The 55,915-nt window shown below is 71.3% G+C and carries 54 protein-coding genes (2 of these 54 cut by a window edge); 27 read left to right on the top strand and 27 right to left on the bottom strand.

Features of this window, described 5'->3' with window-relative positions:
* The 4 genes from IE325_RS16165 to IE325_RS16150 form a co-directional block, all read left to right on the top strand.
* Positions 1 to 464 carry the end of an MFS transporter gene (locus tag IE325_RS16165; RefSeq protein WP_190070593.1) on the top strand. Its footprint begins 823 nt before the window's first position, so 464 of the gene's 1,287 nt are visible here — the last part of the coding sequence; its start codon lies off the left edge, out of view; it ends in the stop codon at positions 462 to 464.
* Between the two features lie 162 nt (positions 465 to 626).
* Complete coding sequence (fdhA, locus tag IE325_RS16160) at positions 627 to 1,853, top strand: formaldehyde dehydrogenase, glutathione-independent (protein WP_190070592.1); 1,227 nt, start codon at positions 627 to 629, stop codon at positions 1,851 to 1,853.
* 218 nt (positions 1,854 to 2,071) lie between these two features.
* A complete protein-coding gene (locus IE325_RS16155) occupies positions 2,072 to 2,980 on the top strand; it encodes a pseudouridine-5'-phosphate glycosidase (RefSeq protein ID WP_190070591.1) in 909 nt (302 codons plus the stop codon).
* Positions 2,981 to 2,988: 8 nt separating this feature from the next.
* The gene (locus IE325_RS16150) at positions 2,989 to 3,942 is read left to right on the top strand and encodes a carbohydrate kinase family protein (RefSeq protein WP_373315181.1); all 954 of its coding nucleotides are present in this window, start codon (positions 2,989 to 2,991) and stop codon (positions 3,940 to 3,942) included.
* A 109-nt stretch (positions 3,943 to 4,051) separates the two neighbouring features.
* Here IE325_RS16150 and IE325_RS16145 read toward each other — a convergent pair whose 3' ends face one another.
* Positions 4,052 to 4,846, bottom strand: a complete 795-nt coding sequence (locus IE325_RS16145; protein WP_190070589.1) for a methyltransferase domain-containing protein — start codon at positions 4,844 to 4,846, stop codon at positions 4,052 to 4,054.
* Positions 4,847 to 5,110: 264 nt separating this feature from the next.
* On the opposite strand from IE325_RS16145, the gene IE325_RS16140 reads away from it, so the two are divergent.
* Positions 5,111 to 6,238, top strand: a complete 1,128-nt coding sequence (locus IE325_RS16140; RefSeq protein WP_190070588.1) for a magnesium and cobalt transport protein CorA — start codon at positions 5,111 to 5,113, stop codon at positions 6,236 to 6,238.
* A 131-nt stretch (positions 6,239 to 6,369) separates the two neighbouring features.
* Here IE325_RS16140 and IE325_RS16135 read toward each other — a convergent pair whose 3' ends face one another.
* From IE325_RS16135 to IE325_RS16125, 3 genes are all read right to left on the bottom strand, one after another.
* Entirely contained in the window at positions 6,370 to 6,807 is a 438-nt protein-coding gene (locus IE325_RS16135) for a CBS domain-containing protein (RefSeq protein WP_190070587.1), read from the bottom strand.
* Positions 6,808 to 6,942: 135 nt separating this feature from the next.
* Positions 6,943 to 7,356 (bottom strand): PPOX class F420-dependent oxidoreductase, encoded by a 414-nt coding sequence (locus tag IE325_RS16130; protein WP_190070586.1) that lies wholly within the window; start codon positions 7,354 to 7,356, stop codon positions 6,943 to 6,945.
* Between the two features lie 56 nt (positions 7,357 to 7,412).
* Positions 7,413 to 8,054: a nucleoside/nucleotide kinase family protein gene (locus IE325_RS16125; RefSeq protein WP_190070585.1), complete on the bottom strand. Its 642-nt coding sequence runs from the start codon at positions 8,052 to 8,054 to the stop codon at positions 7,413 to 7,415.
* A gap of 206 nt (positions 8,055 to 8,260) precedes the next feature.
* On the opposite strand from IE325_RS16125, the gene IE325_RS16120 reads away from it, so the two are divergent.
* The 3 genes from IE325_RS16120 (at position 8,261) to IE325_RS16110 (ending at position 11,254) form a co-directional block, all read left to right on the top strand.
* A complete protein-coding gene (locus IE325_RS16120; RefSeq protein WP_190070584.1) occupies positions 8,261 to 8,956 on the top strand; it encodes a DUF2293 domain-containing protein in 696 nt (231 codons plus the stop codon).
* Positions 8,957 to 9,139: 183 nt separating this feature from the next.
* A complete protein-coding gene (locus IE325_RS16115) occupies positions 9,140 to 9,619 on the top strand; it encodes an anthrone oxygenase family protein (RefSeq protein WP_190070583.1) in 480 nt (159 codons plus the stop codon).
* Between the two features lie 147 nt (positions 9,620 to 9,766).
* Complete coding sequence (locus IE325_RS16110; protein WP_190070582.1) at positions 9,767 to 11,254, top strand: glutamate synthase subunit beta; 1,488 nt, start codon at positions 9,767 to 9,769, stop codon at positions 11,252 to 11,254.
* Between the two features lie 42 nt (positions 11,255 to 11,296).
* On the opposite strand, the gene IE325_RS16105 is transcribed toward IE325_RS16110, so the two are convergent.
* Positions 11,297 to 11,833 (bottom strand): carboxymuconolactone decarboxylase family protein, encoded by a 537-nt coding sequence (locus IE325_RS16105; protein WP_190070581.1) that lies wholly within the window; start codon positions 11,831 to 11,833, stop codon positions 11,297 to 11,299.
* 47 nt (positions 11,834 to 11,880) lie between these two features.
* On the opposite strand from IE325_RS16105, the gene pdxR reads away from it, so the two are divergent.
* From pdxR to IE325_RS16085, 4 genes are all read left to right on the top strand, one after another.
* Complete coding sequence (pdxR, locus tag IE325_RS16100) at positions 11,881 to 13,329, top strand: MocR-like pyridoxine biosynthesis transcription factor PdxR (RefSeq protein ID WP_190070580.1); 1,449 nt, start codon at positions 11,881 to 11,883, stop codon at positions 13,327 to 13,329.
* Between the two features lie 344 nt (positions 13,330 to 13,673).
* Positions 13,674 to 16,082, top strand: coding sequence for a PEP/pyruvate-binding domain-containing protein (locus IE325_RS46640; RefSeq protein ID WP_190070579.1), 2,409 nt, complete (start codon positions 13,674 to 13,676; stop codon positions 16,080 to 16,082).
* The gene (locus IE325_RS16090) at positions 16,079 to 16,999 is read left to right on the top strand and encodes a hypothetical protein (protein ID WP_190070578.1); all 921 of its coding nucleotides are present in this window, start codon (positions 16,079 to 16,081) and stop codon (positions 16,997 to 16,999) included. Before IE325_RS46640 ends, IE325_RS16090 begins: the two co-directional genes overlap by 4 nt.
* Positions 17,000 to 17,113: 114 nt before the next feature.
* Positions 17,114 to 17,818 (top strand): fused DSP-PTPase phosphatase/NAD kinase-like protein, encoded by a 705-nt coding sequence (locus tag IE325_RS16085; RefSeq protein ID WP_190070577.1) that lies wholly within the window; start codon positions 17,114 to 17,116, stop codon positions 17,816 to 17,818.
* Positions 17,819 to 17,838: 20 nt separating this feature from the next.
* On the opposite strand, the gene IE325_RS16080 is transcribed toward IE325_RS16085, so the two are convergent.
* From IE325_RS16080 to IE325_RS16070, 3 genes are all read right to left on the bottom strand, one after another.
* On the bottom strand, positions 17,839 to 18,627 hold the full coding sequence (locus IE325_RS16080) for an SAM-dependent methyltransferase (protein WP_190070576.1): 789 nt from the start codon (positions 18,625 to 18,627) through the stop codon (positions 17,839 to 17,841).
* 118 nt (positions 18,628 to 18,745) lie between these two features.
* Positions 18,746 to 19,000 (bottom strand): DUF397 domain-containing protein, encoded by a 255-nt coding sequence (locus tag IE325_RS16075; RefSeq protein ID WP_190070575.1) that lies wholly within the window; start codon positions 18,998 to 19,000, stop codon positions 18,746 to 18,748.
* Positions 19,001 to 19,861, bottom strand: a complete 861-nt coding sequence (locus tag IE325_RS16070; RefSeq protein WP_190070574.1) for a Sco1979 family transcriptional regulator — start codon at positions 19,859 to 19,861, stop codon at positions 19,001 to 19,003. It abuts the gene before it with no gap.
* A 317-nt stretch (positions 19,862 to 20,178) separates the two neighbouring features.
* Between IE325_RS16070 and IE325_RS16065 the strand changes: the two genes are divergently transcribed.
* The 3 genes from IE325_RS16065 (at position 20,179) to IE325_RS16055 (ending at position 23,346) form a co-directional block, all read left to right on the top strand.
* On the top strand, positions 20,179 to 20,805 hold the full coding sequence (locus IE325_RS16065) for an ATP-binding protein (RefSeq protein WP_190070573.1): 627 nt from the start codon (positions 20,179 to 20,181) through the stop codon (positions 20,803 to 20,805).
* The gene (locus tag IE325_RS16060) at positions 20,796 to 21,230 is read left to right on the top strand and encodes a hypothetical protein (protein ID WP_190070572.1); all 435 of its coding nucleotides are present in this window, start codon (positions 20,796 to 20,798) and stop codon (positions 21,228 to 21,230) included. The genes IE325_RS16065 and IE325_RS16060 overlap by 10 nt, the downstream gene beginning before the upstream one ends.
* 265 nt (positions 21,231 to 21,495) lie before the next feature.
* Positions 21,496 to 23,346 (top strand): ABC transporter ATP-binding protein, encoded by a 1,851-nt coding sequence (locus IE325_RS16055; protein WP_373315180.1) that lies wholly within the window; start codon positions 21,496 to 21,498, stop codon positions 23,344 to 23,346.
* Positions 23,347 to 23,353: 7 nt separating this feature from the next.
* Here IE325_RS16055 and IE325_RS16050 read toward each other — a convergent pair whose 3' ends face one another.
* The 4 genes from IE325_RS16050 to IE325_RS16035 all read right to left on the bottom strand — a co-directional run bounded on the left by IE325_RS16050 (position 23,354) and on the right by IE325_RS16035 (position 27,033).
* Positions 23,354 to 23,536, bottom strand: coding sequence for a DUF8839 family protein (locus IE325_RS16050; protein WP_190070825.1), 183 nt, complete (start codon positions 23,534 to 23,536; stop codon positions 23,354 to 23,356).
* A 156-nt stretch (positions 23,537 to 23,692) separates the two neighbouring features.
* Complete coding sequence (locus tag IE325_RS16045) at positions 23,693 to 24,382, bottom strand: DUF899 domain-containing protein (RefSeq protein ID WP_190070571.1); 690 nt, start codon at positions 24,380 to 24,382, stop codon at positions 23,693 to 23,695.
* 82 nt (positions 24,383 to 24,464) lie between these two features.
* Complete coding sequence (locus IE325_RS16040; RefSeq protein WP_190070570.1) at positions 24,465 to 25,646, bottom strand: cytochrome P450 family protein; 1,182 nt, start codon at positions 25,644 to 25,646, stop codon at positions 24,465 to 24,467.
* Between the two features lie 22 nt (positions 25,647 to 25,668).
* Positions 25,669 to 27,033 (bottom strand): amidohydrolase, encoded by a 1,365-nt coding sequence (locus IE325_RS16035; protein ID WP_190070569.1) that lies wholly within the window; start codon positions 27,031 to 27,033, stop codon positions 25,669 to 25,671.
* A gap of 132 nt (positions 27,034 to 27,165) precedes the next feature.
* On the opposite strand from IE325_RS16035, the gene IE325_RS16030 reads away from it, so the two are divergent.
* Entirely contained in the window at positions 27,166 to 28,107 is a 942-nt protein-coding gene (locus IE325_RS16030) for an endonuclease/exonuclease/phosphatase family protein (RefSeq protein ID WP_190070568.1), read from the top strand.
* Positions 28,108 to 28,136: 29 nt separating this feature from the next.
* On the opposite strand, the gene IE325_RS16025 is transcribed toward IE325_RS16030, so the two are convergent.
* The gene (locus IE325_RS16025) at positions 28,137 to 30,035 is read right to left on the bottom strand and encodes an FUSC family protein (RefSeq protein ID WP_190070567.1); all 1,899 of its coding nucleotides are present in this window, start codon (positions 30,033 to 30,035) and stop codon (positions 28,137 to 28,139) included.
* 275 nt (positions 30,036 to 30,310) lie between these two features.
* On the opposite strand from IE325_RS16025, the gene IE325_RS16020 reads away from it, so the two are divergent.
* Positions 30,311 to 33,739: an AAA domain-containing protein gene (locus tag IE325_RS16020; RefSeq protein ID WP_190070566.1), complete on the top strand. Its 3,429-nt coding sequence runs from the start codon at positions 30,311 to 30,313 to the stop codon at positions 33,737 to 33,739.
* A gap of 2 nt (positions 33,740 to 33,741) precedes the next feature.
* Here the strand turns inward: IE325_RS16020 and IE325_RS16015 are convergent, their stop codons facing one another.
* Positions 33,742 to 34,500, bottom strand: a complete 759-nt coding sequence (locus IE325_RS16015; protein WP_190070565.1) for a nucleotidyltransferase domain-containing protein — start codon at positions 34,498 to 34,500, stop codon at positions 33,742 to 33,744.
* 63 nt (positions 34,501 to 34,563) lie between these two features.
* Positions 34,564 to 36,486: a tetratricopeptide repeat protein gene (locus tag IE325_RS16010; RefSeq protein WP_190070564.1), complete on the bottom strand. Its 1,923-nt coding sequence runs from the start codon at positions 36,484 to 36,486 to the stop codon at positions 34,564 to 34,566.
* Between the two features lie 37 nt (positions 36,487 to 36,523).
* Here IE325_RS16010 and IE325_RS16005 point away from each other — a divergent pair, with 37 nt between their 5' ends.
* The 4 genes from IE325_RS16005 to IE325_RS15990 all read left to right on the top strand — a co-directional run bounded on the left by IE325_RS16005 (position 36,524) and on the right by IE325_RS15990 (position 38,873).
* Positions 36,524 to 37,138, top strand: coding sequence for a hypothetical protein (locus tag IE325_RS16005; protein WP_190070563.1), 615 nt, complete (start codon positions 36,524 to 36,526; stop codon positions 37,136 to 37,138).
* 96 nt (positions 37,139 to 37,234) lie between these two features.
* Complete coding sequence (locus tag IE325_RS16000; protein ID WP_229911835.1) at positions 37,235 to 37,903, top strand: hypothetical protein; 669 nt, start codon at positions 37,235 to 37,237, stop codon at positions 37,901 to 37,903.
* Positions 37,904 to 37,983: 80 nt separating this feature from the next.
* Positions 37,984 to 38,409, top strand: a complete 426-nt coding sequence (locus IE325_RS15995) for a RidA family protein (RefSeq protein WP_190070562.1) — start codon at positions 37,984 to 37,986, stop codon at positions 38,407 to 38,409.
* Positions 38,406 to 38,873, top strand: a complete 468-nt coding sequence (locus tag IE325_RS15990; protein WP_190070561.1) for a GNAT family N-acetyltransferase — start codon at positions 38,406 to 38,408, stop codon at positions 38,871 to 38,873. The genes IE325_RS15995 and IE325_RS15990 overlap by 4 nt, the downstream gene beginning before the upstream one ends.
* Here the strand turns inward: IE325_RS15990 and IE325_RS15985 are convergent.
* Entirely contained in the window at positions 38,861 to 39,580 is a 720-nt protein-coding gene (locus tag IE325_RS15985; protein ID WP_190070560.1) for an aspartate/glutamate racemase family protein, read from the bottom strand. The two genes, IE325_RS15990 and IE325_RS15985, sit on opposite strands and share 13 nt — an antisense overlap.
* A gap of 5 nt (positions 39,581 to 39,585) precedes the next feature.
* Entirely contained in the window at positions 39,586 to 41,049 is a 1,464-nt protein-coding gene (locus IE325_RS15980) for an NCS1 family nucleobase:cation symporter-1 (protein WP_190070559.1), read from the bottom strand.
* A 160-nt stretch (positions 41,050 to 41,209) separates the two neighbouring features.
* On the opposite strand from IE325_RS15980, the gene IE325_RS15975 reads away from it, so the two are divergent.
* Positions 41,210 to 41,887, top strand: coding sequence for a GntR family transcriptional regulator (locus IE325_RS15975; protein ID WP_190070558.1), 678 nt, complete (start codon positions 41,210 to 41,212; stop codon positions 41,885 to 41,887).
* Here IE325_RS15975 and IE325_RS15970 read toward each other — a convergent pair.
* Positions 41,884 to 42,585, bottom strand: a complete 702-nt coding sequence (locus tag IE325_RS15970) for a uracil-DNA glycosylase (protein WP_190070557.1) — start codon at positions 42,583 to 42,585, stop codon at positions 41,884 to 41,886. The genes IE325_RS15975 and IE325_RS15970 overlap by 4 nt on opposite strands.
* 71 nt (positions 42,586 to 42,656) lie before the next feature.
* Between IE325_RS15970 and IE325_RS15965 the strand changes: the two genes are divergently transcribed.
* On the top strand, positions 42,657 to 43,166 hold the full coding sequence (locus IE325_RS15965; protein WP_190070556.1) for an RNA-binding S4 domain-containing protein: 510 nt from the start codon (positions 42,657 to 42,659) through the stop codon (positions 43,164 to 43,166).
* 90 nt (positions 43,167 to 43,256) lie between these two features.
* On the opposite strand, the gene IE325_RS15960 is transcribed toward IE325_RS15965, so the two are convergent.
* Positions 43,257 to 43,706 carry a DoxX family protein gene (locus IE325_RS15960; protein WP_190070555.1) on the bottom strand — a complete coding sequence of 150 codons (450 nt, stop codon included), beginning with the start codon at positions 43,704 to 43,706 and terminating at the stop codon, positions 43,257 to 43,259.
* A gap of 100 nt (positions 43,707 to 43,806) precedes the next feature.
* Positions 43,807 to 44,718, bottom strand: a complete 912-nt coding sequence (locus IE325_RS15955; RefSeq protein WP_190070554.1) for an acyltransferase domain-containing protein — start codon at positions 44,716 to 44,718, stop codon at positions 43,807 to 43,809.
* A 55-nt stretch (positions 44,719 to 44,773) separates the two neighbouring features.
* Here IE325_RS15955 and IE325_RS15950 point away from each other — a divergent pair, with 55 nt between their 5' ends.
* Complete coding sequence (locus IE325_RS15950; RefSeq protein WP_190070553.1) at positions 44,774 to 45,037, top strand: DUF6343 family protein; 264 nt, start codon at positions 44,774 to 44,776, stop codon at positions 45,035 to 45,037.
* Positions 45,038 to 45,053: 16 nt separating this feature from the next.
* On the opposite strand, the gene IE325_RS15945 is transcribed toward IE325_RS15950, so the two are convergent.
* The 4 genes from IE325_RS15945 to rpsA form a co-directional block, all read right to left on the bottom strand.
* Positions 45,054 to 45,434, bottom strand: coding sequence for a tetratricopeptide repeat protein (locus tag IE325_RS15945; protein WP_190070552.1), 381 nt, complete (start codon positions 45,432 to 45,434; stop codon positions 45,054 to 45,056).
* Positions 45,435 to 45,508: 74 nt separating this feature from the next.
* Entirely contained in the window at positions 45,509 to 46,111 is a 603-nt protein-coding gene (gene coaE, locus IE325_RS15940; protein WP_190070551.1) for a dephospho-CoA kinase, read from the bottom strand.
* Positions 46,112 to 46,167: 56 nt separating this feature from the next.
* A complete protein-coding gene (locus IE325_RS15935; protein WP_190070550.1) occupies positions 46,168 to 47,106 on the bottom strand; it encodes a PAC2 family protein in 939 nt (312 codons plus the stop codon).
* Between the two features lie 150 nt (positions 47,107 to 47,256).
* The gene (gene rpsA / locus IE325_RS15930) at positions 47,257 to 48,753 is read right to left on the bottom strand and encodes a 30S ribosomal protein S1 (RefSeq protein ID WP_190070549.1); all 1,497 of its coding nucleotides are present in this window, start codon (positions 48,751 to 48,753) and stop codon (positions 47,257 to 47,259) included.
* Positions 48,754 to 49,106: 353 nt separating this feature from the next.
* On the opposite strand from rpsA, the gene IE325_RS15925 reads away from it, so the two are divergent.
* Both IE325_RS15925 and hrpB read left to right on the top strand, forming a co-directional pair.
* Entirely contained in the window at positions 49,107 to 49,958 is an 852-nt protein-coding gene (locus IE325_RS15925) for a class I SAM-dependent methyltransferase (protein ID WP_190070548.1), read from the top strand.
* Between the two features lie 4 nt (positions 49,959 to 49,962).
* Positions 49,963 to 52,461: an ATP-dependent helicase HrpB gene (gene hrpB / locus IE325_RS15920; RefSeq protein ID WP_190070547.1), complete on the top strand. Its 2,499-nt coding sequence runs from the start codon at positions 49,963 to 49,965 to the stop codon at positions 52,459 to 52,461.
* On the opposite strand, the gene pgfA is transcribed toward hrpB, so the two are convergent.
* From pgfA to IE325_RS15905, 3 genes are all read right to left on the bottom strand, one after another.
* On the bottom strand, positions 52,451 to 53,443 hold the full coding sequence (gene pgfA, locus IE325_RS15915; RefSeq protein ID WP_190070546.1) for a cell envelope lipid trafficking protein PgfA: 993 nt from the start codon (positions 53,441 to 53,443) through the stop codon (positions 52,451 to 52,453). The genes hrpB and pgfA overlap by 11 nt on opposite strands.
* Positions 53,444 to 53,468: 25 nt before the next feature.
* Positions 53,469 to 53,603 carry an SPW_0924 family protein gene (locus tag IE325_RS15910; protein WP_190070545.1) on the bottom strand — a complete coding sequence of 45 codons (135 nt, stop codon included), beginning with the start codon at positions 53,601 to 53,603 and terminating at the stop codon, positions 53,469 to 53,471.
* A gap of 139 nt (positions 53,604 to 53,742) precedes the next feature.
* Positions 53,743 to 55,479, bottom strand: a complete 1,737-nt coding sequence (locus tag IE325_RS15905; RefSeq protein WP_190070544.1) for a lytic transglycosylase domain-containing protein — start codon at positions 55,477 to 55,479, stop codon at positions 53,743 to 53,745.
* Positions 55,480 to 55,780: 301 nt separating this feature from the next.
* Here IE325_RS15905 and IE325_RS15900 point away from each other — a divergent pair, with 301 nt between their 5' ends.
* On the top strand, positions 55,781 to 55,915 hold the start of the coding sequence (locus IE325_RS15900) for a DUF4184 family protein (RefSeq protein ID WP_190070543.1). 732 nt of this gene lie beyond the right edge of the window; the window shows 135 of its 867 coding nt (coding positions 1-135); the start codon lies at positions 55,781 to 55,783; its stop codon lies off the right edge, out of view.

Here is a 55,915-nt window from a genome sequence, read left to right as displayed (position 1 = left end):
TCGATCTGATCGGGCTGGTCATCAGCGGTCACATCGCGGGCATGTACGCGTTCGCGCCGCTGATGGGGCGGCTGACGGACCGGCTCGGGCGGTTGTCCGGGATCGGGCTGGCCGTGGGGCTGCTGGCGTGCGCGGTGCTCTTCGCCGGCACGGCGGGCGACAGCCATGGGCAGACGGCCCTGGGGCTCTTCGTGCTGGGGCTGGGCTGGTCTGCGGGGCTGGTCTCGGGTTCCGCGCTGCTCACGGACTCCGTGCCGCAACCCGCGCGGGCCGCCGCCCAGGGGCTGTCGGACCTCATCATGAACGCGTCCGCGGGCATCGGCGGCGCGGCCGCGGGACTCGTGGTCGCCCGGGCGAGCTACGGCTGGCTGAATCTCGCCGCCGCGTGTCTGCTGCTCCCGCTGGCCGCGCTGGCGCTCCTCACACGGAGCGGACGGCCGCAGGAGGTTCCGGCGGGCGACTGACGTTACGCGCCGCTCCACCGGGGAAGCCGGAGGCCGTGTTCTCCGGTCGCCACGCGAAGGCTGGCCGGACCGGGGCGCCGGTAGCAGACTCCACCGTGCGCACAGCCGCTGGCATCCGACTGGCATCCGGAAGACACGGATCCGAAGGGACGGCGATCACGCATGAGCGGAAACAGGGCAGTGGCGTATCTCAAGCCGGGCACGGTCGAGGTCAGGACCATCGACTTCCCCACGCTCGAGCTTCAGGACGGACCGGGAGTCGCCTCCGCGAACATCGGCCGCAAGTGTCGGCACGGGGTGATCCTCAAGGTCCTCGCGACCAACATCTGCGGCAGTGACCAGCACATGGTGCGCGGGCGCACGACCGCGCCGGAAGGGCTGGTCCTCGGGCACGAGATCACCGGAGAGGTCGTCGAACGGGGGCCGGACGTCGAGACCATCGACGTCGGCGACATCGTCTCCGTACCGTTCAACATCGCCTGCGGGCGGTGCCGTAACTGCAAGGAACGCAAGACGGGCATCTGCCTGAACGTGAACCCGGCCAGGCCGGGTGCGGCGTACGGCTATGTCGACATGGGCGGCTGGGTCGGCGGGCAGGCCGAGTTCGTCATGATCCCGTACGCGGACTTCAATCTGCTGAAGTTCCCCGACCGGGACCAGGCGCGCGCGAAGCTGCTCGATCTGACGATGCTGTCGGACATCTTCCCGACCGGCTTCCACGGTGTGGTCAGCTCCGGTGCGGGTGTCGGCTCGACGGTGTATGTCGCCGGGGCGGGCCCGGTCGGGCTCGCGGCGGCCGCCTCGGCGCATCTGCTGGGGGCCGCGGTGGTCATCGTGGGCGATCTGAACGCCGAGCGCCTCGCTCAGGCGCGGAGCTTCGGCTGCGAGACCGTCGATGTCTCCCAGGGCAGCGTGGAGGATCAGATCGCGCAGATCCTCGGGGAGCCCGAGGTGGATGCAGCGGTGGACGCGGTCGGTTTCGAGGCGCGAGGGCATGGCCCGGACGCCCAGGAGGCACCCGCGACGGTCCTGAACTCGCTGATGGGTGTCACACGCGCGGGCGGTGCGCTCGGCATCCCCGGGTTGTATGTCACGGACGACCCCGGCGGGATCGACAAGGACGCGCAGTCCGGGACGCTGAAGGTGCGGCTCGGCCTCGGCTGGGCGAAGAGCCACCGCTTCACGACCGGACAGTGCCCGGTGATGCAGTACCACCGGGGCCTGATGATGGCGATCCTGCATGAGCGGGTGCATATCGCCAAGGCGGTGAACGCCACCGTGATCGGGATCGAGGACGCACCGCGCGGCTACGCCGAGTTCGACCAGGGCGCCAGCCGCAAGTACGTGCTGAATCCGCATGGGGCACTGGACGGCGCACAGGCGGTCTGACTCCTTGAGCCGTGTGGGGGCCACGCACGCGTGGCCCCCTCTTGAAGAACTCGGCCGACGCCTCCGGGGCGCACACCCACAGGACGACATGGGCGAGTCGTGCGGTGCTGTCCGTCATGCCGCCGAGGCTGGTGTCGTCCGCCACAGCCCGTAAGGGGTTTGATCGGGCTCGGCGCCCGCCAGAGATGAGGGGGAACCGACTGACAGGAGGCAGGCGCGTGGTGCTGGTGGTGTCGGATGAAGTGCGGGCGGCGATCGACGCGCGTCGACCCGTCGTGGCCCTGGAGTCCACGATCATCGCGCACGGGCTGCCGCGCCCGCGCAACCTCCAGGTGGCCCTGGAGCTGGAGGACGTCGTACGGCAGGAGGGTGCCGTTCCGGCGACGATCGCCGTGCTGGACGGGCGGCCCCATGTCGGGCTGGACAAAGAGCAGTTGGAGCGGATCGCGAACGAGGACGGGATCCGCAAGCTGGGTCACCGGGACCTGCCGCTCGCGGTGGCCGCCGGGGCGAGCGGGGCGACCACGGTGTCGGCGACGGCCCTGCTGGCGGCACGCGCGGGCGTGCGGGTGTTCGCGACGGGCGGCCTGGGCGGTGTGCACCGGGAGTGGACGGTGACGCAGGACGAGTCGGCCGATCTGGGGCTGCTCGCGCGTACGCGGATCACGGTGGTGTGCGCCGGGGTGAAGTCGATCCTGGATGTCCCGGCGACCCTGCAACGGCTGGAGACGCTGGGCGTCGCGGTGGCCGGCTATCGCACGGAGCGCTTTCCCGGCTTCTACCTCTCCGACTCGGGGCACCCCGTGGACTGGGCCCTGAAGTCGCCGGACGAGGTGGCCGAGGTGATGCGGGCCCAGGAAGCCCTCGACGGGCCCGAGTCGGCGTTGATCGTCGCCAATCCGGTGCCGGAGGCGGAGCAGTTGGGCCCCGAGCTGCACGCGCGTGTGCTCGCCGACGCGCTGCACGCGTGCGAGGAGCAGGGTGTCACCGGTCAGGCCGTCACGCCGTTCCTGCTGGACTACCTCGTACGGCACACGGACGGCGCCTCGTTGAGCGCCAATCTCGCGGCGGTGCGCGGCAATGTACGGCTGGCGGGGCGCATCGCGGCGGCCTGGGCCGGGGCGTGAGCGGCACGGTGTCCGGCCGCTCGGGCAGCGGAGGGGCGGACTGGCCCGCCCTGGGCGTCCGCGACGGCGCGCTGCTGGTCGTCGGGGATGTCGTGACGGACGTCATCGCCCGGCACCGGGGACCTCTCGCCGCGGGGACGGACACGGCCGCCGCCATCCGTACGGTGCCGGGTGGCGCGGGCGCCAATGCGGCCTGCTGGGCCGCGCATCGGGGCCGTGCCGAGGTGCGGCTGCTGGGGCGGGTGGGCGCGGACGCCGTCGCGTGGCACGAACAGGAGCTGATCGCGAGCGGGGTCACGCCCTGTCTCGTGGTCGATCCCGAGGCGCCGACCGGGACGGTGATCTGCCTGGTCGACACGGGTGCCGCCGCGGAGCGGACGTTCCTCACCGACAGTGGCGCGTCGCTGCTGCTGGAGCCGGGCGACTGGTCGGACGCGTTTCTCGACGGTGTCGCATGGCTGCATCTGTCGGGCTATCTGTTGTTCTCCGAGCCGAGCCGCGCCCTGGTGCGCGTGGCTCTGGCGTCCGCACGCGCGCGTGGAGTGCCGGTGAGTCTGGATCCGGCGTCGGCGGGGTTCTTGACGGAGCTGGGCGTCGACCGCTTCCTGGCGCTGGTCGAGGGCGTGGACGTACTGCTGCCGAGCCGTGACGAGGCGTGCCTGCTCACGGGGTTGCCGGACGTGGAGGACGCGGCGGCCAAATTGAGCCGCCATGTCCCGCTGGTGGTCGCCAAACAGGGCTCGGCCGGCGCGCTGGTGGCCCGGGCGGGCGCGGTGAGCACCCATGTCCCCGCCGTACCGGCCACGCTGAGGGACACGACCGGGGCGGGCGATGCCTTCACGGGCGCTTTCCTCGCGGCGCTGCTCTACGGCGCCGGGCCGGAGGAGGCGGCTCGGGCGGGATGCCGGGCGGGCGCGTCGGCGGTGGAACGGGTGGGGGGAAGGCCGCCGGTGTCGGGGTGACGGTCGCGCGCGCCTGGGTGGGGCGAGGACGGTCGGTCGTGGACCGAGCGGACGTCACCGCGAGCAGGCGGCAACCCCCGTCTCCTGTACGAGCCTTGCGGCCGGCCCGCTACGCCTTGCGCCCCCACGCCGAGATCAGCGGGGCCGTGGCCAGGTCCATGGTGCCGGTGGCCACGTTCGCGAGGTGGCGGTCGATGTCCTGGTCCGTGGCGAGGCCCTCCGTGACGAGTTGGTCGCGGATCTGCCGGATGGTGGCGGACTCCAGGGCGGTGCAGGCGGGCGAGGCGATCGGGAAGTACGCGTCCGCTCTCACCTGGCGCAGACCCGCCTCGCGGAGCAGCCGGGGGACCCTGCGGCCGTAGGAGAGGTCGGCCCCGCGGTCGGCGAGGAGCTCGCGGAAGCCGTGCCGCAGCCGGTTGGCCAGTTGCTGCTCGGGGCCGTGTTCGTCGGGGCAGATCAGGGGCTGGAGAGCGGGGTCGGCGTCCTCGACCAGGAGCCATCCGCCGGGGCGCAGGGACTCGATCATCGAGCGCAACGCCCGCTCCCTGTCGGGCACATGGACGAGGACGAGCCGGGCGTGCACCAGGTCGAACCCCTCCCCCGGCGGTTCGTCGGCGCTCACGTCATGGACGCGGACCTGGACCGGCGGCCGTGCCGCAGAGGCGAGTTGCGAGGTGTCGATGTCGGTCGCGATCACCTTTCCGGTCGGGCCGACCTTCTTGGCCATCCAGGCCACGACGGACGGGCCGCCCGCGCCCACTTCCCAGCAGCGCCAGCCGGGTCCGATGCCGGATGCTTCGAGGTGCCGGAAGGTGGTGGGGTCGAAGAGGGTGGCGAAGGCTTCGAAACGCTCGCCCGCCTCGGTCTGCCGGTTGTCGAGGAGATATCCGTCGTTTCGCGTCATAGCGCGATCATCCCAGTGCCCCGGTCGTCTCAAACGGGCCACACGGCGCCTACGACGAGATGGCGGACTCCCCACGGCCCGGTGAGGAGATTGCATCCAGCCCGGCTGGGGATGCGTCCTACCTGGGTGGGTCGGTTGTCCACAGGCGGGAACAAAGCGGAATCCTCTGTACCCACAGGCTTACCCGGCGCTCACCCACGACTGGCAAACTGGCTGGCCAAGGCGCAGAGATGCGGCGCGAGGGATCCACGCAAGGAGATCCAGATGTCCATGGCAGGGAATCTGCGAAAGGTCACGGGCCTAGACAAGGTCGGTGGCCTCCGCAAGGTGGCGCGGCTGGCTCGACGACGCCCCCGCGTCGACCTGAGCCACCCCGCCAGGTCCCCGCTGGGCTCCTCGGTGGTGAACTGCGTCACCTATCGAGAGGGCGTGCGGGTTCCCGAGATCGGCGATCTGGTCGATGTGGTGCAGCGCGTGCGCAAGCGCGGCGGTGGTTTCGTCTGGCTGGGGCTCCATGAGCCGACGAACCAGGAGTTCGCGGGCATCGCCGAGTTGTTCGACCTGCATCCGCTGGCGGTGGAGGACGCGGTCGAGGCGCATCAGCGGCCGAAGCTGGAGCGGTACGACGAGACGCTGTTCGCGGTGTTCAAGACCGTCTGCTACGTCGAGCACGAGCAGCTCACGGCGACGAGCGAGGTGGTGAACACCGGCGAGATCATGGTGTTCGTCGGCAAGGACTTCGTGATCACGGTCCGCCATGGCAGGCACGGCTCACTGGGCCCGCTGCGCGAGGAGCTGGAGTCGAACCCCGAGCAGCTCTCCAAGGGGCCGGCGGCGGTGCTGCACGCCATCGCGGACCACGTGGTCGACGACTATCTGAGCGTCACCGATTCGGTACAGGAGGACATCGACGAGGTCGAGACGGACGTGTTCGCGGAGAACGGGGCACGGGCCGACCCCGGGCGGATCTACCAGCTCAAGCGGGAGCTGCTGGAGCTGAAGCGGGCGGTGGTTCCGCTGAGTCGGCCGCTGGAGGAGCTGGCCACCGGCCCCATCCGGGCGGTCGAGCCGGAGATACAGGCCTACTTCCGTGATGTCTCCGACCATCTGCTGCGGGCCAAGGAGCAGATATTCGCCTTCGACGAGTTGCTCAACTCGATCCTCCAGGCGCACCTCGCCCAGGTCACCGTCGCGCAGAACGAGGACATGCGGAAGATCACGGCCTGGGCCGCGATCATCGCCATCCCGACGATGGTGTGCGGTGTCTACGGCATGAACTTCGACTACATGCCGGAACTGCGCTGGACGTTCGGCTATCCCCTGGTCATAGGCGTGATATCCGTCGCGTGCGTGGTGCTGTACCGCGGCTTCCGGCGCAACGGGTGGCTCTGAGGCCGACCGGGCTGCCCTGAGGCTCCGGTTCGACGGGGTTCCCGCGGCGTACGTCGGAGGCGTCCCCGCCCGGCACGGCCGGCCGGACGAGGACGACGACGTCGACATGAATCAGGTCGTCGACGTCGGGTTCAGCGCATCCTCGGCGCCCCGCTCATCGCGTAGACGCTCTCGGCCCAGTGGCCGATCTCGCCCTCCGAAAGGCTCCGGGCGAGATCAGCCTCGCTGATCATGCCGACCAGGCGTTTGTTCTCGATGACGGGAAGCCGACGGATCTGGTGCTCCTTCATCTCGCGGAGCACCTCGCTGACGTCGGCGTGCGAGTCGATCCAGCGCGGGGTGCCCTGAGCCATCTCGCCGGCGGTGACCTTGCTCGGGTCGCGGCCCATGGCCACACAGCCGATCACGATGTCGCGATCGGTGAGAATGCCGCAGAGCCGTTCGTTCTGGTCGCTGATGGGGAGGGCTCCGACGCCCAGTTCACGCATCAGCTGGGCGGCGCGGTCCAGGGTCTCGTGGGCCGGGATCCACTGGGCGCCTCGGTGCATGATGTCTCCGGCAGTGGTCATGGACTACCTCCCGATGCCGGACGGCCGGCGCGGCGCAGGACGCACCGCTAGTCCCGGCGCCCTTCATTGTCTCCGTGGCACCGGGCCGATGCACCCGGAACCGAGCGGTAACGGCCATCGGCGGGCGGGCGGCGATCAGGCGGAGAAGCGCACGATCTTCTGTGGCACGACACGGATGATCACGCGGGTCTCGTCGTCCTTCTCGGCCGGCGGGTCGATGCCGAGGTACTTGTGCGAGAGCTCGAACGGGAGCCGCTTGGCCTCGTCCGGGACGATCTCGGCGGAGCCACGGATCTCGACGGAGGAGTAGGGGTTCGCGAGGTCGTAGACCGAGACGCTGATGCGGGGGTCGCGGCGGAGGTTGCGCACCTTCTGGCGGGCGTCGACGGAGGAGAAGAGCACGGTGTCGCCCTCGCGTTTGATCCAGACCACCGAGTTCTGCGGAGCGCCGTCGGGACCGAGGGTGGCCACGGCGGCGAAGTTCTTGCCGTCCAGCAGGGAACGGACGGAGTCGTCGAAGGAGACCGGATCACTCGTGGAGGTCGTCATGAGCGCAAGGATATTTAAATGCACACGCATATAAAAGTGGTTTGGCGGATCTCTTCTCAACCGCTCCACGCAGGGTGCCGCGGGTCATCGGCACGCACCAGGACATCGGCGGCGTGGGCCGGGTCGGTCTCCTGGTCGTAGCGCTCGAAGGCGGGGAGGGTCCAGTGCTCGGCCTCGGGGGTGCGGCGGCGCAGGGCGCCGGGCGAGAGGAGGACATGGACGGTCAGATCGAAGGGGAACCAGTGGCGCAGAAGGAGGGGACCGTGCAGCAACAGGAAGCCACCGGGCGGGAGTTGGACATAGGGACTGCGGGTGGCTCGGTCGGTGACCGGGTCCCACAGGTCGGGCAGGACGCGGCCGTCTCCGCCGGGTTCGAGGGGACCGAAGACCTCGCGCCACAGGGCGCCGGTGTCGAACCAGCCGTCGTAGTAGGCCTCCACGTCCTGGTGGCCGTACTCCAGGCGGACCGATGCGGGGCGCAGGAAACCATCCGCACCGACGGTGAGGGAGGGACGGCCGCGTATGCGCAGCGCCTCCCCGACCAGCTGGGCGAGGTCTCCGGGGCGGGCCGCCGGGGCTCCGTCGAAGGCGATACGGGGCCAGGGGCCGCCGTCGTCCGGTTTGAGGTCGAGCAGCCGTTCGGCCAGCAGGTCGCCGAGCCGGTCCCAGGTGATCGCTTCCAGTCGCACACGGCCCATGATGCGACAGGGGGAGGGCGGGATGCGTGGTGCGGGGCGGGACGAGGTGAGAGGGGTGGGAGCGGTGAGAGGTTTCGCGGTGGGGTTGGGACGATGCGGTGGGCCTCCGGGAGCCGATCGGATGGCCGATCGAGAGGCCGGCCAGGTGGCTTTCCGACGCGGATCGGCGAGTTCTCCGGTCCCATCCGGAGGGGAATGAACCCCGTATGGCACACCCGGCAACTCCCCTGCCCCGTAACGGTCTTCTCGTCTTCCAACGCCTCAAGCGGCGGCATTGCGCGGAGTGTCGTACCGGGCCGTTGCAGATGCTCGTACTGGAGGACGGTGCGCCGCGGTGTCTCGACTGTGCCGACCTCGGGCATCTGGTGTTCCTGCCGCGGGGCGACACCGCGCTGACGCGTAGGGCGCGGGAGGAGAGTGCGCTGTCGGCGGTGGTCGTGCGGTTCAACCGGCGCAAGAGCCGCTACGAGAGGCAGGGCGTTCTCGTCGAGGAGGCTGGGCTGGCGAGGGCCGAGGAGCGGTGCCTGGCGGACGCGGAGGCCCGGCGGCGGCGTCGGATGCGGGACGCGCGTCGGCGGGCGCAGGAGGACGTGCGCTTCGTGGAGGCGTTCGCGGCGGAGATACGGCGACTGTTCCCGGGGTGTCCGGCGGACCGGGCGCGGGAGATCGCGATGCATGCGTCGGTTCGGGGCAGCGGACGGGTGGGGCGCAGTGCTGCGGGGCGGGCGTTGTCCGAGGTGGCGGTGACGTCGGCGATCATGGCGTCCGTGCGGCATGTGGAGACGCCGTACGACCAGTTGCTGATGAGCGGGGTGCCGCGGCACGAGGCTCGGCGGCGGATCACGGCGGCGGTGGAGACGACGTTGCGGGGGTGGCGGACGGGGGTGTCGGAGGTCGGGTGACGAGGGGCGGGGAAGGGGATGGGGATGGGGTGGGAGGGGCGGGGGGCGGGGGGCGCCCCCCTCGTGGACGCTCACGCATGTGCTCGCGCCACTCAGCCATGGTCACGGTTCTCGTACAGGATTTCACTTGAGGTGACGGACGGGCCGGGAGGATCCCGGCGGGATGCGGGAGTTGATGTTGGCATGATCGATGGGCCGTACTTCGTACTGATCGTGATCGGTGTGGTCGGGACCGGCCTGGTGGCCGGGGTGTTCTGCGCCTTCTCGACCTTTGTGATGCGCGGGCTCGCCGCGCTGCCGCCGGCGCAGGGTGTCGCCGCGATGAAGGCGATCAATGTGACCGCGCTGATGCCGGCGTTCATGCTGGTGTTCCTCGGGTCGGCGGTGCTGTGCGCGGTGATCGCCGTGGTGACGTTCGTACTGTGGCCGGACGAGGGGACGGTGGAGTTGCTACTGGGCAGTGCGCTGTATCTGTTCGGTTCGTTCGGGGTGACGATGATGGCGAACGTGCCGCGCAACGAGGCCCTGATGAAGCTGGACGCGGGCACGCAGGAGGCGGCCGACTACTGGGCGAGGTATGTGCGGGAGTGGACGGCGTGGAACCACGTCCGGACGGTCGCCTCGGCCGCCGCGACGGTGTCGTACGTGCTGGCCATCGCCTGACACCCCCGAGAACCCAGGAACCCGAGGACCCGGAAACCCGAAGACCCAGGAACCCGAGAAAGCGCTGTCCCCCCACTCTGCGCCCGTGACCCGTGGGACGTATCGTTGCGGGAAGAGTGCCGGCACGCGCACGCGAGGAAGACGGCCATGGCCGATCCCAAGGGTTTCATGACCACCCCCCGCCAGGACTGGCCGCGTCGGCCTGTCGAGGAGCGGGTCGGGGACTGGGACGAGGTGTATGTCCCGGGGGCGTTGCTGCCCATCATCAGCAAGCAGGCCGACCGGTGCATGGACTGCGGCGTCCCCTTCTGCCACGACGCCTGTCCGCTGGGCAATCTGATCCCCGAGTGGAACGACCTGGTGTCGAGGGAGGACTGGCGGGCGGCGGCGGACCGGCTGCACGCGACGAACAACTTCCCGGAGTTCACGGGGCGGTTGTGTCCGGCGCCGTGCGAGGCGGGGTGTGTGCTGGCGATCAATCAGCCGGCGGTCACGATCAAGAACGTGGAGTGTGCGATCGCCGATCGGGCGTGGGAGGACGGGTTCGCCCCGCCTCGGCCGCCGGACCGGCTGTCGGGGCGGACGGTCGCGGTCATCGGCTCGGGGCCCACGGGGCTCGCGGCGGCGCAGCAGTTGACGCGGGCGGGGCACACGGTCGCCGTGTATGAGAAGGACGACCGGATCGGCGGGCTGATGCGGTACGGCATCCCCGAGTTCAAGATGGAGAAGCATCATCTGGAGCGGCGGATCGAGCAGATGCGGGCGGAGGGGACGAAGTTCCGTACGTCGGCGGCGGTCGGGCGGGACATCGGGGCGGCGGAGCTGCGCTCGCGCTATGACGCCGTGGTGGTCGCCACCGGGGCCACCGCCTGGCGTGAACTTCCCGTACCGGGGCGGGAGTTGACCGGCATAGAGCAGGCGATGGCATATCTGCCGCTGTCCAATCGGGTGCGCGAGGGCGATCTGGAGCGGTCGCCCATGTCGGCCGCCGGGAAGCATGTCGTGATCGTCGGCGGCGGGGACACGGGTGCGGACTGTCTGGGTACGGCCGTGCGCGAGGGTGCCGCGTCGGTGACGCAGCTGGACATCTACGCCCAGCCCGGCGCGGAGCGGGACGAGGATGCCGAGCCCTGGCCGACGTACCCGAAGATCTACCGTCTCTCGGCCGCGCACGAGGAGGCACGCGATCTGGAGACGGCGCCCGCGGCGGATGCGGACGCCCGGCTGTTCGCGGCGTCCACGCTCCGCTTCACGGGCGACGCGGATGGGCATGTGCGGTCGCTGCACCTGGTCGAGGTGGACGCGCGGCGCCGCCCGCTGCCGGGTTCCGAGCGCACGCTGCCCGCGGATCTGGTGCTGCTCGCGCTCGGCTTCTCCGGGCCCGACCGGACGGACGGGCTGATCGAGCAGTTGGGGCTGGCGATGGAGCCGCGCGGCACGATCAGGCGGGACGCCGGGTTCGCGACGAATGTGCCGGGTGTGTTCGCGGCCGGGGATGCCGCCCGGGGGCAGTCGCTGATCGTGTGGGCGATCGCGGAGGGGCGGGCGGTGGCGGCGGCCGTCGACCGTCATCTGACGGGGAGTTCGAGGCTGCCGGCACCGATATCGCCGTACGACCGGCCGATGGCGGTGTGACGCGGCGGGCTCGGCCGAAGCGAACCGCCCGGCGCCGGCCTCCTAGCGTCGCTCGTCCGTCCCCGCCACCTTGCCCGTGGCCAGCGCCACCCTGTTCCAAGTGTTGATCGTCATGATCAGGGCGAGGACGTGGGCCAGTTCGGCGTCGTCGAAGTGGGCCGTGGCCTGGGCGTAGACCTCGTCCGGGATGCCTCCGTCGGCCACGAGGGTCACCGCCTCGGTGAGGGCCAGGGCCGCCTGTTCCTTCGCCGTGAAGAAGTGGCGGGCCTCGCGCCAGACGGCGACCAGGTGCAGGCGGTCCTCGCTCTCGCCGGCCTTGCGAGCGTCGTTGGTGTGCATGTGGAGGCAGTAGGCGCAGTGGTTGAGGTGCGAGGCGCGGATCTGGATCAGTTCGACCAGGGCGGGGCCGAGGCCCTCGCGGGCGGCGGCGTCGAAGCCGACGATGGCGCGGAAGACCTTCGGGGCGGACTTGGCGAAGTCGAGGCGGGTGCGGGCGGCTTCGGCCTCGGTGATGCCTTCGGTGATGGCCTCGGCGAGGTCGATGTCGGCAGTGGCGTTGATCGTGTTCGTCGTCGTCATGTGCATCAACCTACAGGTCGTAAAGACCTGCCGTAGGGTGCATTTCCATGGCTGAATCGTGGGTCAATTATGCGGAGCGGATCGGTGCCGACCTGCACCTGGACCTCGCCGCGGCGCCGGGTCCGGGCGGGCGGCGGGCCGCCCTCATCCGCGCCCTGCGCGAGGCCGTATGCAGCGGGCGGCTCGCGCCCGGCACCCGGCTGCCGCCGTACCGTTCGCTCGCCGCCGACCTCGGGATCGCCCGCAACACGGTGGCCGACGCGTACGCCGAGCTGGTCGCCGAGGGCTGGCTCACCGCCCGGCAGGGCTCGGGGACGAGGGTCGCCGAGCGAGCCGAGCCCTTGAAGCGCGCCCAGCCAGTGATCCGCCGGGCACCCCCACGCGCGCGTGGGCCTCGGCATGATCTGCGGCAGGGCACGCCGGACGCGTCGGCGTTCCCGCGTGCGGCCTGGCTGGCGTCCTATCGGCGGGCACTCCAGCAGGCGCCGAATGAGGTCTTCGGGCCGGGCGATCCCGCCGGGCGGCTCGAACTGCGGGAGGCGCTCACGGAGTATCTGGCACGCGCGCGTGGTGTGCGTACCGAGCCGGGCCGGATCGTGATCTGCTCGGGCTTCGCGCACGCCCTGCGGCTGCTCTTCGGAGACGGGGTGCTGCGCGGCCCGCTGGCGGTGGAGGCGTACGGGCTGGGCTTCCACCGGGAGCTGCTCACGGCGGCGGGCGTACGGACCGTACCGCTGCCCCTCGACGAGGACGGCGCCCGCGTCGACCTGCTCGCGCGCGAGCGTGCCGTGCTGCTCACGCCGGCGCATCAGTTCCCGACCGGCGGGCCGCTGCACGCCGAGCGCCGCTCCGCCGTGATCGACTGGGCACGCGCGCGTGGCGGCGTGGTGCTGGAGGACGACTACGACGGGGAGTTCCGCTACGACCGCAAGCCCGTCGGCGCCGTCCAGGGCCTGGATCCCGAGCGGGTCGTCTTCATCGGCTCGGTCAGCAAGAGCCTGTCGCCGGCGCTGCGGCTGGGCTGGATGGTGCTGCCGGAGCGGTACGTCGGCGACGTGCTCGCGGCGAAGGGCGAGCGCGAGGCATGGGCGAGCGTCCTCGACCAGCTGAGCCTCGCCGACTTCATCGTCTCCGGGGCGTACGACCGTCATGTACGGCGCATGCGGCAGCGGTACCGGAGCCGCCGCGACCGCCTGGTGGCCGCGCTCGCCGAGCACGCGCCGCACATCGAGGTCACGGGTGTGGCCGCAGGGCTCCACGCGGTGCTGCGGCTGCCGCCAGGCACCGAGCGGTCCACGGTCAAGGCGGCCACCTGGCAGGGTGTCGCCCTGGACGGTCTCGCCGAGTTTCGGCACCCGGAGGCCACGGAAGCGGACATGCCGGTCCGCGACGGCATCGTCGTCGGCTACGCCACGCCCTCGGAGCATGCGTACGGGGCGGCGCTGGAGGCGCTGTGCGGTGCGCTGCCGCCGGGTGAGGAGCCGGAGGGCGGGTGAGCGGCGGCCTGCGCCAAGGGATCCCCGTCGATCCTGCCTGCGAAGGAGCCGCCCGCGCCGCGTCCTGCGCGCGGACGAAATGAAGGAGCCGGAGGCTGCTGCCGCAGGACGAGTTGTGCCGACCCGGCATACTGCTGCATTCCGATTTGTTCTCCTATCTGTCCGAAAAGTGGCTTTCGGGTTACATGCAGTCGAACAGGAGTGGGATCATCGGAGCAGGAGGCGTGTCGTAGTCGCACCCGCCCGGGCCGGTAGCGACCCGCCCCCATCCTTCGTTCCGTCGTCAGGCGCAGGGCCACCCCTACGCGTCCCCCCTGTTGGCGGTCGGTCCTGGAGGGTGTTCGATGACGACGCTCGATGAACGTCATGGAGAAGGTGCCCGCGAGGGGGAAGAGCACCGGGGCGACAACGCCTTGAGCCAGGTCGAGGCATACGGCCCGGCCGTGGTCCCGCTCGACCGGCAGCCCGGCAGCCCGCTCCCCCACCTCATGGGTTCCAAGGCCGCGAACCTCGCCCGCGCGGCCCGGGCGGGGCTGCCCGTACTGCCCGGGTTCGTGATCCCGCACCGGGGGAACGGCGACATGGTCGCCCTGCGACGCGCCTGGGACGAGCTCTCACGCGGCGGCACCCGCCCGCTCGTCGTACGGTCCTCCTCGCCCCAGGAGGACACCGAGGAGTCGTCGCTGGCGGGTCAGTTCGACTCGGTGCTCGATGTGCGGGGCTGGCGGGACTTCCTCACGGCCGTCGAGACCGTTCTCGACTCGGCGCACCGGCCCGACGGGTCCACGGCGCCGATGGCGGTGCTGGTGCAGCCCATGCTCGTCGCGCGGGTCGGCGGGGTGATGTTCGGTGCCGACCCGGTGGCGGGGCGGGCCGACCGGATGCTGGTCAGCGCGGTGCGCGGCGGTCCTGACAGCCTGGTCAGCGGCGCGCGGACCGGCACCAGCTACTGGTTGAGCGAACGTGGCCGGCTGCTGCGGATCGAGGCGGCCGAGGAGGGGTCCCTGGTCGAGGCGGTCGAGGCCGGCCCATTGCTGACCCGTGCCGAGCTGTTCCGGCTGGCCCGGCTCGGCCGGCGGGTCCGGAAGGTCTTCGGTGGGCCGCAGGACGTCGAGTTCGGGTTCGATGCGGACGGGCGGCTGTGGCTGTTCCAGAGCAGGCCGATCACCGCGATGGCGTCCCGGCCGGAGCGCGGAGCGCGGTTGCTCGGCCCTGGCCCGGTGGCGGAGACCCTGCCCGAGCAGTTGGCGCCGCTGGAGGAGGACCTGTGGGTGACGCCGATGGCCCGGGGGCTCGCCGCCGCGCTAGACATCGGGGGCACCGCGCCGCGCCGGCTGCTCAGGTCGGTGCCGGTGGTCACGACGGTCGGCGGACGCGCCGCCGCCGACCTGCGCCTCCTCGGCACGGTGCCGCCACGGCACCGCTGGCTGGCCCTGCTCAACCCGGCCCCCGGAGCACGCCGACTCGGCGCGGCCTGGCGGGTCGGCCGCCTCGCGTCCTCCCTGCCCGGTCTCGCGACCGACCTCGTCGCTGACGTCGACCGCCGCCTCGCCGAGATCCCGTCGCCCACCGCGCTCTCCGGCACCGCGCTGGCCGCGGAGCTGCGCTGGACGCGCCGGGTGCTGGTCTCGCTGCACGCCCAGGAGGCCCTCGCCGGCGCCCTCCTCCACGAGCCGCCCAAGAGCCGCACGGCGGCCGGCACGGCCCTCATGGCCCTGGCGGACGCCCGCGCGCGGGGCATGTCCGACGACCAGGTCGTCGCCATGGACCCGGTCGTCCTGGCCCTCACCGCCCCGAGCCTGCACGGCCGGGGACGACTGCCGGACACCACGGTCGGACACGGGGAGCCCGGCCACGCGGCCCTCACCTTCCATGCCGCACCCGCCACCCCCACCACGGGAACCACCGAGACCGACCCCACCCAGCCCCCTCCGGACGCACAGGACACACGGGACGCACGGGACACACGGAACGCACTCGACACACTGGCCCCCCTGACCACAGATCCAACCCCCCTCCCCGCCATCCCCACCCCACAAGCACCCCCCACCCCCACCACCACTCCCATCACCACCACCCGCACCACCACGCCCACCACGCCCACCACCACCCTCACCGCAGTCACCCCCCACCCCCTCATCACCGCCCTCCCACCCCGCGAAGCCCTCCGTCTCCGGGTCCGCTGGGTGCAGGAGCTCCAGGTGCGGATGATCCGTGAGGTGGCGCGGCGGCTGGGGACGGGGGTCGAGCGCGTCGGGCTCCTGCGCTGGCCGGAACTGACCGCCGTACTCAACGGCGCCCGGCTCCCCGACGACCTCCACGAGCGCGTGCCGCGCCCCGCGTCGCCCCCGCTGCCGGACGAGTTCCGGCTCGCGGACGGCCAGGTCGTCGCCGTGGAGCGGGATGCCCGCCGGGGCGACGGGACGCGGGGCGTGTCCGCGGGGCGGGCCGTCGGGACGGTGTGGGACGGGACGGGTCCGCGGCCGGTGGACGCCGTGCTCGTCGTACGGTCCCTCGACCCCGCGCTGGCACCGCTGCTGCCGGGCCTGACCGGACTGGTCGCGCAGACCGGCAGCCCGCTGTCGCATCTGGCGGTCCTGGCGCGGGAGTTCGGGCTCCCCGCGGTCGTCGGCGCCGAGGACGCCGTGCGCCGCTTCCCGCCCGGCGCGCGGCTCACGGTCGACGGGACCGCCGGTGACGTACGGCTGGTCGAGGGGACGGCGGGTGACGTACGGCTGGGGGACGTGTCATGAGGAAGATCGCGTACGCATTCGGAGCGCTGGCAGCGGCCGGCGCGGGCACCTACCTGATCGTCTATCTGTACCGCTGGCAGTGGCAACGCGCGCTGATCTGCGGAGTGTTGCTGCTGATCATCGAGGTGATGCTGTTCGGCCTGGTGACGCTGGGGCGGCTGAGCCGGATCGAGGAGCGGCTGCGTGACACCGATCGGCGGCAGCGGGAGCTGGACGCCCGTCAGGAGGATGTGCTGACGCGGCTGCGTGAGCCGGGCGCCGTCGAGGAGGAGAAGCGGTTCCGGTGGCTGGAGGACCCGGCGGACCGGTCGTACGTCTTCGTGCCGGTCCTGATGGTCGCCGGTGTGGTGCTGTCCGGGCTGGCCTGGGTGGTGCAGAAGGTCGCGTCGGCCACGGCCCGCCCCGCCGAGCGGCGTCTGGCCGGCCGGCTGGCGGTCCTGTCCGCACCCGACCCGGCCGCGCCCGGCGACCTGGAGGACCAGCCCGTTCCAGGTACCGGGTTCCGTCGCCGTACCGTGCGCGTGACCGCGGTCTCGGTCTTCTCCGTCGCGCTGATCGCGGCGCTGGTGGTGGGGCTCGCCAACCTCACCCAGACCCGGGACGAGGAGGCCAACGAGCACCAGGCGACCTCGGTGCTCGTCCAGATCGATCTGCGGGGCGCGGACCTGTCGGCGTACCGGAAGGGGCTGGCCGCGCGGCAGATCTGGGAGAGCTGCCGGGATTCCACGGCCGCACCGCTGCGGCACGCGCCGCTCGGGGACCTGGGGGACGGCCTGTTCGCCGGGGTCGTACGTCCCGCGCTCACCGATCACGACCTGCTGCGGCTGCGCGGTTGCCTGGAGGACGCGACCCTGGAGCACGCCCACCTGACGGTGGTCGCCGTCAATGACGTGGAGTCGGGCGACGACTCACGGTAGCCGCGCGCCACCCCATGAGACGTATCGCACAAAAACGGACGTACCACCCATTGATCACCGCCCCGGGGGTACTCTTCCAAGGCGCCCACCGTCCCCTAGTCCCCCGGGTCGCCCATGGCTGTCCTCTCTGCCACCCTGCCCCGCCCTGCCCTCAGCAAGCGCCCGCTGTCCCGGCGTCTCCTGCGGGTCGCCCTCGGCATCCTGATCGGTTACCTCGCCCTGTGGGCAGCGGGTGCCGGCGGCATCCTGGGGCTGTCGCTCCTGGCCCGTGCGGAGACCCCCGCGCCCGCCGGAACGCGCGCCGTCCAGGGCGTGAACCACTTCCAGCCCGTGGACTCCGACGGCCACCTGTGGCGCGGCTCCGCGCCCTCCCCGGCCGGTTACCGGGCTCTGGAGGGCATGGGCGTCACCACCGTCGTCGACCTGCGCGCCGAGCGCATGAGCGCGGCCGAGCTCGCCGAACCGGGCGATGCGGGGTTGAACGTCGTACGCCTGCCGATCCGTGACGGTCAGACGCCATCGCCGAAGCAGGTGCAGCGCTTCCTCGACGTCGTCTCCACGGCCTCCGGCCCGGTGTTCGTGCACTGTGGCGCCGGTGTGGGCCGTACGGGCGCGATGGCCGCCGCGTATCTGGTGAACACCGGTGAGGAGTCGCCGTCGACCGCGGTCCGGCGCAACCTCGCGGTCGGACCGCCGTCGATCGAGCAGATCTACTACGGGCTGAACCTCAGCCCGGCCGAGGCGGAGCAGCCGCCACTCCCGGTGGTGATCGTCAGCCGCCTGGTGGACGCGCCGCGGCGCATCATGTCGTACTTCTGAGCACGCTGACCGCTCAGGGCCTACGGCTTGCGCCCCACCGCCCCGTACCCGGGAATGACCCCATCGTCCTGCCCGGGCACGGGGTCTCCCAGGTCGGGGTGCCACTGGTGCGGCACCTGGACGCCCGGCGGTACCAGTTCGAGGCCGTCGAAGAAGCGGACGAAGTCCTCGCGGGAGCGCAGGGCCAGCGTGACCCCGGCCGCCTTGAGCTTCTCCGTCGCCGCCTTCGACTCCTCGGGCGTGAAGTCGGCGGTCGCGTGGGTGACCACCAGGTGGCTGCCGGAGGGGAGTTCGGACATCAGCCGGCGGACCAGTTCGTGCGCGCCGTCCTCGTCGGGGACGAAGTGCAGCAGCGCGACGAGGGAGAGGGCCACCGGGCGGGTGAGGTCCAGGACCTTCCTGGCTCCTTCGACGATGGCGTCGGGGTCGCGCACATCGGCCTGCAGATAGTCGGTGGCGCCCTCCTCCGTGCCGCGCAGCAGGGCCGCCGCGTGGGCCAGCACGATGGGGTCGTTGTCGCAGTAGACGACGCGCGCGTCGGGGGCGATGCGCTGGGCGACCTGGTGGAGGTTCGGCTCGGTCGGGATACCGGTGCCGACGTCCAGGAACTGACGGATGCCCTGCTGGGCGAGCCAGCGGGTGGCACGCTGCATGAAGGCGCGGTTGACCCGCGCCATCACCGGGACACGCGGGTCCAGGGCGAGCATCTGCTTGCCCATGGCCTCGTCGACGGGGTAGTTGTCCTTCCCGCCGAGATACCAGTCGTACATCCGCGCGGGATGCGGCTTGCTGGTGTCGATCTCGGTCATAAGGCACTCCGTAAGACGCAATGGATTATCAAGGGACTCAAAGGGCTCAATTGGATCAAGGGGATCAAGGGGCTCAATCGGTCGAGGGGGTTCGAGGGGCTCAAGGGGCTCAAGTGGCTCATGAAAGGAGGAAGTCCGCCTCCCCCGCCTTGGCGCCCTCGATGAACGCCGTCATCTCGTCCGTGGTGTAGATCAGCGCCGGCCCGTCCGGGTCGGTGGACTGACGGACGGCGATCCGGCCGTCGGCGAGTTTCATCGCCTCCAGGCAGTTGCCGCCGTTGCCGCCGCTCCACGGCTTGAGCCAGCCCTCGCTGCCCAAGTCCCGCGCGGGCATGCCGTTGTAGACCGGTATGCGCGGCTTGATGCGATCCATTCACAGCTCCTTGCGGAGATCCCGCAGGATCTCCTTCGTGCGATGTGCCGTAGCGGCCTGCGCCGCCATGCGGTCCATGACCTCGAGATGAGTCGCCACCTCTGCGCGCGCGTCGAGATAGACGGCGCCGGTCAGGTACTCGCTGTAGACCATGTCCGGCAGTTCTGACATGGCAAATCGGAACAGCACGAAGGGCCCGTACGTGCCGGGGTGCGGCCCGTTCGCGAACGGGGCCACCTGCAACGTCACATTGGGCAGCTTCGTGGCTTCCAGCAGCCTGTCGATCTGGGCACGCATCACCTCCGGGCCGCCCACCTGGCGGCGCAGCACGGTCTCGTCCATCACGACCCACAGCCGGGGCGCGTCCTCACGGGTGAGCAGTTGCTGGCGTTGCATGCGCAGGGCGACATGGCCCTCGATCTCATCGGGGCTGGTCTGGCCGATGGCGCCGGACCGCAGCACTCCGCGCGCGTAGTCCTCGGTCTGGAGCAGACCGGGCACGAAGTGGGGTTCGTACGAGCGGATGAGGGCGGCGGCGCCCTCCAGGCTGACGTACATGGAGAACCAGCCGGGCAGGATGTCGTGGAACCGCTGCCACCAGCCGGGCTTGTTGGCGTCCTCGGCCAGCAGGACGAAGGCTTCGGCCTCCTCGTCGGAGATGCCGTAGGCCTTCAGGAGCAGCTGGAGGTACGGGATCTTGAGCGCGACCTCGGCCATCTCCATACGACGGACCGTGGCAGGGGCCACGCGGAGGACGCGCGCGGCCTCCTCGCGCTTGAGCCCTGCGCGTTCCCGCAGGTCGAGCAGGCGCCGACCCAGGACGACCTGGCCGACCGTCGGCGCGGACCGTGGCTCGCTCACGCTCCACCTCCACGAAATGAATCCTTGTGAATCCCTATACGTCCCTGCACATCTCTGCACGCTTCCGCGGATCTCTACATCCCCGCAGACCGACTGAATCCTGACAGATGGACCCAATCCCGGCAGACCAACCGAACGCCGACAGGCGGACGGCGCCATTCGAAGACCTATTCGAAGATCGCGGTGGATCTCCGATGATCCCAACTGGCGCCGTTCGACATGCTGTTGCGAGCAGTGTGCCACGGCCTTCCAGAGAGTCACACAGCACTCTGCATTTTTCAGAGTGACACTTGCCAAGTGTTCACGGCGGGGCGATAGTGGCAAGCGTGATTCCGTCCCCGCCCTTAGGAACAGACGCCACTGTGGTCCCCCACGACCTCGGTGCCACCTCGGGAGCAGGCCCCCAGCGGGGCATGGCTGCCGAGCGCCGGTTCCGGTTCGAGCTGGCCGCGCATCCGGGTTCTCCCGCGCAGGCCAGACGTCTGACCCGGGCGCGACTGAACGGTTGGTCGGTGTGCGAGGACACCTGTGACACGGCGGCTCTGGTCGTGTCCGAGCTGGTCACCAACGCCATCGTGCACACCGCCAGCGAGCACATAGTGTGCGAATTGCACGACGGCACCGATCTGGTGCGCATAGCCGTGCGCGACGAGGGCTGCGCCCCGGGTGAGCCCCACCCGGCCGCCGCGCGCCCCGAGGACGAGCACGGCAGGGGACTGCTCCTCATAGACGCCCTGTGTCATGCGTGGGGGGCCCAGGAGCACGGCTCCGGGCTGGTGATCTGGGCCGATCTACAGCGACGGGCCACTCTCGGCGGCGACGCCGGGCCGTACAACGACCTCGGCTGGGGCTCACGCCCGAAGCCGGGTCCGCCCGGGGTCCCGGGCGACGAGGACGAAGCGCAGGCCGGACACGACAGGGGAGCGGGATCCGCATGGCTGTGAGCGGCGCGTCCGGCGGCGGTCAGGCACTCAGCCTGGACACGCTGGTCCGCTTCCGCCGAGCCATGCCCACAGCCGCCGCCCCGCGTCGCCTGCCCGTTCCGGAGGGGATGACAGCTCCCCTGGGCTGCGACGCGGTGGCGGTCCCCGCCCGCTTCGGTCCACTGGTCCTGCCCCGGCTGCCGCGCGTGGGGTGCGTGTACGCCGACGAGGCGCACTGGTGGTGGATCGTCCCGTCCGACTCCGACTACGCGCTGCGGTGGCCGGAGTCGGTGCGCTATCTGACGGGGGCCGTGGTGCTGGACGCCCCGCGGCTGATACACCGGCCGGACGGGACGGTGCCGTACACGCCGCCGATTCCGCTGTATCTGGCGTTGTGCAGGGTCACGGGGACCACGCCGACCTGGACCGACCAGCTGAGCGCGTAGGGGGCGGCGCCGGTTCAGGGCGTACGACTCCGTAGCGGCCCGCCCTCCCACACCCCACCCCCCGCTCCCCCTCCAGGGCGTACGCCCGCGCGCACCCCCCACCCCCACCTACGCTCTCCCCCGGACGCCCCCGCCCCGCCATAGTGGCCCTCCGTCGAGACGGCCGGTCGGGGGAGGGTGCGTGGTGGGGAAGAAGCAGGGCGCCGGGGAAGCGCGGGTGTCGGAGTCGGAGCGGCTGCTCTTCGGGGGTCCCCTGCGCTACGACATGGGGTGGAACCAGCACCGGGACGCCTTTCTGGAGCTGAGCCTGCGGGCCATGGTGCGCCGGCTGCCGTCCCTGCTGGCGTCGAGCTTCCGGCTCGCCTGGCAGGCCGACCGGAGGGCCGCGCGGACCGTGCTGGCGGCCGAGGTGGGCCGAGGGCTCGCGCAGGCGGTCGGGCTGCTCGCCGTGAACAGCGTGCTCGGGCGGCTGATCGAGGGCGGGGAACTGGAGGGGCGGTTACGGGGTGCCGCACCCGCGCTCGTCGCCATGGCCGCCGTCATGGTCGTATCCACACTGCTGCGGGCCGCGTCGACGTACGCCACCGGGCGCCTTGAGCCCAAGGTGGAGCGCGTGGCGACCGAGCTGTATCTGGAGCGGGCCGCCGCCGTGGAGCTGGCCGCGATCGAGGACCACGCCTTCCACAAGCTGCTGGACACCGCGCAGTACGGCGCCGCCTCCGCCCGCCGCATGATCTCCTACAGCGCCCGTGTCGTGAACGCCGCCATCTCCCTGATCGCCGCGGCCGGTGTGCTCACGGTGCTGCACCCCGCCCTGCTGCCCCTCCTCGCCACCATGACGCTGCCCAGCGCCTGGAGCGCCCTGACCAACGCCCGGCGCCGCTACGAGTCCTTCCACACCTGGGTGCAGCACGCCCGCGCCGGCCATCTGATCAGCGGCCTGCTGACCGAGCCCGCCGCCGCGCCCGAGATCCGGGTGCATGGTGTGGGGCCGTTCCTGCTGCGGCACTACCGGGCGATGTCGGAGACGGCGGAGGCGGAGCAGGCCCGGCTGGCCCGGCTCGCGGCCCGTACCGGGCTCATCGCGGCGGCGTGGACGGGGCTCGCGACCGTCGCGACGTACGCCACGCTCGGCGGACTGCTGCTCGCCGAGGCGATGGCCCTCTCCGTCGCCGGTACGGCCGTCATCGCCATCCGCACCGGATCCGCCAGCCTCGACACCCTCGTCCTGGAGGTCAACGCGCTCCATGAGGAGGCCCTCTTCGTGGGCGATCTGCAGCGGCTCTACGTCGAGGCCGCCGAACGGGCGATCCCGGTCGGCGGCGCCGCCCTCCCGGACGACCCCCGGGAGATCCGCTTCGAGAACGTCAGCTTCTCCTACCCCGGCGAGTCCGCCCGCCCCGCCCTCGACGACGTCACCCTCTCCCTCCCGCTCGGCCGGATCGTCGCGCTGGTCGGCGAGAACGGCTCCGGCAAGACCACCCTGGTCAAGCTGCTCGCCGGGCTCTACACCCCGGACCGCGGCCGCATCCTCTGGGACGACGTCGACGCGGCGACCGCCGACCGGCATCAACTCGCCGAGCGCATCGCGATGGTGGCGCAGGACTTCAAGCGCTGGCCGTTCACCGCGCGGGTCAATGTGGCCGTGGGCCGTTCCTCCGCGCCCCTCACCGAGGAACGTCTGGCGACGTCGGTCGCCGAGGCCGGGGCGGAGGAGGTGGTGGCGGATCTGCCGCGCGGCCTGGACACCCTGCTGGCCCGCCAGTTCAACGGGGGGCACGAGCTGTCCGGCGGTCAGTGGCAGCGGCTCGGGATAGCGCGGGCCGCCTACCGGCGGGGCCGCATCCTCATCGTGGACGAGCCGACGGCGGCCCTGGACGCACGGGCCGAGCTGGAGGTCTTCGAGAAGATCCGCGCCCTGGCCTCCACCGGCCAGACGGTCGTCCTGATCACGCACCGGCTGGCGTCCGTCCGCCATGCCGATCTGGTGGACGTCCTCGACCAGGGCAGGCTCGTGGAGTCCGGCACACCCGAGGAACTCCTCGCCACCGGCGGCGTCTACGCCGAGCTGTACTCGCTGCAGGCCGAGCAGTTCACCGCGCCGAGGGCGAGCTGACCGACGCTCACGCGGCGGCGTCGGCCGCGCCGTCGCCGCGCACGATCACCAGGAACGCGTCCGTCGCGAGGTCCATGACGACCTCGGCGGGCAGCCCTTCCATGCGCCGCGCGGCCGCGAACTCCTCCGCCGGCCACGATCCCCGCGGCCCACCCGCGGGAAAGCGTTCGAGCACTGTTCGCCCGTTCACCATCCTGACCTCCGATAAGCGTCGTACTTGTAGGAGTTAACGCCTGCCGGAGGTGAATCGCCTCGCTCGGTGACGGGACTGAGACGTAGTTGACACGGATTCAACGCGGTGAGTGAGCACCCACTCACCCTCGATGATCAGCCATGACCCTCCGTGTCACTCCTCGTACTCGTCGTGATACCGCACCCGCTCACTGCCCGCAGGCGCCCCAAGGGCCGACGCGCGCCCCTTGGGTTCCTCCCACTCCTCCTGCCGGCCCAGCGCGGTGAGATCCAGGAACCCGGTGGTGGAGCCCAGCCCGTCCAGGCCGCGCTCATAGGTCGAGTAGGTGTGGAAGACCCGGTCCCGGTCCCGCAGGAAGCAGCTGACGCCGGGCCGCTCCACCGGCTCGCCCTCGTGCTCCAGGGTCACCTCGAAGTCCCGGTTGAAGTCGGTGCCGTACGACGAGTACCAGGGCAGCGTCCACCCCATCCGCGCCTTGAACGGCAGGATCTTCGTGAACGGCGCCCGGGACACAGCCACGAGCGTCGTCCCGCGTGCCTTCAGATGCGCCAGGTGCCCGATCTGATCCAGGAACCCGGAGCAGCTGCGGCACCCGGCGTCCCACTCCGGCGCGAACATGAAGTGATAGACGACGAGTTGCTGCCGCCCCTCGAAGAGGTCGAGCAGCGTGGCCTTGCCGTCGCCGCCCTCGAAGATGTACTCCTCCTCGACCTCGACCATGGGCAGCCCGCGCCGCTCGGCATTGAGGGCGTCACGCGCGCGTGTGGCCGCCTTCTCCTTGACCAGCAGTTCCTCACGCGCCGCGCGCCACCGCGCACGCGAGACGATCTCCGGAAGCGACATGGGCGCCCCTCCTGATACGACGGTCCGTTCCGGGTGGTGACCGGCGGGAGGGGCGGAACTCATCGCCGGGCCGGAAGAAAACTCAGGAGTTTTTCTCGGCGTACGACAACGGCAGGCTGAGCAGACCACGGGCGCGCAGCGAGCGACGCCACCGGAGGTCCTCGTCCGCGAGGGCGAGATACGGGAACCGTTCCAGCAGCGCGGCCAGGGCGATCTCGGTCTCCGCGCGGGCCAGCGGGGCGCCGAGGCAGTAGTGGATGCCATGGCCGAGGGCGAGATGTCCGGAGGCGTCCCGGGAGAGGTCGAGGCGGTCGGGCTCGGGGAAGCGGGCGGGGTCGCGGTTGGCGGCGGCCAGGGAGAGCAGGACGGTCTCGCCCGCCGGGACGGTGACGCCGCCGAGGGTCACGTCCTCGGTGGGAAAGCGGCGGATGGCGAGCAGCGCGGGCCCTTCGAAGCGGGCGAACTCCTCCACGGCGGCCGGAAGCCGCGCGGGGTCCGCACGCAGGGCGGCGAGCTGCTCGGGGTGCTGGAGCAGCGCCGCCACGGCGTTCCCGATGAGCTGCACGGTGTTCTCGTACCCGGCGAAGAGGATGAGGAAGGCGAGGGACATCAACTCGTCCTCACTCAGCCGGTCGCCCTCGTCGCGGACGGCGATGAGGTCGGAGAGCAGGTCGTCGGCGGGTTCCTGGCGTTTGTCGGCGAGGAGTTCGCCGAAGAAGCCGAGCATGGCGGCGACCGCCGCCTTCGCGTCCTGCGGACGGGCCGGGTCGGGTGCGACGAGGGTGTCGGTCCAGACCCGGAAGTCACGCCGGTGCCGGTCCGGGATACCGAGCAGGTCGCAGATGACGGTGATGGGCAGGGGCGCCGCGTAGGAGGCGATCAGGTCGGTGGTGCCGTGCGGGCCGAGGGCGTCGAGCAGCCGGTCGGCGGTCTCGCGGATGGGGGCGCGCAGTTGCTCCACGCGGCGCGCGGTGAACGCCCGCACGACCAGTCGGCGGACGCGGGTGTGGTCGGGCGCCTCCATGTTGAGGAGGTTGGCGTCCAGCGCGGGCGGCAGCGACAGGCCCTGGTAATTGCCCTCCTTCGCGTGCCGCTTGTCCACGGACAGCCGCGGGTCGGTCAGTGCCTCGCGCACGTCCTGGTACCGGGTGACGACCCAGGCCGGGTTGCCGTCGGTGCCGGCGATGCGGTGCACCGGCGCGGTGTCGCGAAGGCGCCGGTACGCGTCGTGGGGGTGGTCGATGAGGCCGTCGGCGGGATCCATGGGGATCAGCCTAGGGGCGGTCTCAGGTGTCGTAGTCCTGGATCCGCCGGCCGTGACCGCGGTCCAGGAGTGCCGGCATCCGCTCCCCCAACTCCCGTACGACTCCCGGCACATCGATCGTCAACAGCTCCCGGTCCCGCATCAGCACCCGCCCGTCCACGATCGTCGTCCGTACGTCGGAGGAGCGGGCGCTGTGCACGAGGGTCGCGGCGAGGTCGTGCACGGGCTGGGTGTGCGGGCCGGTGAGGTCGATCAGGATGATGTCGGCGCGTCGGCCGGGTGCGAGGGTGCCGAGGCTGTCGCCGAGGCCGATCGCGCGGGCGCTCTGGAGTGTGGCGTGGTGCAGGGCTTGACGGGACGTCAGCCAGCGGGGGTCGCCGGTGGTCGACTTCTGGATGAGGGCGGTGAGGGTCATCGACTCCCAGACGTCGAGGGTGTTGTTGGAGGCGGCTCCGTCGGTGGCGAGGCCGACGGGGATGCCGATGTCGTGCAGGGCGCGTACGGGTGTCGTGGTGGGCCAGGCGAACTTGAGGTAGCCGCGGGGGGCGGTGGCGACGGCGACGCGGCCGGAGGCGTCCCGCAGAATCGGCAGGTCGCGGTCGAGGATGCCGGTGCCGTGCGCGATGAGGACGTCGGTGTCGAGGATGCCGGTGCGCCGCAGGACCTCGATGGGGGTGACGCCGTGCCGGGCGAGGCTGGTCTCGGCCTGGTCGCGGTTCTCGGCGGCGTGCAGATGGACGGGCAGGCCGTGCTCGCGGGCGAGGTCTGCGGTGGCGGCGAGGTCGGCGTCGTCGACGGTGTAGGGGGCGTGCGGGGCGAGGGCGGTGGTGATACGGCCGCCGGCGCCACCGCGATGCCGTAGCGCGAACTCCAGTGACCGCTCACGCCCTTGAGCCCCCTGGGAGGAGAAGAATGCCTCGCCCAGATGCGCCCGCATCCCGCACTCCTCGACCACGGCGGCCACGGCGTCCATGGAGAAGTAGTGGTCGGCGAAGCAGGTCACGCCGCCACGGATCATCTCGGCGCAGGCCAGCCGTGCCCCCAACTCCACGTCCCGCTCCGTGAGGTTGGACTCGATCGGCCACACGACGTCGTTGAACCACTCCTCGATGGGCAGGTCCTCGGCGACACCGCGCAGGGTGACCATCGGGGCGTGGGTATGGCAGTTGACGAGCCCGGGAAGCGCGACCTGCCCGCCGGCGTCGATCCGCTCGACGGCGGCCCGCCCGCGCACCGCGCCGGCGGCCGTGACGGACTCGATGACCCCGCCGTGCACGACGATCGCGGCGTTCTCCTCGAACCCGATCCCCTCTTGATCGTCGTGCACGAGGACGGTGCATCCGGTGATGATGAGGTCGGCGGCAGCTTCTGCGGGAGAAGGCGTCATCACGCCAACGTACGACGTGGTCGTCGGGTCGCGTGAGGTGAACCGCGCATCCGGTCGGGGGTCTGTCGCACGGGCCCGGCGCGCGGGCAGGCTGGCCACGTCACGGCCCCCGGCTTCTGGAAGGAGCCCGGCATGATCCTCGGCACCTGGAACCTGGAGAACCTCTACCGGCCCGGCGGCGAGTTCGGCCCCAAGGACAAGGCGACGTACGAGACGAAGCTCGCGGCGCTGGCGGCGGTCGTCACCGGTCTCGACCCGGCGCTGCTCGGCGTGCAGGAGGTCGGGGACCCGGAGGCCCTGCGGGATCTGGTCGGACTGCTGCCCGGCGACTGGCACGTCGCGCTCTCCGAACACCCGGACGGCCGGGGCATACGCGTCGGCTTCCTCAGCCGCACGCCGCTGCGTGTCCTGCACGACACATCCGCCTTCCCGGAGAAGCTGATCCCGGTGCAGACGGACGACACGGGTGGCACGGTGACACAGTCGGGCCGTGGCTTCCTGGCGGTGGAGACGGGGACGGAACCGCTGCGCGTGGCGGTCGCCCATCTCAAGTCGAAACTGCTGTCCTACCCCGGCAACCGCTTCAACCCGCGCGACGAGGGCGAACGCGCCCGCTACGGCGCCTACGCCCTCTACCGGCGGGCGGCCGAGGCGACGGCGCTGCGCGCGCTGGCGGACGTGCTGCTGGCGGGTGACGGACGCGAGCGGGACGTGGCGGTCGTCGGCGATCTGAACGACGAGGTGCAGGCGGCGACCACCCAGATCCTGCTGGGCCCGCCCGGCTCGGAGATCGGCACGCCCGGCTTCGAGGTGCGGGACAAGGGCGACGCGCACCGCCTGTGGAACGTGGCACCGCTGATCCCGGCCGAGCAGCGCTTCTCACGCGTCAACTCCGGCCGCCGTGAGCTGATCGACCACATACTGTGCAGCCACCGCCTGGTCCACCGGGTGACAGCGGCGGGGACGGGGGCGGCCGATGCGCCGGAACTGCCGTCGATAGGCCCGGATCCGCAGCGACGACGAGGCGAGGCGGGCTCGGACCACGCGCCGGTCTGGGTGCGGGTCGAGGCCTAGGAGGCCCGTGCAGCCATACGGCTCCGGCATCACCCGGCGAGTGGCACCTCAGGAGCCTCCGGGATCCGCAGCCCGACCCGGTCGCGCTCCTCGGCGAGTTCATCGAGGAGCTCGTTGAGCTCGGCGAGGTGCCAGGGCGTGAGCCGCCCCGAGTCGTCCAGGTGGACGGCGCACGCGGTCGTCGTGTCGACGAGCCGTTCGAGGGTGGCGACGACATCGTCCGCGCCCTCCGTGTGCCGGGCGAGCGCGGGCAGTTCGGCGGCGGCGAGGGCGATGGCGGTACGGGCCTCGGCGAGCGCCCGGTAGGCCTCACGGCGGAGGGTCCAGCGCAGGGCACGGGCATCGGCCCCGCCGTGCGCGACCCCGTCGGACTCACGAAGGACATGGTCGAGATAGCCGTACGCGGCCCGCCCCGCCGCACCGAGCCGCGCCCGCACACCCCCGCCCCGCTGCCCCGGCATCGGCAGATGCCCGACGACGAGCACGATCGCGCACGCGAGCAGCGTCTCCCCGATCCGGCTCACGGAGGCCTGCGGCTCGCCGCCCACCATCACCAGGGCGAGCACCAGGACGGTCACGACGGCGGTCTGCGCGGCGAAGTGCCGCGTGGCGACGGGAATCAGAGCCCCGCTGAGCGCGACCAGCGCGATGAGCCCTTCCGGCCGGGGCAGCACGGCCGCGAACCCGGCGAACAGCAGCGCCCCCAGCACGGTGCCGGCGGCCCGGCACAGCACCCTGGACACCAGTGGCCCGAGGTCGGGCTTGACGAGGAAGACGGCGGTGGCCGGGAGCCAGTACCAGTGCTCGTGCTGCCCGTACCACTGGGCGTGGTGCAGGGCCTGGGCGATCCCGGCGCTGGCCCCGAAGCAGAGGCCGACCCGCAGCCCGTACTCCCTGCCACCGGCCCCGAACACGGCCCGGACAAGATCTTTCACGCTACGGCGCCGAGTGTGCAGGTCCCTGTTCTCCCTCCCCCGGTCGAAGGCCTCGGCGGCATGCAGCAGGGCGTCGTCGAGGGCGCGCAGGGCGGGCGCGGAGCGGGACGGCGCGGGCAGGGGCCCGGTGTGGGTGTTGCCGCGCACGGCGGCGGCGAGGCGCCGGGGCCCTTCGGAGGCGCGTCCCGGCACCGCCTCGCCGGCCCAGGCGAGCGCGGTGGCGGCCTCGCCGAGCGGCAGGGCCGCGGCGTACTGCGCGTGCAGCCGCCGCTCGGCGGACGAGGAGGCGAACCGCCGCAGCCGGGGCCCGGTGAGGGCGTCCTGGGCGTGATCGAGGGCGGCGGTGAGGGCGACGCGGCGGGCGTTGGCGTGCGGTGTGGCGACGGCGTCGAGCAGCTCGGCGACGGCGTCGTACACCCCCGCCACGGCGTCCCGCTCCCCGTCGAACCGGAAGTCCCCGACGAGCGCCCCGGGCGTGGGAGGCACGAGCCGCAGCGCCACCAGCCACGCCGCCCCGCCGAGATAGGCGACCGCCCGCATCCACCCGCTCTCGGGCAACGGCATCCCGGCCCCGATCGCAGCGGCGACGAGAATCTGCGTACCGGCCCCGGAGGCCACGGCCCCGACGGCACTGATGCCACCGGCGACCAGCCCGAGGCAGGTCAGCACCAGCGTGAGCGGTACGGCCCCGAGGTGTTCCCCGGCATACGTCCCGACGAACAGCCCGGCCGCACCCGCCATCGCGGGCACCCCGAGCCGCCTGACGGACGCTCGGCGGCTGCCGGGACGGTCATTGACACCGGCGAGCATGGCGGCGATGGCGGCGACGACACCGAGGGAGGTGCGGTCGGCTAGCACGGCGACGAGAAGCAGCGGCCCGGCGGCCAACGCCCCACGCGTGACGGCACTCCAGGGAACCGGACCACGCTGGGTGCGCAGAGTGTGGGCGAGCCAGGGCGGAAGGGAGAGGACCGGGCGTGCGGGGCGGGACACGGGGCTCCTGTCGGGGCGAGGGCGGGGGTGGGTGCCTTCGGGCGACGGTGGCCGGGCTGTGGTGTCCACGGTAGGGGGAGGTGGGGGCGGAAACGGGGCTGCTGTATTTCCGCGATGTGACGGTTGGTGCGAGAGGCGAGTTCTTTATGAACGCAATCGCTTCCGGCCACCCCGCGACCGTGCGCCGCCCATGCCCCGATGCGCCCTGGACGACACTCCCTCCCCGCGTCGATCATGCTCACCTCTCGTGGCGGTCAGGTGAGCGGAGACGATGAATGGCGCGCTGGCTGGAGGAGATGTCGGAGGCCGTCCGACGACTCTGCGTCGACACCGCCGGGACGTCGTCCCGCACCGCCAAGCCAAAACCCAAGTACTACGGCGACGTCCGCCGGCTCGGCGACGGCTGGTACGCGCTGTCCACCTACAAACGGTCGGTCAACCCGGACGACCTCACGGAGATGCGGCTGGCCGCGCCCACGGAGCTCCCAGGCACGGACAGCGCGGGGTACCGGGTGATCTCGTACGCCGTGGAACCGGAGCGGATACGACTCCAGGTCGGCGCCCACGCGCCCGCCGCCGGCCTCGGCCTGTGGGCGATCGGCCGCCCCGCGGACTTCCTGGAGCGGTCCCTGCGCGACGCGCTGACGTCGCTGGAGGAGCCGGGCCTCGCGGAACAACTCGTCACCGGGCGCCTCTCCGCCGTCGCCCGGCCCACGAGCACGGCCGCCGGCGGAGTGCTCCAGGGGGCGCAGGCACAGGCGTACCTGGCCTGCACGACTCCCGGCATACGGCTGGTCTGGGGACCGCCGGGCACGGGCAAGACGACCGTCCTCAAACGCGCGCTGGACGACCTGATGACCCGGGGCAAGCGGGTCCTGCTGGTCTCCGGCACCAACATCGCTGTGGACAACGCCCTCGAAGGCGCCATCCGGACGAGGATCGGCCTGAAGCCGGGTGAGATGGTCCGGGTCGGCACGCCCCACCTGGCCTCCGTGGCCAAGGACGACCGGGTCTCGCTGCCGCTGCTGGTGCGGGCGCGGCTGGAGGAGAAGGAGAACGAACGGGCCGAGGCGGAGGCCGAACTGATCGCGCTCCGGGCATCACCCGAGCTGAGCCGCCTCCGCGACCTCGACCAGCTCCTCTCCGGCTACGACCCCGAGGCCTACGCCGATGCCCGGCGACGGATCAGGAACGGTGCGTTGCTGGACGACCTCGCCCGGCAGGCGGAGGAACGGCAGGTGCCCGTGGCCGCCGCCACCGAGGCGTACGAGCAGGCCGCAGCCGTAACGCGCGAGCGGACCGCGGCGTTGGAGGCCCTGGCCCCGCAGCGGGCCCAACTTGCCGAGGCCGCGCGGCTGCAGGGCGTCCTCGACGGCATGGAGAGCGAGACGCTCCAGGCCCAGTCCGCCGCCCGGCGCGCCGAGGGCGAACTGTGGGAGGCACGGCGCGAACTCGACGCCCTGGAAAGGGAGAAGGGGGTGTTCGCCCGGCGCCGCACCAAGCCACGCCGGACCGAACTCGGCCACCACGTCGCCGGGCTCGACACGACATGGCGGCGCGCAGCCGCATCGGCCCTGGACGCCGTACGGCAGTACGAGCGGCAGTGCGGCATCCTCCGGCCGCAGATCCGGGCGGCGCGCGCGGCCGCGCACCCGGTCGACGAGGCCGAGCTCGACCGCCGAGCCGACGCCGTGTCAGCCGCCCGCGAAGAAGAGGCCGCCGCCCTCGTCCACCGTTCGGCCGCACAGTCCGAGCTGACCCAGGCCGTCGCAGAGCTCGCCGACGCCGAGGAGCGCCATCCCCGACCGCTCCCCGAGGACCAGCCCTTCATCGACGCGGCACGCCGGGCGGGCCTCCCGAAACTCGACAACGAGCGGGGTGCACTGCGCAAGGAGACCAAGCCGCTCATCGAGGAGATCGAGCACCTGGAGCGCAGGCACGAGCAACTGCTCAAAGATCTCGCCCGGTTGCGCGCCCAGGCGGAGCCCGAGATCGTCCGCGACGCGCAGGTCGTGGCGACCACGCTGGCCCGGACCCGTATCAACAGGGCAGTGGCGGAGGGGCCGTACGACGTGGTCCTGGTGGACGAGGCCGCGGCGGCGCTCGTCCCGGAGATCGTCGTGGCGGTCGCGAAGGCCCAGGAGACGGCCGTACTGCTGGGAGATTTCTGCCAGTTGGGCGCCGTGAAGCACGAGAAGACCCCCACTGAGCCGAACCTCGCCCGCTGGCTGATACGCGACTGCTTCGAACTCGTCGGCATCCGCAGCCCCGACGAGGCCCTGGCCCACGAGGGCTGCGCGGCACTCCTGACCACACACCGGTTCGGCCCGGACGTGGCGGAACTGGTCAACCGCATCGCATACGGCAGCGACCGCGCCGACGGCCCACGGCTGGTGTCCGGGGTGGCCGCCCGGGAACGCGACAGGGACCCCGAGATCGTACTGATCACCACCGACCAGCTCGATGACGGCGGCCTCGGCCTCGCCCGCACCCCCAGCAAGGGCAAGGGCCGCTGGTGGACGGCGGGCAGCGTCATCTCCCAGGCGCTCGCCGAACGCCACCGGGACCAGGGCGAGTCGGTCGGCATCGTCACCCCGTACAACGCACAGGCCGACATCACCCACGACTGGCTGGCCGACCAGGACAGCCTGCACCGCTCCCCGGCGGTGGAGGTGGGCACGGCGCACCGCTTCCAGGGCCGCGAGTTCGACGTGGTGGTCCTCGACCTGGTGGAGGACGGCCGCCGCCTCGGCTGGACCGGCCGGGGCAGCATGCAGGACCCGTGGGACTACGCCCGCAACGGCGCCCGTCTCTTCAACGTCGGTGCCACGAGGGCGAGAAGACGCGTCTACGTCGTCGCCGCCTGGGCGGCCATATCGCAGGCGAAGGAGGGCACAGTCCTCGCTCACGTCCGCGATCTCGCCACCCCCGGCCCGAACCGCCGCATCCTCGGCGTACGGGCATCCCAACTCCTCGGCCTCGACGAGTCGGACATCCCGCAGGAATTCACCCCCGTCCACCACGAGATCTGGCAGGCCTTCGACGGCCACGTCCGCTGGGACGCGATTTACGACGAGCAGAGCTATTTCCCGGCCGCCCTCGAAGCCATCGACAACGCCCGCCAGAGCGTGTGGCTATGGGCGCCCTGGTACTACAAACGCCTGTGGGAAGTCCTCCCCCACCTCTACGCGGCGCGCCAACGCGGCGTACGTGTCGTGGCGTTCGTGGTGGAGGACGCCGACAAGGGTCTGCAACACCAGCTGCACGATCCGAGAACGGCCGAGGACGCGGCCCACCGCCTCCCCGAACTGACCGCAGCGGTAAGCCAGTTGGTCCGCATCAGAACAATGCACCAGAAGATCCTCGTAGTGGACGACCGCACGACGTTCCTCGGCAGCCTCAACACCCTCTCCACCCCGACAGGAGGCGGCGCCCGCCGAGAAATCATGGTCCGCTTCCGCGGCACCCGCTTCGCCCGCTCCCTCCTGGAGCACGAGCATGCGGAGGCGTTCTCACACCCGGAGCAGTGCCCCAGGTGCCATGTCGACATGGAGGTCAGAAAGTACAGGGCAGACGCCAAGAACAAAGGCAAGTCCCACTACTGGGCCTGGGCCTGCCCGCAGCGCCAACCCGCCCCATGCGGGGCGATGCGCGAGGTGTACGGGGAGGACGCGCGACTGGTGCCGAAGGCACGGCGGGTCTGACCCTACGCCACCCCGAACATCGTCTCGGCATCGGCGATCGCCTCCAGCAAGGCCTCCGCATCCGGCCGCAGACCCCCGAGGATCCGGTCCACCCCCCGCAACCCGGCCCGCTCCAGCAACCGCTTCTCGTTGGTCACCCACTCCCCACGCGCCGCCAACACACCGTGCCCGTTCTGCACGGCCGCCGTGGCGAGGGCGCCCGCGACCTCGGTGAGGCGGCCGGCCGGGGCGTGGTTGGCCTTGGCGTAGGCGAGGGTGGCCCGGGCGGTGCCGTGCCAGCGTTCGCTCGCGGTCCGGCGCAGCTTCTCCGGGTAGCGGTCGGGCCTCGGCAGCGAGCCGCGCAGCACCTGATTGATCGCCAGTTCCGCGACCACCAGATAGCTGGGAATCCCCGCGAGATGGAACAGCAACGGCTCCACCCGGAACCGCCCCTCCTCCGCCTCCGCCAGCTCCCGCTCCACCACATCGAGATCGCGATAGTGGACATCCACCCGCCGCCCCTCGATCGTCAGCCACGCTCCCCCGTTGAAGACACCCCCACCCCAGCCACCGACCTCGGACACCTCGCCCGCCCAGCCGAGGGCGCGCAGGTCGGCCGGGTCGAAGGAGCCGCGATAGTAGACGGCGAGGTCCCAGTCACTGTCGGGCCGATGCGTGCCCTGGGCCCGCGAGCCGCCGAGGGCGACGGCCTGGATGGTGGGGAGTTCGGCGAGGCGGTCGGCGGTGTGGTTGAGGAAGGCGGGGTCTTCGGGGGTGGGCATGGGGGCAGCGTACGGAGGGGTGGGGGACGTCTCTACGCAATTACGGGCGGCTGACGGGGAGCCTCATCCTGTGGCCGCTACGCCGAAGTCCGCTCCGGAGATGGCGCCCAGCCCTTGCACGATCCGCACCAACGGGGCGCGCAGCACCGTCAGTTCGGCCCGCATCGTGTCAGCCTCCTGCCAGGCAGCCTCGTGGTCCAGGGGAGACACATCCGCCGGACAGCGAGCCTCGTAAGCGGCGAGGCGCGGATGCCACACGCTGGTGAAGGGGCGAATCGCCTCGTTGATCAGGGCATAGGCGAGGTTCTGGACCGTCGACGCGCCGCTCTCCGAGCTGCCCTCCAGGCTCACGCTGTACGTGTGCAGCGTCGCACGCGTGATGTCGATCAGGGCCTTCAGGGATTCCAGCGCTTCGCGCAGGCTCCCCGTGCCCGGTTCAAGCTCCTGGACCCCGATCCGGGTGACCAGCTCTACCTGGATGTCGTAGGCGGCCATCCGTTCCGGCTCACTGGGCGCTGCCATGGGTGCCTCCCTCCGGGTGCCCGGGAAGGCCAGCGTAGCCGGGGCGCGGGAATCGCGGCGGTCGGCCAGGGTGCGCAGAGCAGCATGACGCAGGGCTTCCGCGCGGGCAGGGGCCGGGTCATGGTGGTGCCAGGCGTGCTGGGTCACCGGGTGCAGGGACCAGCGTTCGTCGGCTGCGGCGGCCAGCAGGCTACGGGCGTGTAGCTGCGCGACACCGTTGGCAGCACGCCGGTCGGCCACGACCTGGGGGACTCGATCGGCGGCGGCCAGGATGCATGCCGCGTCCCTGGTGGTGAACGGTAGTGGATGGAGGGCGGCCGCGCAGCGGAGTACGTCGGCGGCCTCCACAGTGTCGGCGTCCCGGATGAGAGAGGCCGTCACATCCTCGTCCGCGAGCGTGTCGAGGAGAGAGCCGGCACGGGCGTACAGCCCGTCGTGAAGAGTGCGGGGATGGTGGCCGGCGCTGACGGCTCGCCCCAGCAGACCCAGAACGAGGGGATGGCCGCCGACCGCTTCGGCCAACGCTTCGTCTCCGCCGACCAGCACGCGCGCGTGGGATACGTCGAGCGGCCCCAGGTCTACTGAGGTACCGAGAGCGTCATAGGCACGGCTGCGGAGGGTGTAGAGGCTGTGGCCGAGGGGATGTGGTGCTGCCATCGCCAGGATCTCTCGCACAGTGAACCGGCCGACGGGTACGGCGTCGACGATCCAGAGGAAGGGCTCGCCCTTGGCTTCGAAGTACCCGAACAGATCATTGGAGCCAAGAGCACGCACCGAATCGTCGTACGACGAGCCATTCACCCAGAAGATCCCACCTGGATACGCCGCAGCGAAGCGGAGTGCATATTCCTGAGCGAGCAGAGTCTTTCCGATGCCCGCCATGCCCCGGATCTGAACAGCATGCGCCGCAGCGCGGCCGGTGATGAGCGGCGCGGCATGGGCATGCAGGGCGGAGTGCACCTGCCAGAGCTCAGAGAGCCGTCCCAAGAACTCAGGGCGCGACTGGGGTGTGCCCAACAGCCAGCGTCGCACGCCCTGTTCCCTGATGCTTATGTGCCCGTCGAGTCGGGCAGTGTGGTCGCATACGTCGGCGACAAGGGTGTCGAGGTCGGTGTCCGAAGCATGGCGGGCGTCACGAAGTTCGACAGGGTGAATGTGGTCCGTGTGTGGTTCCGGGTTCACGACCATGACACGGAGCCGCGGATCGCCTTCCGCGAGTCCCGCCAGATAGGCGGTGGTCAGCTCCCACTGGCAGGCCTCTCGCTCGGGGTAGCCGGTGGAGTAGTACGCGAGGAGGGCCTTTGATCGGGTCAGTTCGCGCCGGATGGTGTCGCTGATGCCGGTGAACGACGCGACTCCAGCCTCATCCGTGAACACCTTGAGCCCGCCGTCGCGCAGCGCTCGCGCCAGCGGACGAACCCGCTCCACATCGCCGCGGCTATAGCTGAGGAAGACGTCCCACACAGAAACGCAGCCTACTGCGGGTGCGGGGAGGGCGATCATGAGACGCAAGCGGCGTAGCCGTGGCGGCCCGTCGCAGATCAACGCCAAGCTGACGATTCCGTTGGTCGGCGAGATCTCCGGCACATGGGAGCCGGCCGACACGGAGCGCAGGGCGGCCTGGGAGCTCTATGTCGAGCTGGTCACGCGCGTGCCGATCGAGGAGCTCGGCGCGGACGAGGGCGTTTTACGCGAAACCCTGTCCTCTCTCCACACCTTCTTCAACACCACACGAGAGATCCTCCGCCGCTACGGCCCCGAAGTGGCTCCCCCGATGGCCCCGGGGCATTTCAGCTTCGGCATCATCGCCCTGACCGTCCTCAACCGAGTCCTGCGACCGCTGCTCACGTCGTGGCATCCCCGCCTCAAGTCCTATGAGTCCCAGCGACCGCACGGCCAGGATCCCGTGACGCATGAGCGAGCCTGGCAGCACGCGGACGAGCTGCGACGTGAGATCACTGGGGCGCGGCTGACGCTGCTCTCGCTGGCGCGGACCCTCCAAGAGGTAGCCGGGGTGTGCGACCTGATCGACCTGCCGGCACCGCGCCCTCCTCGTCCCCCGGGCCCAGGGCGCGCTCCAGACGAGCCAGGGGGAGCTGGCGGTCCGGGGAGTTGAGCGCGTCGGCGAGCGACGGCTGATCGGGCCCGTTGTCAGTGCCACGCGTTATCAATGGAGTCGTCACTCAGCGTAATGACGACGGGGGAACCATCGATGACGACGAAGGCTACGACGGACGAGAACAGTCCCGAGGGGCAGCGTAAGCATCTCTCCGCAGCCGGGCTGCGGGCCCGAGGGTGGACACCCGCGATGGTGCGGCAACTGCTCGGTGAACCCGATCTGTTGCGCTCCCATCCGCACTTCCACTCCGCCCCGCAGACCCGCCTCTACAGCATCGAGCGTGTCGAGGCCGCCGAGCAGAGCGAGGAGTTCCGGGCCGCCTCGGCGGTCGCCGCGCGCCGGTCCGCCGCCGCGCGGGCCGCGGCTCTGCGCAGGCGGCGGGAGGTGCTGACGCGGATCGCGGCGTTGCCCCTCCAGGTGCCGCGACTGGCTCCGGGGACCCTGGCCGCACAGGCGGTCCGGCACCGCAACCGGCGGGAGGAGGAGCGAAGGTCCTGGCGGGGAAGCCATGGCGGACGCCCCGCCGCGGTCACGGGTGCCGCTACGGTCGAGGGAGCCGCCGCGGACGTCCTCGACCGCTGGAAGGTCGACTATCTGCGCCATCGGGTGACCCGCGACGAAGGGAGCCTCGATGAGAACGCGTTGCACGGCCGTATCGGCCGCGCGGCAGCCGAGGAACTGCTGCGCCGACGCGTCTACGCGGCGATCGCGAAGGCGTACCCGGAGCTGGCGCGGGAATGCGAGCGCCGACTGCGGGAGTGAGGGGGAAATTCGGATGCGTGCCCTTGTGCGGGCGCGGATGATCGGCGGGTCGTAGGCCGCCCCACACGTCAGGAGCCCCCATGATCCGACGCGTCACCTCCCCCGCCCTCTTCCCACCCCCCACTTACTCCCACGCCTCCATCGTCGAAGCCGGCACCAGGCTCGCCTTCCTCGCCGGTTCCGTGCCGCTCGACACCGGCGGGAACCTCGTCGGGGAGGGCGACCCGGTGCGGCAGGCCGAGCAGGTGATCGCCAATCTCCGGGAACAACTCCGCGCGATCGGCAGCGACTTGGGCCATGTCCTGTCGACCGACGTGTACGTCGTGAGCGGTGACACCGCCGTACTGTCCGCCGTGTGGGAGGTCGTCGAGGCGTCCGGGCTGAGCAGCGGGCCTCATTCTTCGACGCTTCTCGGGGTGGCCTGCCTCGGGTACTCGGGGCAGTTGGTGGAGATCACGGCCACCGCCGTGGTTCCCGACCAACCCGCGGAGGGGACGCCGTCATGACCGCCGTCGCCCTGCGCCGCGCCCTGCCCACCGATGCCGGTGCCGCCGCCGACGTGTGGCTGCGGTCGTTCGCCGCCGCGCTGCCGACCGTCGTACGGCCGCGCTCCGACGACGAGGTGCGGACGTATTTCCGGGAGGTGGTGGTGCTGTTGCGGGAGACGTGGGTGGCCGAGGCCGCCGATCGGGTCGTCGGGGTCATGGTCCTCGACGGCGATCTGCTCTCGCAGCTCTATCTCGATCCCGAGTGGTGTGGGCGCGGCATCGGGGGCCGGTTCGTCGCGCTCGCCAAGCAGCGGCGCCCGGACGGGCTGAGCCTGTGGACCTTCCAGGTCAACAGGCCCGCCCAACGGTTCTACGAGCGCCATGGCTTCGTCGCCGTCGAGTACACGGACGGGGGTGGGAACGAGGAGCGGGAGCCGGACGTGCGGTACGTCTGGCGTCCGGGGCACGCTCACCCGGCCTGAGTGCCCCACGCCCGCCGCTTCGGCAACGGCCTCGCATACCCCCCGACCCGGCTGGTCCCCAGCCCCAGTCCCACCAGCGACTCGGCGAGTTTGACGGCCGCCCCGACCCCGTCGACGACCGGAAGCCCCAGCTTCTCCGACACGGTCTGCTGCAATCCGGTCATCCCGGCGCAGCCCAGCACGAGCACCTCGGCGCCGGCGTCCCGTGCCCGCTCGGCGGCCGTCAGGAAGGCGGCCTCCGTGCGTTCGGTGTCCTCCAGCTCCAGCACGCCGAGCCCGGTGCCGATCACGGCGGCGCAGTTCCGCCCGACCCCGGCCAGCTCCAGGCTGTCCTCGATCTGTCCGCAGGACCGCTCCAGCGTGGTCACCACGCCGTAGCGCCGGCCGAGGAGGCAGGCCAGATGGGCGGCGGCCTCGGTGATGTCGACGACGGGTACGTCGACCAGCTCCCGGACGCCCTCCCGCCCGTGCTCGCCGAAGCCGGCCATGACGACCGCGTCGTAGGCGGGGCCCTCGTACGTGCGCAGAGCGTCCATGACGGCCGCGGCCGAGAGGTAGCTGTCGAGCCAGCCCTCCGCCGACTCCGGGCCCCACGCGGGGGTCAGCCCGAGCACGGTGGTGCCCGGGCCTGCGGCGGCCCGGGCACCTCGTACGATCTCCTCGGTCATCTCCTGCGTGGTGTTGCAGTTGGTGACGACGATCCGCACGTCCTTCAGACCTCCCGCGCCGAGGACACGGCCGCGCGCTCATCGCGGCACAGCACCAGATACACACCCGCCGCCATCGCGGTCCCGATGAACCAGGAGTACGGCGCCACCTCGCCGAACGTCTTCACCAGCGCCAGCACCCCCGCGACCCCCGCCGCCGGCAGGAACGCCCACAGCGCCTTGGGGTTGACGCCCTTGCGGTAGTAGTAGCGCGAACCGGGCTCGGCGGAGAAGAGTTCGTTCACGTCGATCCGGCCGTGCTTGACCAGGTAGTAGTCGACCATGATGACGCCGAACAGCGGGCCCAGGAAGGCGCCGAGGCCACCCAGGAAGTAGTTGACGACCGTTGGGTTCGAGAAGAGGTTCCACGGGGTCACCACCAGCGCCGCGACCGTGCTGATCATGCCGCCGACCTTGAAGGTGATCTTCTGCGGCCAGACGTTGGCCAGGTCGTACGCCGGTGAGACGAAGTTGGCGACGATGTTGACGCCCATGGTGGCGATGGCGAAGGTCAGCGCCGCCAGGACCAGGACCCAGGTGTTGCCGACCTTGGCCACCAGTTCGGCCGGGTCCGTGATGGCCTCGCCGAACACCTCGAGCGAACCGGCTGTGACGATCACCGAGACGACGACGAACGCCGTGGAGTTGATGGGCAGACCCCAGAAGTTGCCCTTGCGGACCGTCCGGTAGTCGGGGGCGAAGCGCGAGAAGTCGCAGAAGTTGAGCATCAGCGTGCCGTACGTGGCGAGGATCAGGCCGATCGCGCCGAACCACTGTCGCCACTGCTCCCCCACGGACACCGGGTGCGGGGTGGACGTGAGCGAGATCGTCCAGCCGGCCTTGGCGAGGACCCAGACCGCCAGCGCGATCATCACGACCCAGATCGCCGGGCCGCAGAAGTCCTGGAACTTCCGCACCGACTCCATGCCCTGGCTGATGATCAGCGCCTGGATGAGCCAGAGGGAGAGGAAGGAGACCCAGCCGAGCGCGTGCAGGCCGAGGAAGGAGCTGTGCGTCCAGGACTCCAGCCCTGGCCAGGCGGCCAGCAGCATCACGTTCACCGCGACCGAGGCCAGATAGGTCTGGATGCCGTACCACATGATGGCGATCACGGCCCTGATCAGCGCCGGGATGTTGGCGCCCCAGACACCGAAGCTGATGCGGCTGACGACGGGGAAGGGGACGCCGTGGCGCTGGCCGATCTTCCCCATCCAGTTCATGCCGACGTAGATCAGCACGAAGCCGACGAGCAGGGAGGTGAAGACCTGCCACACGTTCATGCCGAGGACCAGCAGGCCGGCCGCGAAGGTGTAGTTGCCGAGGTTGTGGACGTCGGACATCCACAGGGCGAAGAGGTCGAAGACCTTCCACTTGCGCTTGTCCGCGGGCGCGAGGTCTTCGTTGGTGAGCCGGGGATCGGGGACGAATGTCGCTGTGCCGGTGACTTCGGCACGGTCGGCGAGGGACACGGGGCCTCCAGGAGCCAGGGACGGAGGACTGCTGGGTGATGCTTGTGGAGGGCGTTTGGTATACCAAACTGCGGACATGGTCCTCCCGTCAACAGTTCTGACCGATGTCGCTCCTGTTAACGCTCCGTAAATCACACCCCGAGTCGGCGAAGATGGCTCCATGAGCAGCTCCACGACGAAGGTCGAACCCATCGGCGCGGTACGGGAACGCGTCCTGGCGACCCTGCGGCAGGACATCATCGCCGGCCGGCTCCGCCCAGGTGACCGGCTTGTCGAGCGCGAGCTCGCCGAGCGCCTCGGGGTCTCGCGCGTACCGGTCCGCGAGGCGATCCGGGCCCTGGTGGTGGAGGGCTTCGTCCAGTTCGAGTCGGCCCGCCGTACGGTCGTCCGCCGGCTCACCCCGGCCGATGTCAACGAGCTCTTCGAGCTGCGCGAGGCCCTGGAGGTGTACGCGGCCGGACTCGCCGCGTCCCGCGCCACGCCACAGGACCTGGCCGAGGTGGAGCAGCTGCTCGACCAGGCGGCCGCCGCGACCGAGGCCGGGGACGCGGAAGTGATCACGGACGTCAACAGCCGGCTGCACGACCGCATCGTGGCCATGGCGGGCAACACCCTGCTGATTGAGGCCCTGGAGCCGGTCGCCGGCCGGCTGCGCTGGATGACCCGGCGCAATGAGGAATGGCCCCAACTCCTCGTGGAACACCGTGAGTTGTACGAGGCGATCGCCTCCGGCGACCCGCACCGCGCCCGCGAGCACGCCCTCGCCCATGTACGGACCAACCACCGCTCGACGGTACGGCAGCTGTTCGGCGAGGCGGCGACGCATGAGCTCTCCTAGCGGCCCGGCAGACCCGCCGCCCGCGCCGCCGTACCGAGAACCTCGCGCAGCATCGCGGGCGTGAGCCGGCCGGTGAAGGTATTGCGCTGGCTGACGTGAAAGCACCCGAAGAGCTCCAGCCGCCCCGCCCCGTCGAGCCCGACCCGCGCCCCATGCGCGAACCCCGGCCGCGGCCGGGGCACGCTCCAGCCCGCCTCCGTCAGCGCGGGCAGCGCCGCCTGCCAGCCGAAGGCGCCCAGGGCGACGACCGCCCGCAGCGTCGGCCGCAGCAGCCTCAGCTCCTGGACCAGCCAGGGGCGGCAGGTCTCGCGCTCACCCGGGGTGGGTTTGTTGGCGGGCGGGGCGCAGTGCACCGGCGCCGTGACGCGGACGCCGTACAGCTCCAGGCCGTCGTCGGCGGCGACCGAGGTGGGCTGCGAGGCGAGGCCCACGTCGTACAGCGCCTGGTACAGCACGTCGCCGGAGCGGTCCCCGGTGAACATCCGCCCGGTGCGATTGCCACCGTGGGCCGCCGGGGCGAGCCCGATGATCAGCAGCCGGGCGTCCGGCGGGCCGAAGCCGGGCACCGGGCGGCCCCAGTACGTCTGGTCGGCGAAGGCGGCGCGCCTGGTGCGGGCCACCTCCTCACGCCAGTCGACCAGCCGCGGGCAGGCCCGGCACCCCGCGATCCGCAGGTCCAGGTCGGCGAGGGCGTCCACGCCTCCACCGTAAGGCCGCCCCGGCGGGAAAGCCGAGGCCAAGGTCTGTCCGCGAGGACTAAGGTCGGGGCATGGCTTCCGAGGATGACGAGGAGAAGAGCGGCAGCACGGCCGGCGGTGAGCAGGCCGTCGATCCGAAGATCGCCGCCGCCGTGGCCGCGGCCGAGGCCGCCGGTCCGCAGAACGGCGAGTCGGTGCGTGTCGACAGCTGGATCTGGGCCGTTCGCCTGGTGAAGACCCGCTCCATGGGCGCCACCGCCTGCAAGGGCGGGCATGTGCGGGTGAACGGCCAGAACGTGAAGCCGTCCCACTCCCTGCGCATCGGCGACGAGGTACGGCTGCGGCAGGAGAACCGGGAGCGGATCGTCATCGTCAAGCGGCTCATCCGCAAGCGGGTCGGCGCCCCGGTGGCGATCCAGTGCTACGTCGACAACTCCCCTCCCCCGCCGCCGCGCGAGGCCGTCGCCCCGGCCGGTATCCGCGACCGCGGCACGGGCCGGCCGACCAAGCGGGACCGGCGCGAGCTGGAACGCCTGCGCGGCCTGATGGGCGGCGGCGCGGGCCGGCCACCCGGACACTGACGCGCGGCGAAGGCGTCCGGCGAGCCCAGAGGCCCGGTCCGGACGCCATCGCCGCGCGGCATCATCCGTATCCGCATAACCCTGCGGCGCTCACGCGCGTCGTCGCACCAGCCGCAGCAGATCCGCGTTGGAGCCGCGCCGCGCCCAGGCGATCAGGGCGAGCGGCACGATCAGGATGATCGGCGTCGCCGCGTTCTCCCCGCCGAAGGCGGTGATCGTCACGACGAACGCGCCCACCATCAGCGCGCTCAGCGCCATCGCCGCCACCGACTGCAGCACCGGGATCAACAGCGCTATGGCACCGGCCAGTTCGAGCGCGCCGATCGTGTACATCCCCGCGCTGCCCCAGCCCAGCTCGTCGAAGCCCTCGGCGGCCGACGGGTGCGCGATCAGCTTCGGCAGCGCGCTGGCGATCCCGTAGAAGAGGGCGAGCACGATCTGCAGCCCGCGCAGGGCGATCCGGGCGCGGCGGCCGCGCGGGGTCGCGGACTCGGCGACGACGGTGCGGGAGGGGACGGAGGTGGCGGTGGTCTCGGACATCGGGGTCTCCTGTGTTCAGCGGTCCGTGGTGCTGTCAGAGAGGTAGACCGGCGCCCGCTCCCGAACTCATCGCTCAACTCATCGCCGTACGACGGAAATTTCAGCCGCTCCCCTCGAACGGCAGCCACCCGTGCCCGATGTACCAGTGCCGGCCGGCCCGCAGATGGTCCCCGACGGCCCGCTCCACGGTCGTGCCGCGCGGCAGGCTCTCGATCGGCAACTCCGGGTCGCCGAAGACGAATTGGACCGGCTCGGTGTCGGCCGGCTCCCGGTCCTCCCGGGCGAGCCGGAAACGCTCCTGGAACCGGACGATGTTGGAGTCGCCGGGCAGATACTCCTTGAGCTGCGCGTCCAGCAGCCAGGAGTGGCAGGTCACCACCCGGTGGCGCTCCAGCGGGAAGTGGAGCGGGAAGAACTCCCGGGCCATCGCCAGGGACCGGTCGACGACGGCCGGGGAGATCGGCCCCAGGAAGTCGGGTATGTGGAGATTGAGGCAGAGCGCGTCCGGCCCCAGGTCGAGTCCCGTCGCCGCGAGCCTGGTGCCCGTGCGCTGCCCGAGCCGCGCCCGCTCGAACTGCAACCGCCCCAGCTGGTACAGCTCGCCGCGGAAGTGATGCACCAGCCACCACGGCGCCTGCACCCCCGCGCGGCCGTACCGTCTGCGGTGCACGGCCATGTTCCGCCCGAGGTCGGCGAGGGTGCGCCGGCAGATATCGGCCGGGATGCCGCGTTCGCGGTGATAGGCGCGGGTGTACGGCAGCGCCGCCACGAACACGTACACGGGGAAGCAGCGCTGCAGCGGGCCCGAGGCCCAGTCGAGGTCGGGCAGGTCGACCGCGCCGCCGGCCTCGCCCATCCCCCGGACGAGCTCGTCGACGGACCGCTCCAGGAACTGTCGCAGCTCCGGGTCGTCCGTCACCCGCCGCCCCATCCGCACGAGGTCATTGATGTCCTCATGGGGTACGGAGAGGTCGAGCAGCACTTCGGCCAGTTCATCGGTGTCCGGCAGCAAGAGGCCCCCTGCGACGAGAACGAGGAGTACGTTTCAAGAAGGGAGTGGTGTCCCGATGCGTACAGGCAGTGAGCCTACGACGGCGCGCAGTGCACTGCGGGCCCGGTTCTGGTTGTGCGTGTGGGGGCTGCTGTGGTCGATGCTCGGCACCGCCGCGTTCGCAGTGGTGGGCCGTCCCGGCTGGGCGGCGGCCTGCGGGGTGCTGTGGCTGGTGATCACGATCGACATGACCATGGTCCTCAGACACATCCACCAGGGCCCGCACTACCAGCCGGGCCGCGACATACCGCCGTATCTCCCGCCCGAGAACCGCACCTGATCATCCCTGCCGCCGCTCACGCGTCGAACCGTGCCGCCTTCAGATACTGCGGGTTCGGGTCCAGCGCGGCGGCCAGCCGGAAGTGGCGCTTGGCCTGATCGGGCCGGCCCTGGCGCTCGTAGGTCCGGGCGAGCGCGAAGTGCGCGAACGCGTTGTCCGGCTCGCGCTCCAGGACGATGGTGAACTCCAGCTCGGCGGGCCGCAGTTGGGCGGCGGCGAAGAAGGCACGCGCGCGCAGCAGCCGGGCGGCGGTGTTCTCCGGGTGCATGGCGATGACCCCGTCGAGCAGCTTCACCGCGCCCCGCGGATCGCGCGCGTCGAGCAGTTGCTCGGCGGCACGGAAGTCGATGACATGCGTCTCCGGAGTACGTCCGGTCGAACCGCTGGTCTCGGGCACGGCAGAGTCCTTCCCTCACTGGGAGGCTTAAACGCGCGAACGGAACACGGCTATTCCTGGGACACCCGGGACCCCTACCCCCCGTGGGCCCTGCCCACCAGTTCGTCCCATACGTCCTTCACGCGCCGCTGAAGCTCTTCCAGTGGTACGTCGTTGTCGATGACGATGTCCGCGATCTCCAGGCGGGCCTCGCGCGTCGCCTGCGCGGCCATACGCGCGCGTGCGTCCTCCTCGGTCATGCCGCGCAGCCGCACCAGACGGTCGAGCTGGGTCTCGGCACTGGCATCGACGACGACCACGATGTCGTACAGCGGTGCGAGGCCGTTCTCCGTGAGGAGCGGGACGTCATGGATGACGACGGCGTCCTCGGCGGCGGCCTCCTCCAGCTCGCGGGAGCGGGCGCCTACGAGAGGATGCAGGATCGAGTTCAGCACGGCGAGCCGGTCGGGGTCGGCGAAGACGATCGACCCCAGCCTGGGCCGGTCGAGACTGCCGTCGTCCGCGAGCACGCCCTCGCCGAACGCCTCGACGACGGCGGCGAGCCCCGGCGTGCCGGGTGCGACGACCTCCCGGGCGATCCGGTCCGCGTCGATCAGCACGGCCCCGTGCTCCACGAGCAGCCGCGACACCTCGCTCTTACCGGCTCCGATGCCCCCGGTCAGGCCCACCTTCAGCATGACCGACAGCTTAGGTCCTGCCACTGACAGCACACGGGGCAGGACGGCCCCTGCCCTCAGCCGTCGCCTTCGCGCTCCGCCAGGAACCGCTCGAACTCCCGGCCGATCTCGTCCGCCGACGGAATGTCCACCGGCTCGGCGAGCATGTTGCCGCGGCTCTCGGCGCCGGCGATGGCGTCGTACTGGTGCTCAAGGCCCTCGACGAGGTTGGTGAGCTCCTCGTCGCCCTCGCGAATCTGGCGGTCGATCTCGTTCTGTGTGCGGTGGGCCTCGGTGCGCAGGGAGTGCGCGACGGCGGGCAGGACGAGGCCGGTCGCCGCCGTGACGGCCTCCAGGACGGTCAGGGCCGCGTCCGGGTACGGGGACCGGGCGATGTAGTGCGGCACGTGCGCGGCGACGCCCAGCACGTCGTGCCCGGCCTCCATCAGCCGGTACTCGATGAGGGACTCGGCGCTGCCGGGCACCTGCGCCTCGTCGAAGGGGCTGCTGTGGCCCGGGACGAGGTCGGTGCGGTTGCCGTGCGGGGTGAGGCCGACCGGGCGGGTGTGCGGGACGCCCATGGGAATGCCGTGGAAGTTCACGGACAGGCGTACGCCGAGCCGCTCCACGATCTCCTTCACGGCCCCGGCGAAGCGCTCCCACTCCACATCCGGCTCGGGCCCGGACAGCAGCAGGAAGGGCGCCCCGGTGGCGTCCTGTACGAGCCGCACCTCGATGGCGGGCACCTCGTACCCGTCCCAGCGGTCGCGCTTGAACGTCAGCAGCGGCCGGCGGGCGCGATAGTCCACCAGCCGGTCGTGGTCGAAGCGGGCGACGACCTGGTGGGGCAGCGAGTCCAGGAGCCCGTCGACGATCTGGTCGCCGGTCTCACCGGCGTCGATGTATCCGTCGAAGTGGTAGAGCATGACAAGACCGGCCGACTCCTGGGCGAGCGCCATGTCCACCACGGCGAGGCCCTTCGGCTCCCATGCGTACAAACCCTGCGGATCATGCACTGTGACCGCTCCTCCTCGTGTCCATCCGTGACAACGCCCTTACGGGCGGCGGCATTCCCGAGGAGGAAGCCCAAGATCACAAGAAATGGCTGAGGGGCCGCACCTCGAAAGGTGCGGCCCCTCAGATCAGAACCTACGGCTCAGTGAGCGTCAGCTCTGGCCGCCCGCGAGCTTCTCGCGAAGCGCGGCGAGCGCCTCGTCCGAGGCCAGCGCACCGCTGTTGTCGGCGCCCTCGGAGGAGTACGAACCGCCGGACGCGGCCGGAGCCGCACCCGCGGCGTCGCCACCCTCGGCGGCAGCGGCAGCGTCGGCCTCGCGGCTCTTGATGACCTGCTGCTGGTGCTGCTCGAAGCGGTTCTGCGCCTCGGCGTACTGGGTCTCCCACGCCTCGCGCTGGGTCTCGTAGCCCTCGAGCCAGTCGTTGGTCTCGGGGTCGAAGCCCTCGGGGTAGATGTAGTTGCCCTGGTCGTCGTAGGACGCGGCCATGCCGTACAGGGTCGGGTCGAACTCGACCGAGGCCGGGTCGGCACCGAAGGACTCGTTGGCCTGCTTCAGCGAGAGGCTGATGCGACGGCGCTCGAGGTCGATGTCGATGACCTTGACGAAGATCTCGTCGTTGACCTGGACGACCTGCTCCGGGATCTCCACGTGGCGCTCGGCCAGCTCGGAGATGTGGACCAGACCCTCGATGCCCTCGTCCACGCGGACGAACGCACCGAACGGAACCAGCTTCGTGACCTTGCCGGGCACGACCTGGCCGATCTGGTGGGTGCGGGCGAACTGCTGCCACGGGTCTTCCTGGGTCGCCTTCAGCGACAGGGAGACACGCTCGCGGTCCATGTCGACGTCGAGGACCTCGACGGTGACTTCCTGGCCGACCTCGACAACCTCGGACGGGTGGTCGATGTGCTTCCAGGAGAGCTCGGAGACGTGGACCAGACCGTCGACGCCACCCAGGTCCACGAAGGCACCGAAGTTGACGATCGAGGAGACGACGCCGGAACGGACCTGACCCTTCTGGAGGGTGGTGAGGAACGTCTGGCGGACCTCGGACTGGGTCTGCTCCAGCCAGGCACGGCGGGACAGGACCACGTTGTTGCGGTTCTTGTCCAGCTCGATGATCTTGGCCTCGAGCTCCTTGCCGACGTACGGCTGGAGGTCGCGAACACGGCGCATCTCGACCAGGGAGGCCGGGAGGAAGCCGCGGAGGCCGATGTCGAGGATGAGACCACCCTTGACGACCTCGATGACGGTACCGGTGACGATGCCGTCCTCTTCCTTGATCTTCTCGATGGTGCCCCAGGCGCGCTCGTACTGGGCACGCTTCTTCGAGAGGATCAGGCGGCCTTCCTTGTCCTCCTTCTGGAGAACAAGGGCTTCGATCTCGTCACCGACGGCGACGACCTCGTTCGGGTCGACGTCGTGCTTGATCGAGAGCTCACGGCTCGGGATGACACCTTCGGTCTTGTAACCGATGTCGAGGAGAACCTCGTCCCGGTCAACCTTGACGATGACGCCGTCGACGATGTCGCCATCGTTGAAGTACTTGATCGTCTCGTCGATAGCGGCGAGGAAGGCTTCCTCGTTACCGATGTCGTTGACCGCAACCTGCGGGGTGGTGGCGGTGGTCTCGGTGCTGCTCGTCATGTGGGAAAGGGCTCCGGTACGGACATTGAAGTCGTAGGTACTGCTTACGCCGGGAGCCCGTTTCGCTCTGATGAAGGCCGGACAGCCAAGGAAGCGCCACACAAATTCGTGGGGCGCCTCGAAAACCGAGGGGACATACAACAGATGCGAGCGCAGCCTGCTACGTCTGAGGTGCGCAGGCCCGCAGCGCAACTTGTAGCATACGGGGGCAGCCGGACAGGGTCAATGCGCGAAGCCGCACACCCGGGGCGGATCGCCGCATACCCGGCACAAAACCTGTCTCCTGAGGCCACGCGGGCCTTGGACAGCCCCTCACGTGACACTGCCGGGAGGGGCCGCGCCATTCAGGTGACGTGAAGAGTACGACGAGGGAGCCGATCATCCAAGAGCCCGTATCGCCCGAGATCGAGTCCGACGAGCCGGAGGCGACGCGGCGTCAGGCCGACGCCGCCGAGAGTTCCCGCGCCAACCGTGGCTGGTGGGATCGCAACGCGGACGAGTACCAGATCGAGCACGGCACCTTCCTCGGCGACGACCGCTTCGTGTGGGGTCCCGAGGGCCTGGACGAGGTGGAGGCCGAGCTGCTCGGCCCGCCGGAGGACCTCAAGGGCAAGGAGGTCCTGGAGATCGGCGCCGGCGCCGCCCAGTGCTCGCGCTGGCTGGCCGCGCAGGGTGCCCGCCCGGTCGCCCTGGACCTCTCCCACCGCCAGCTCCAGCACGCGTTGCGCATCGGGGGCGCGTTCCCGCTGGTGTGCGCCGACGCGGGCGCCCTGCCCTTCGCCGACGCCTCCTTCGACCTGGCGTGCTCGGCGTACGGCGCGCTGCCGTTCGTCGCCGACCCGGTACTGGTCCTGAAGGAGATCCGCCGCGTGCTGCGTCCGGGCGGCCGCTTCGTCTTCTCGGTCACCCACCCCATCCGCTGGGCGTTCCCCGACGAGCCGGGCCCGGAGGGTCTGTCCGTCGCCGCCTCCTACTTCGACCGCACGCCGTACGTCGAGCAGGACGACGACGGCCGCGCGGTCTACGTGGAGCATCACCGCACGGTCGGTGACCGGGTGCGGGACGTCGTGGCGGCGGGGTTCCGGCTGGTGGATCTGGTCGAGCCGGAGTGGCCGGCCTGGAACACCGCGGAGTGGGGCGGCTGGTCGCCGCTGCGCGGGAACCTGATTCCGGGGACGGCGATCTTCGTCTGCGTACGAGACTGAGCGAGTGATCCGTTACGACGCCCTGGACGCGCTGCCCGTACGCGCTGCACTGCCCGGTCTGACCGACGCCCTGGACGGGCACGGCACGGCGGTGCTGGTCGCGCCGCCCGGCACCGGCAAGACGACGCTGGTGCCGCTCGCCCTGGCGGGGCTGCTCGGCGAGGGACCCGCGCGGCGGGTCGTCGTCGCCGAGCCCCGGCGGATCGCGGCGCGGGCGGCGGCGCGGCGGATGGCGTGGCTGCTGGGCGAGAAGGTCGGCGCGAGCGTCGGCTACACGGTGCGCGGGGAGCGGGTCGTCGGGCGGCACGCACGCGTGGAGGTCGTCACGACCGGTGTGCTGCTCCAGCGCCTCCAGCGCGACCAGGAGCTCGCGGGTGTCGATGTCGTGATCCTCGACGAGTGCCACGAGCGGCATCTGGACGCCGACACCGTGGCGGCGTTCCTCTGGGACGTACGGCAGGCGCTGCGGCCGGAGCTGCGGCTGGTGGCCGCGTCGGCGACGACGGACGCGCAGGGGTGGGCGCGGCTGCTGGGTGACGCGCCGGTCGTCGAGGCCGAGGGCGCCTCGTACGCCGTGGATGTGGTCTGGGCGCCGCCGACGCGTCCCGTACGGCCGCCGCACGGTATGCGGGTCGATCCGGCGTTGCTGGCGCATGTGGCGTCGGTGGTGCGGCGGGCGCTGGCCGAGCGGGCCGGGGACGTTCTCTGCTTCCTGCCGGGTGTGGGCGAGATCGCGCGGGTGGCCGGGCAGCTGGGGGGTCTCGGGGACGTCGAGGTGCTCCAGGTGCACGGGCGGGCGCCGGCGGCCGTGCAGGACGCGGTGCTGGCGGGCGGGGAGCGGCGCCGGGTGGTGCTGGCGACGTCCGTGGCGGAGTCGTCGCTGACGGTTCCCGGGGTGCGGGTGGTCGTCGACTCCGGGCTGGCGCGGGAGCCCCGCGTCGACCACGCGCGCGGGCTGAGCGCGCTGACGACGGTACGGGCCTCGCAGGCCGCCGGACGGCAGCGGGCGGGACGGGCCGGACGTGAGGCGCCGGGCGCGGTGTACCGCTGCTGGGCGGCGGCCGAGGACACGCGTCTGCCGCGCTTCCCGTCGCCGGAGATCAAGGTGGCCGACCTGACGGCGTTCGCGCTGCAGGCGGCCTGCTGGGGCGATCCGGAGGCCACCGGGCTCGCGCTGCTGGATCCGCCGCCGGCCGGGGCGATGGCGGCGGCACGGGCCGTACTGACGGCGGTCGGGGCGGTGGACCACGACGGCCGGGCCACGGCACGGGGCGCCGCGCTGGCGCGGCTGGGGCTGCATCCCCGGTTGGGGCGGGCGCTGCTGGACACCTCGGGCGGGGGCGCCGAAGTGGTGGCCCTGCTGTCCGAGGAACCGCCTCGGGAGTACGGGGACGACCTGGGTACCGCTTTGCGGGCCGCTCGGCGTGGTGGGGACGCCTATGCCGCGCGGTGGCGGGCGGAGGTGCGGCGGCTGCGGGCCGTGGCCACGGAGTTCGCCGACCCGCCCGCCGGTGGCGACGCCGGGCCCGGCGAGCACCGTCTTGTCGGACGCGTCGCGGCCCTCGCCTTCCCCGAACGCGTCGCCAAGGCCGACGGCGGCTCCTACCTCATGGCCTCGGGCACCCGTGCCGAACTCCCGGACGGCTCCCCGCTGCGCGGAGCACCGTGGATCGCCGTCGCCGTGGCGGACCGGCCCGTCGGCAAGGGGCACGCGCGCGTACAGCTCGCCGCCGCCCTGGACGAGGACATGGCCCTGTCGGCCGCGCCGTCGCTGCACTCCGAGTCCCAGGAGGTCCACTGGGCCGACGGGGACGTCGTCGCGCGGCGCGTCGAGCGGCTGGGGGCGATCGAGCTGGCGGTGCGTCCGCTCAAGGACGCCGACCCGGCCCTCGTACGGAATGCGCTGCTCGAAGGTCTGCGGCAGGACGGGCTCGGTCTGTTGCGCTGGTCGCCCGACGCGGGCGTACTGCGGCAGCGGCTGGCGTTTCTTCGGCTGCACCTCGGGGATCCCTGGCCCGATGTGTCCGACGACGCGCTGCACGCGCGCGTGGACGAATGGCTGGAGCCCGAGTTGAGCCGGGCCCGGCGGCGGGCCGACCTGGGGCGGATCGATGCAGGGGCGGCGCTGGGGCGGTTGCTGCCGTGGGCCTCCGGGGAGGCCGGGCGGCTGGACGAGCTCGCCCCGGAGCGGATCACCGTACCGAGCGGGTCCAGGATCCGGATCGACTACGGCGACCCCGAACAGCCCGTTCTCGCCGTGAAGTTGCAGGAGATGTTCGGCCTGCACGAGTCACCGAGGGTGGCCGGGGTGCCGCTGCTCGTCCATCTCCTCTCCCCCGCCGGGCGGCCCGCGGCCGTCACCGCCGACCTCGCCTCCTTCTGGAAGGACGGCTACAACGGCGTACGGGCGGAGTTGCGCGGCCGCTATCCGAAGCATCCGTGGCCCGAGGATCCCGCCGGTGCCGAGCCGACCCGGCACACCAACGCCCGGCTCAGGCGGTGACCGGTTCGGGCTCGGCGTCCTTCGTCGGTTCCGCGTCGCCCGGACGTCGGCCGCGGGCCTCCAGGTAGAGGGAGAGGGCGAGGAGGAGGACGCCCAGGGTGAGGAAGCCCCAGGGCAGGTATGACGTCAGCAGCAGGACCAGGGTGCGGTTGGAGTTGACGAGGTCGACCGTGTGGTCGATGTAGTCCTCGCGCATCTTCACGTGGCCCGCGAAGGCCGTCACCTTGTCGCGGTCGCCGAGGAGGGTGCCGCCGCGCAGTTCCTCCTTGTGGATCTCCTCGCCGTAGACGGGGGCTCCGGTGAGGGGTTCGACCCAGAACTTGCGGACGGTGGTGTACCAGCGGGTCGTGCCGGTCTTGGCGACCGACTCCGGGGTGATGCCCTCGACCGGCATGGTCTTGGGGAACCTCACCTTGGTCCACGGGATGGTCTGCTCGAAGTAGTAGACGTCGATGCCGCGGAACTTCTGGGTGCCCTTGTAGTGGATGGGGGCCGTGACGCGCGCCTGGGCGTCGAAGTACTCGTAGTCCCGTTTCTCCGTCAGGAAGGGCCACTTGAACTCGATGCCGCTGCGTTTCACCGGGTCGCCGTCGACCATTTCGCCGGTGGCGTGGACGGGTTCCTGGCTGTGGGCGTCGAAGATGTAGCGCTCGGGGATCTTGGAGACCATCTTGCCGTCGGGGCCGACGACATAGGACAGGCCGTCCCAGACCACCACGTCCTTGCCCGCCGTCTTCTCGATCTTCTCCGACTCCTCGACGTTGCCCTTGAGCGTCTGCACGATGGTGACCTTGGGGACCTTGCGGGCCTGCATCGTGCCGTAGTCGAGGAGGGTGGCGTCCTTCGCCTCCAGGACCATGTCCTGGTACTGGCCGGCCGGGATCTTGGCCAGGCGCGGGAAGGCGTACCAGCGCAGCAGCGGGGACAGGGCCGCGAAGAACACGGCGAGGGCGAGCAGGATCAGACTGGCCTTGCGGCGCATCTCGGCCTCCGTCCCGGGCGGGCGGTCACGGGTGTGCGGGCACCGTCGTCAGCAGCGGCTTCGGGGAGGTCTCGCCCGCCGGTGAGCCCATCGCGGTGACCGCGAGGACCAGGGCGAGCGCGGCGGCGAGACCGGTCGCGGCGGCGATCAGGGCGCGCATGCCTGCCTCCCTGCCAACGGGAACTGATACAGCGTCAGGTTCCGGCACCGTAGCAATGGGCGGGCGAGATGAGAACACGTTGCGCACATGGATGAAGGGGCGCCCGGTGGGCGCCCCTTCATGGATCGTGCGGAGAAGGTCAGGCGGACGGGCTCGCCGACTCCGACGGGGTGGTCGGCTCAGGCTCAGGTGAGGTCTCGGCGGCCTTCGCCACCTTCAGCTCCACGGTGAGCGTCGCGCCGCCGGTCGTGGCGATGCGGAGCAGGAAGGTGCCCTCGGTGTCGTCGGAGTACAGCTTGGGCAGCTTGAGCAGGCCCTTGGCGTCCGTCGTCAGACCGGTCAGGGTGCGCACGGTCTTGCCGTCGGCGTCCTTGAAGTAGGGGCCCTTGTCGTTCTCGGCCGGGTCGTCCGCCGACTTGATGAGGGTGGCGGTGGCGGCGACCTTGTCCGCCACGGCGCCCTTGTAGGTCGCCTTGACCTCGACCTGGTCGGCGAACTCGCCGCCCGGCGTGCAGGTCAGCGCGGTGTCGCTGGTGCGGGCCAGGGCGTCCGCGGCGCGCTCGGTGACGGTGGCCGTGTAGTCGAGGCCGGTGATGAGGCGGCCGACGACGGTGGCGCGCACCACGAACTCGCCCGTGTTCTCACCGGCCCGGAGCATGGGCGCCATCGCCGCGCCGGAGCTGTCGGTGAGGGTCGTGGCGTACTTCTCGCCGTTGCTGAAGGTGGCGTCGGTGGCACCGATGATCGCGAAGCGGACACGGACCTTGGCGACGCCCTTGCCGGCCTTGGTCTCGGCGCGGGTGCCGATCCGCTCGGTGAAGGCGTCGCCGGCCATCGCGGTGAGCTTGGCGGTGTCCGCGTCCTCCAGGTGGTGGACCGTGTCGGTGGGGGTGGGGGTGGGAGTGGGCGTCGGGGTGGGGGTGCCCGGCTTCGGCGGCTTGGGGGTGGGGCTCGTGGAGCCGCCGTTGCCGCCGGGCTTGGGACTGCCGGACGTGGCCGGTGTCCTGGGCTCCGTGGGCGAAGGAGTCGGGCTCGCGCCCACCGTGGCGTCGCTGCGGTCGGACGGGAGGGTGCCCGTGCCGTCCGGGATCTCGTGGGTGCCCTTGCGGTAGTACTCCAGCCACCTCAGGACCAGGTTCAGATAGTCCTGCGAGTTGTTGTAGCTGAGGATCGCGCGGTCGAGGTCGCCCTGTGTGGACAGGTCCCAGCCGTAGCGGCACAGGTAGTGGGCGGCGGCGAGCGCGGCGTCGTAGACGTTGTTGGGGTTCTTCTGGCCGTCGCCGTTGCCGTCGCGGCCGGCCCACGCCCAGGTGGACGGGATGAACTGCATGGGGCCGACGGCGCGGTCGTAGGAGCTGTCCCCGTCGTAGGCGCCGCCGTCGGTGTCGCTGATGCTGGCGAAGCCGTTGCCGTTGAGCTGGGGGCCGAGGATGGGGTTGATGGTGTTGCCGCTCGCGTCGACACGGCCGCCGCGGGCCTGGCCGGACTCGACCTTGCCGATGGCGGCGAGGAGCTGCCAGGGAAGGTTGCAGCCGGGCTTGGCCTCGCGCAGCGCGGTCTCGGCCTTCTTGTAGGCGTCGAGGACGGTCGCGGGGATGCCCGCCTCGCTGTCGCCGGTGGCGACGGGGGTGTTGCCGGCGCTGGGCGAGGGGTTGGGGCTGTTGAGCGGCGGCAGGTCCGTGTAGTACGGCGAGTTGCCGGTCGCGCTGTCCGTGGCGGGTGTGTCCGGGGAGGGCTGGGTCCCGGTGGTGACTCTTCTGCCGGCGTCGTCGGTGGTCACTCCCGGAGCCTGGGACGCGGCCAGTGCCGCGACCACTACCGCGGCGACCGTGGTGTTCACCGCGCCCTTGCGGAGCCTGCCGAATTCCGCCGCCATGAAATGGACCCCTCCCGTGGACGCCCGAGCGCCCGCCTCTGTCTGTCGGGCTCGCCGTGTCGTGCTCGCCCCTGTAGTGACGATCGACCCACCGCGACAGTTGCCCTCGCGGCGCTCATTAAGTCTCTGTTCACTTTCTCGGCCGCGTTCCCCCGGCACGGTGACCCAGGCGACCCTACGACAACTTCCTTTGCAGGGGCACCCGTTCGTGCCCGATTTTTACCGGTTGGCCACATGCGGGCCGCCCCTCGGATGTCCCTCATACTGGCTGCCCACCCACCCCCTCTTCCAGGGAGCCCTGTTGCCGTTCACGCTCAGCCACGCGGCGGCCGTACTGCCCGCCGTACGCACCGACGGAACCGGCCGGGGCATGCTCGTACCCGCGGTACTGCTCGCGGGTTCCTTCGCTCCCGACATGACCTATTACGCGGCGAGT

This window comes from Streptomyces lanatus (assembly GCF_014655715.1).
GTDB classification, from domain to species: domain Bacteria; phylum Actinomycetota; class Actinomycetes; order Streptomycetales; family Streptomycetaceae; genus Streptomyces; species Streptomyces lanatus.
This window is presented reverse-complemented; position numbering and strand designations above follow the sequence as displayed.

Excerpts from the sequence above, each read along its gene's own strand:
- fdhA (WP_190070592.1), top strand. The coding sequence starts at position 627 with ATGAGCGGAAACAGGGCAGTGGCGTATCTCAAGCCGGGCACGGTCGAG.
- IE325_RS16145 (WP_190070589.1), bottom strand. The coding sequence starts at position 4,846 with ATGACGCGAAACGACGGATATCTCCTCGACAACCGGCAGACCGAGGCG.
- IE325_RS16140 (WP_190070588.1), top strand. The coding sequence starts at position 5,111 with ATGTCCATGGCAGGGAATCTGCGAAAGGTCACGGGCCTAGACAAGGTC.
- IE325_RS16135 (WP_190070587.1), bottom strand. The coding sequence starts at position 6,807 with ATGACCACTGCCGGAGACATCATGCACCGAGGCGCCCAGTGGATCCCG.
- IE325_RS16130 (WP_190070586.1), bottom strand. The coding sequence starts at position 7,356 with ATGACGACCTCCACGAGTGATCCGGTCTCCTTCGACGACTCCGTCCGT.
- IE325_RS16125 (WP_190070585.1), bottom strand. The coding sequence starts at position 8,054 with ATGGGCCGTGTGCGACTGGAAGCGATCACCTGGGACCGGCTCGGCGAC.
- IE325_RS16120 (WP_190070584.1), top strand. The coding sequence starts at position 8,261 with ATGGCACACCCGGCAACTCCCCTGCCCCGTAACGGTCTTCTCGTCTTC.
- IE325_RS16115 (WP_190070583.1), top strand. The coding sequence starts at position 9,140 with ATGATCGATGGGCCGTACTTCGTACTGATCGTGATCGGTGTGGTCGGG.
- IE325_RS16110 (WP_190070582.1), top strand. The coding sequence starts at position 9,767 with ATGGCCGATCCCAAGGGTTTCATGACCACCCCCCGCCAGGACTGGCCG.
- IE325_RS16105 (WP_190070581.1), bottom strand. The coding sequence starts at position 11,833 with ATGACGACGACGAACACGATCAACGCCACTGCCGACATCGACCTCGCC.
- pdxR (WP_190070580.1), top strand. The coding sequence starts at position 11,881 with ATGGCTGAATCGTGGGTCAATTATGCGGAGCGGATCGGTGCCGACCTG.
- IE325_RS46640 (WP_190070579.1), top strand. The coding sequence starts at position 13,674 with ATGACGACGCTCGATGAACGTCATGGAGAAGGTGCCCGCGAGGGGGAA.
- IE325_RS16090 (WP_190070578.1), top strand. The coding sequence starts at position 16,079 with ATGAGGAAGATCGCGTACGCATTCGGAGCGCTGGCAGCGGCCGGCGCG.
- IE325_RS16085 (WP_190070577.1), top strand. The coding sequence starts at position 17,114 with ATGGCTGTCCTCTCTGCCACCCTGCCCCGCCCTGCCCTCAGCAAGCGC.
- IE325_RS16080 (WP_190070576.1), bottom strand. The coding sequence starts at position 18,627 with ATGACCGAGATCGACACCAGCAAGCCGCATCCCGCGCGGATGTACGAC.
- IE325_RS16075 (WP_190070575.1), bottom strand. The coding sequence starts at position 19,000 with ATGGATCGCATCAAGCCGCGCATACCGGTCTACAACGGCATGCCCGCG.
- IE325_RS16060 (WP_190070572.1), top strand. The coding sequence starts at position 20,796 with ATGGCTGTGAGCGGCGCGTCCGGCGGCGGTCAGGCACTCAGCCTGGAC.
- IE325_RS16055 (WP_373315180.1), top strand. The coding sequence starts at position 21,496 with ATGGGGTGGAACCAGCACCGGGACGCCTTTCTGGAGCTGAGCCTGCGG.
- IE325_RS16045 (WP_190070571.1), bottom strand. The coding sequence starts at position 24,382 with ATGTCGCTTCCGGAGATCGTCTCGCGTGCGCGGTGGCGCGCGGCGCGT.
- IE325_RS16040 (WP_190070570.1), bottom strand. The coding sequence starts at position 25,646 with ATGGATCCCGCCGACGGCCTCATCGACCACCCCCACGACGCGTACCGG.
- IE325_RS16035 (WP_190070569.1), bottom strand. The coding sequence starts at position 27,033 with ATGACGCCTTCTCCCGCAGAAGCTGCCGCCGACCTCATCATCACCGGA.
- IE325_RS16030 (WP_190070568.1), top strand. The coding sequence starts at position 27,166 with ATGATCCTCGGCACCTGGAACCTGGAGAACCTCTACCGGCCCGGCGGC.
- IE325_RS16020 (WP_190070566.1), top strand. The coding sequence starts at position 30,311 with ATGGCGCGCTGGCTGGAGGAGATGTCGGAGGCCGTCCGACGACTCTGC.
- IE325_RS16015 (WP_190070565.1), bottom strand. The coding sequence starts at position 34,500 with ATGCCCACCCCCGAAGACCCCGCCTTCCTCAACCACACCGCCGACCGC.
- IE325_RS16005 (WP_190070563.1), top strand. The coding sequence starts at position 36,524 with ATGAGACGCAAGCGGCGTAGCCGTGGCGGCCCGTCGCAGATCAACGCC.
- IE325_RS16000 (WP_229911835.1), top strand. The coding sequence starts at position 37,235 with ATGACGACGAAGGCTACGACGGACGAGAACAGTCCCGAGGGGCAGCGT.
- IE325_RS15995 (WP_190070562.1), top strand. The coding sequence starts at position 37,984 with ATGATCCGACGCGTCACCTCCCCCGCCCTCTTCCCACCCCCCACTTAC.
- IE325_RS15990 (WP_190070561.1), top strand. The coding sequence starts at position 38,406 with ATGACCGCCGTCGCCCTGCGCCGCGCCCTGCCCACCGATGCCGGTGCC.
- IE325_RS15975 (WP_190070558.1), top strand. The coding sequence starts at position 41,210 with ATGAGCAGCTCCACGACGAAGGTCGAACCCATCGGCGCGGTACGGGAA.
- IE325_RS15965 (WP_190070556.1), top strand. The coding sequence starts at position 42,657 with ATGGCTTCCGAGGATGACGAGGAGAAGAGCGGCAGCACGGCCGGCGGT.
- IE325_RS15960 (WP_190070555.1), bottom strand. The coding sequence starts at position 43,706 with ATGTCCGAGACCACCGCCACCTCCGTCCCCTCCCGCACCGTCGTCGCC.
- IE325_RS15950 (WP_190070553.1), top strand. The coding sequence starts at position 44,774 with ATGCGTACAGGCAGTGAGCCTACGACGGCGCGCAGTGCACTGCGGGCC.
- coaE (WP_190070551.1), bottom strand. The coding sequence starts at position 46,111 with ATGCTGAAGGTGGGCCTGACCGGGGGCATCGGAGCCGGTAAGAGCGAG.
- rpsA (WP_190070549.1), bottom strand. The coding sequence starts at position 48,753 with ATGACGAGCAGCACCGAGACCACCGCCACCACCCCGCAGGTTGCGGTC.
- pgfA (WP_190070546.1), bottom strand. The coding sequence starts at position 53,443 with ATGCGCCGCAAGGCCAGTCTGATCCTGCTCGCCCTCGCCGTGTTCTTC.
- IE325_RS15910 (WP_190070545.1), bottom strand. The coding sequence starts at position 53,603 with ATGCGCGCCCTGATCGCCGCCGCGACCGGTCTCGCCGCCGCGCTCGCC.
- IE325_RS15905 (WP_190070544.1), bottom strand. The coding sequence starts at position 55,479 with ATGGCGGCGGAATTCGGCAGGCTCCGCAAGGGCGCGGTGAACACCACG.